We start from the raw sequence: 57,671 nt of genomic DNA, 5'->3' as shown, positions 1-57,671 counted from the left end.
GAGCGTGGTCAGCATGAATAACTGGGTTCGGCTTAATGAGAAGGATCAGGTCGTTATTGCGCTTACGCCGCTTTCCCAAGGGGATAAGCTGGCGCTTGAAAACGGCAGGGAGCTGGAGCTGCTCGAGGATGTGCCCAAAGGGCATAAAATTGCTTCGATGCCAATTCCACAGGACGCGCATGTGCTCAAGTTTGGCTATTCCATCGGCATCGCCAAGTTGGATATTCCGGCAGGCAGCTGGGTGCATACGCATAATATTGGAACCGGGCTGAAAGGCTTTCTGGAATATTCGTATGATCCGGCCAAGGGCCGCAAGGAATCGGCAGCGCCAGCTGCGAGCTCGGCGAATCGTGCCAACCAGACGTTTCAAGGGTATGTGCGGGATGGCGGCGAGGTCGGCATTCGCAATGAAATTTGGATTATTAATACGGTCGGCTGCATTAACAAAACCTGTGAAATCGTAGCGCGGCGGGCTGATGCGATGTATGCGGGACGCGTCGATGGCGTTTATCATTTCGCCCATCCGTTTGGCTGCTCGCAGCTTGGCGACGATCTTCAGCACACGCAGAAGCTGCTCGCTTCGCTTGTGAACCATCCGAATGCGGCAGGCGTGCTCGTAATGGGTCTCGGCTGTGAAAATAATCAGATCGACCTGTTTAAGCAGGCGATTGGCGACTACAATCCGGAGCGCGTCAAGTTTATTAAGTCGCAGGAGGTTGAAGACGAGCTGGAGGCTGCGCTTGAGGAAATCGACGCTCTCGTCGAATTCGCAGAGCGCTTCAAGCGGGAGCCGGTACCGGTTGCGAAGCTCAAGCTGGGGCTGAAATGCGGCGGCTCGGACGGCTTGTCCGGCATTACCGCCAATCCGCTTGTCGGAACGGTTTCGGATCGCCTAATTGAAGCGGGCGGCACAGCGATTCTGACCGAGGTGCCGGAAATGTTCGGCGCCGAAACGATATTGATGAATCGCGCAGACAATGAGCAGGTTTTTGGGAAAATCGTGCATTTGATTAATGATTTTAAGCAATATTTTATCCGTCATGATCAGGAAATTTATGAAAATCCTTCGCCAGGCAATAAGGCTGGCGGCATCAGTACTTTGGAGGAAAAGTCGCTCGGCTGCACGCAAAAGGGCGGTCACGCTTTGGTGAAGGACGTTGTTCCTTATGGCGAGCGGATTACGCATACTGGCCTGAACTTGCTGGAAGCGCCGGGTAATGATCTCGTATCGGTAACGGCATTGTCCGCTGGCGGCGCACATATCGTGCTGTTCACGACAGGTCGGGGAACGCCATTCGGCGGCCCGGTGCCAACGGTGAAGATCGCGACGAACAGCGAGCTGGCAGGTCGCAAAAAAAATTGGATCGATTTCAACGCGGGACAGCTGCTCGAAGGCAAGACGATGAACGAGCTGACCGATGAGCTGTGGGATCAATTGCTGGCGCTCGCTTCTGGCGAAGCGAAGACGAATAATGAACGCAATGGCTTTAAGGAAATTGCCATTTTCAAAGACGGCGTTATTTTGTAATCGGAGGGAAAAGGATGAAATATCGACAACTAGGAAAAACCGGACTGGATGTATCGGTGCTCAGCTTCGGCGCGTCTTCCCTCGGTTCTGTATTCAGGGAAACGAATGAGGAAGAAGCGATTCGCACCGTTCATAGCGCCTTGGATGCAGGAATCAACTATATCGACGTCTCGCCTTATTACGGAATGACGAAGGCGGAGACGGTGCTCGGCAAGGCGATTAAGGAGCTGCCGCGAGACCAGTTTCTGCTCTCTACTAAAGCGGGCCGATATGGCGTGGACAGCTTTGATTTTTCCGAGAGCCGAATTATGAGTTCCCTTGAAGAAAGCTTGCAGCGGCTTAACACGGATTACGTTGATTTTATGTTCCTTCACGATATTGAGTTTGTTTCGCCTGAGCATGCAGCACAGGGAATTCCAGCGCTGCAAAAGCTCAAGGAGCAGGGTAAAATCCGTCACTATGGCATTTCCGGCTTGCCTCTGCAGCTATTCGAAAAATGGCTGCCTCATACGGAAGTCGATGTTATTTTATCCTATTGCCATTATTCCTTAAATGATACGTCGCTGCTGGGCCTGCTGCCGCTTATTGAGCAGCACAATGTCGGTTTGGTGAGCGCATCACCATTGTCGATGGGCCTGCTTGGCACAAGAGGAACGCCGGACTGGCATCCTGCAAACGCTGAGCTGAAGGCCGCCTGTCTGCGTGCTGCCGAGCATTGTGCGGCGCAAGGGACAGATATTGCGAAGCTGGCGATGCAGTTTGCCGTAGCGAATGAGCAAATTCCGACGACGCTGGTTAGCACAGCGAATCCGGAAAATATCCGCCGCAATGCGGCATGGATAGAGGAGCCTATGGACGAGCGGCTGCTTAAGGAAGTGCTTCAATTGCTGGCACCCGTTGCAGATGTAAGCTGGATCAGCGGCTTGCCGGAATATAATGAGCACATCAGCGGCGGCGCTGGGCAAAGGAGCGCGACATGATGAAAGCCATTGTGTGCGAGCAGCCAGACAGTCTTAAGCTGACGGAGCAGGAGCAGCCTGCTTTTGGCGGCGGCGGTGAAGGGGCACTAGCGGCTGGCCCAGGGGATGCCATTATTCGCATCCGCCGCATCGGCATTTGCGGGACAGATATGCATGCGTATAAAGGAAACCAGCCTTTTTTCCAATATCCGCGCGTTCTCGGCCATGAGCTGGCGGCAATTGTAGAAGCAGTTGGCGAAAAGGTGACTGGGCTTGAGCCAGGCGATCAAGTTAGTGTCATTCCTTATATGCACTGTGGTACTTGCATCGCATGCAGGCGCGGCAAAACAAATTGCTGCACCGCCATGCAGGTGCTGGGCGTTCATAAGGATGGCGGCATGCGCGAGTTGATTGCGGTTCCTGCCACCCATCTAATCAAGACGGATGGCTTGACGCTGGATATGGCGGCCATGCTGGAGCCGCTTAGCATCGGCGCCCATGCCGTGCGCCGTGCGGAGCTTGAAGCGGGCGAGACCGTGCTCGTCATCGGAGCAGGGCCGATAGGGCTTGGCGTTATGGCGTTTGCCAAGCATCGGGGAGCAAGGGTCATTGCGATGGATATTAATGAGGAGCGGCTTGCTTTTTGCAAGGATTGGGCTGATGTTGATGAAACGGTTCATGCTTTGCAGCAGCCGAAAGAACGGATCGCCGAGCTGACAGAGGGAGACTTTCCAACCGTCGTTTTTGACGCAACGGGCAACGCCCGCTCTATGACGGATGCCTTCGGCTTGACAGCGCATGGCGGCAAGCTGGTCTATGTTGGACTCGTGAAAGCGGACATTGCCTTTCATGATCCAGAATTTCATAAACGTGAGCTGACGCTGATGGGCAGCCGTAATGCAACCCGTGAGGATTTTGACATCGTGATTGAAGCGGTAGCCAGCGGCAGTGTTAACGTAGATCGGTTAATTACGCATCGTTCGTCCTTTGAAGGTTTGATTGGCGTGTTTGATGAGTGGCTGAAGCCGGAATCGAAAGTCATTAAAGCGATAGTAGAGCTGTAACCTAATTCTTGCTATTGCCCAGACAATGCGACTTATGCTAAAGTAAGTTTAGCTTTTCTGATCCTGTGTGAGCTAAGCTTACGTAGATGGCATGAGCTGTACAGGAAGGATAATGAAGGGAGAGCTGCGGCTCTTCCTTTTTTATATGAATAGGCCTTATAAATAATATACGAGGTATATCTGGCAATAGCAGAGAGGGAGATGAAGAATGAGTATTGTAAATGATTTATTGTCATATAATGAAAAATTTGTTGAGGAAAAGCGTTATGAACAGTTTTTGACGGACAAGTTTCCGGCGAAAAAGGTAGCGATTTTGACGTGTATGGATACTCGTCTTGTTGAGCTGCTGCCGCAAGCGCTGAATTTGCGCAATGGCGATGCCAAAATCATTAAAAACGCAGGTGCGATTTTAACTCAGCCGTTCGGCAGTGCGATGCGAAGTATACTAGTCGCTGTCTATGAGCTGGGTGTAGAGGAAGTGCTCGTTATCGGGCATCACGGCTGTGGCATGAACAATTTGGATACGCAGGGCATGGTCAATAAATTCAAGGAAAACGGCATTTCAGAAGTCGTTATCGAGACGCTGGAGAGCTCTGGCATTAAGATGGACCGTTTCTTGAAGGGATTCGACAAGGTGGAGGAAGGCGTTATGGACAGCATCGGCATTATTCGCAACCACCCGCTGATGCCTGCCCATATTCCTGTGCATGGCTTCGTTATCGATCCAGAAACAGGACGTCTTGATTTGGTGGATGAAGGATATAAGAAGAAATAATTTATCCGAAAAAATAACATTAAAGCAAGCCCCTTTCTCATTAAGTGAGAGGGGCTTGCTTTTTTTATCATTAAATTTGTGCTTAAAGTAGAGCTAAGGAGCTAAACCGCGCTTGTCTTCGCAGCAGTCGTAATCATCCACTGGATGCCGAATTTATCTTCCAGCTGTCCGAACAGCGAGCCCCAAAATTCCGGACTCAGCTCTTTTTTCACCGTTCCGCCCTCTGACAGCTTATTGAATGCGTCATGTGCTTCCGCTTCGCCTTCGAATTCCAAGCTTAAATTAATGGCACTTCCATGGGTCAGCGTCTGGTTCACGGCATCGCATAGCATGAAGCTAACACCGGCGGCCTTCATCTCCAAATGAAGAATTCTGTCCCTTACATCCTCTTGCGTATCCGGTAAATCCCCGAATTTCATCATGGAGATTATTTCCCCTCCAAGCGCCTGAATATAAAAATCAGCCTGTGCTTTAGCATCCTCTGAGAAAAAATAAGTCGTGAGCTTCGCCATTGTGCAGCATCCTTCCCATTTATGAAATGTATAGGCTTGTACTCTGTTCAGTATAGCCTATTTTTCGAAAATATCTTTATATTTGTTTGTTTTGGGCGCGATAAATATGAAAATGAGGTAAATAACCAATAAAAACAAGTTAAAAAACAAGTAAAATTTTAAGTTGACTTTAAGTAAAAAACGTAATAATATTTTACTCAGGCAATGCAAGCGGTTTCAAAAAAAGAAAGCTTGCCTCAGAGTGGAAGGGTGCAAACCGCATCCATTTCGTTCATCTATTTGCACAAAAATACAGACACATTATTTATGAGGGGGAATTACACATGAAGAAATCTTTTAAATCAGTGATCACTTTGCTTCTGTTGACAGTTGTGCTTGCGGCATGCGGCGGCAACAACAGCGGTACAGGAAATGCAGGCACAGCAGGAAATGCAAGCCCTGAAAGCGCTAACAGCGGAGAGAAAGTGAAATTGACGGCTTGGGCTTGGAACGTAAATGTAGGCGCTTTAAATGAAGCGGTTGCAGCTTATCAGAAGGATCACCCGAATGTAGAGCTTGAGGTTCAAGATATTGGCCGCCTTGATGTATATGACAAATTGTCCACGGGCCTGGCAGCAGGCGGCGCTGGCCTTCCTGACATCGTGCTCGTGGAAGACGACAGGCTGCAAGGGTATCTGGATGCTTTCCCTAAAGGCTTCGTGAATCTTTCGGAAAAAGGCTTTGATGCCAAGCTTTCCGAGTTTCCGACGTTTAAACAAGAGCTGACGAAAAAAGACGGCGCAAGCTATGCCTTCCCTTTTGATGCGGGTCCAACGGGCGTCTTCTATCGTACGGATCTGTTTGAGCAAGCGGGCGTGGATGCTACCAAGATTGAAACTTGGGATGACTATCTCGCAGCAGGCAAGCTAATTAAAGAAAAAACAGGTGCACAGCTGTTCCCAGTAGATAAATTCAAAGATGATGCAACGCTTCGTATTATGCTCAATGAGCAAGGCGCCTTCTATTTTGATAAAGACGGCAATATTGACTTCAACAACCCGAAATATGTGAAAGCGTTGGAAACATTAAAGCAATTCGATGATGCTGGCCTGATCAAAGACGTTAACGGCTGGGATGGCACCGTTTCCGCAACGGTTGACGGTTCGATCGCTTCCATTGCTTTCGGCGCATGGTATACAGGTACAATATCTGATCAAGCGAAGGATTTGAGCGGCAAATGGGGCGTATTCCAAGTTCCGGCCTTTGAAAAAGGCGGCAACCGCGCAGCTAACCTTGGCGGCAGCAGCTGGGCTCTGACTTCCACAAGCAAAAATGTGGATGCAGCTTACAGCTTCATGGAATATTTTTCACTGACACCAGATGTTCAAAAGGTAGCTATGGAGAAATACGGCTTGTTCCCATCGCTGACTAGCGTATATAACGAAGATATTTTTACAACGGGCGTTGAGTTTTTCAGCAACCAAAACATCTGGATGCTGTTCGCGCAAGAAATGAATTCCGTACCAACACCTTACTACACGAAAGATTATTCCGTGGCCCTTGATGAATCGGTAAAAGCGCAATCCGACGTATTCAACGGCAAAGCTCCGGCTGATGCTTTGAAAGAAGCGGCGGCACGTCTGAAAGACCGCACAAGCCGCGAAGTGAACGGCGGTTAATTCAGCCTCGGCGCTTAGCCGGCTGCATGATCTGGTTTAAACGAAGCCTGCAAATGACGAACTAAATAAGCAGTAAATAGCAGTCCGATAAGAGATTCAGTGCTTACGCCTGGATCTCTTATTCTCTTATGCCCTTATTTTGAAAATTTAAAAAGCAGGAAGGTTATCCCCTGTTTTTCAACTGCTTACAAAACGAAACGATGGTGGAAAGTCGGAGCGGAGTGAAAAGCTTGTGCTGGAGAAGCGGCAGCGTTCGCTTTTACCCTTGAATTTCCCCTTGGGGGAAATGAATTCGGAGAAATTCAAGGGTAATGGCGATCGGAGGCCAAGCTTTTCACGCAGCGCAGACTCTTTTTCACCATCGGTTTAAAAACTACTCAGAAAGAAGGGTGAGTATGAGAACAAAAGCGTTTGTTCCGTATTTGTTTCTTACCCCAGCACTCGTGCTATTCGCGATATTTATGGGTTACCCAATTGTTTATTCGCTATTGCTGAGCTTCCAGACCAGCGTAAGCGGAGAACTCGTATTTACTGGTCTCGACAATTACGCTAAGCTGTTCAGCGATAAAATATTTGGCAAAGCGTTGTTAAACACGTTTATTATTTTGATCATTCAAGTGCCGCTCATGCTGTTCACGTCCTTGCTGCTCGCGACGCTGCTTAACTCCCTTAAGCGCTTCAAGGCGCTGTTCAGAGTGGCCTTTTTCATGCCGGCTGTAACGTCTCTCATTGCGGCATCGATTATTTTTTCGATTATTTTAATGAATGACGGAATCTTGAATCAACTGCTGGGAGCAGTAGGCATCGATCCAATTCCATGGCTGTCCCATCCAGTGTGGGCGAAGGTATCGCTTATTATCGCCATGACCTGGAGATGGACGGGCTACAATATGGTCATTTATTTGGCAGGCTTGCAAAACGTATCGGAATCCCTATATGAAGCAGCAAGCATCGACGGTGCAACCCGCGTGCGCCAATTTTTCAACATTACGGTTCCACAGCTGAAGCCGATCATTTTGTTCACGGCGATTTTGTCGACGATTGGTACGCTGCAATTGTTCGAGGAGCCTTATACATTGACCAAGGGCGGACCAAGTGATGCGACGATTACGATCGGCATGTATTTGTACCAAACGGGCTTCCGCTATTTCAACTTCGGTTATGCTTCAACGCTTGCTTATGTCATCGTTATTTTGATCGGCATTCTCAGCTACATTCAATTTAAAGTAACGGGGGATGAGTAAATGGTAGCCAAACGTGTACGCGTCTCGATAACAACTCTGATTTTGCTTATTGGCTCCTTTATCTCCTTATTCCCTTTCTATTGGGCGATTATTGGAGGAACGAACGAGAGCGGCAAAATTTTCGCCAAACCGCCGATTCTCCTGCCAGGAAACCACTTGTTCGAAAATATCCGGAATTTGAACGAATCCATCGGCATTGGCCGGGTGATGTTCAACTCCTTGTTTGTTACAGTCATTTATACGGTGCTGGCGCTTATCGTCTCAACGATGGCGGGGTACGTATTCGCAAAGTTCAATTTTAAAGGCAAGGCGGTTATTTTCGGCGTATTTCTGCTGTCAATGATGATTCCTTACCATGCGATTGTCATTCCGGTGTTCAAAATGATGGCGGCCTGGGGCTGGCTGGGCACCTACAAAGCATTGATTTTGCCGAACATTGCTTATCCATTTGCGATTTTTCTGATGCGTCAGAACATGATGGCTGTACCTAACGCCATGATGGAAGCAGGACGAATTGACGGCGTGAGCGAGTGGGGACTTTTCACTAAAATCATTTTGCCGTCTTCCAAGCCTGCGCTAGCGGCAACGGCGATTTATTTGTTCATGTACCAGTGGAACAACTTCCTCTGGCCGCTCATTTCTGCAACTTCTGAGGATATGTATACGATGCCTGTCGCGCTATCGAGCCTGTTCGGCTTGTCGCGTATTGATTATGGTCAAGTTATGGCAGGTGTGACGCTCGCGACCTTCCCGATCATTCTCTTTTTCTTAATGCTGCAAAAATACTTCATTCAAGGGATGCTCGGAAGCTCCGTCAAGGAATAGACAGCTAGAGCTTTACTTTCGTTAGTAGGATAGAGCAAATTTCCAAAGACATTGTAACTTTACAGGATATCTGGCATATTGAAAGTGACAGGGCGTGGAAGTTTATTCGCGGGAACATTGACTAAGCATTTTCGCGGACATGACCTGAGTCCATATGCTAGTATTGTAATAGATCCCTGTTAGTTAGGTGGCGGTAAAGCCTGATGATGCAGCGGATGTACATTCACTGGATCTTGAGGCAGGAAAGGGTATGATGAAGTGGCTACAATTAAAGATATTGCGCAGCTGGCGAACGTCTCCATTGCGACGGTATCAAGGGTATTGAATTATGACCCCTCGCTATCGGTTGGAGACGATACACGCAAGCGGGTATTCGAAATTGCACAGGAGCTGAATTATAAAACGCTGCGCGAGCGTAATGGCGCAGCAGCGAAAGAAATAACGCGGATCGGCATTGTGAACTGGTATTCCGATCAGGAAGAGATGCTTGATCCTTATTATATGGCAGTACGTCTTGGAGTAGAGCGGGAATGCTTTCAGCGTCAAATGAAGGTCGTCAAGCTGTTCCGTCAGGAGCGCTCGTATTATAGCGAATGGGTCGGCGAATTGGACGGCATGATTGCGATTGGACGTTTCGAGAAGGAAGATCTTGATATGTTCCCGGCTTCTATGGACAAAATCGTATTCGTCGATTCTTCGCCAGATGATCAGCGTTTTGATTCTGTCATTATTGATTTGCGCAAATCAGTTACGGAAGTGCTGGATTATCTTGTAGATTTGGGCCATCAGCGAATCGGATACATTGGCGGGCATAATATGGTCAATAATAAGCGGGTACGGGATGAACGTGAAATGACGCTGCGTGACTATTTGATAAGTAAAAATATATTTCATCCCCAATATATATTTACCGGTGAAAATTTGTTTTCGGAGGATGGCTATGTTCAGATGTCCCGTGCAATTGAGAGCGGGGAGCTGCCGTCAGCCTTTTTTATCGAAAATGATTCCATGGCCGTAGGCGCATTGCGGGCGCTGCATGAGGCGGGAATTGAGGTTCCAGGTACGGTGTCGCTCGTGGGTTTCAATGATATTCCGATTTCGGAATTTGTCCAGCCGCCGCTGACGACGGTCAAGGTGCATATGGAATATATGGGCGAGACGGCGGTGGAGCTGCTCGCGGAACGTCTGACCACGAAGCGATCCATTCCGAAAAAGGTCGTGATTCCGACGGCTTTGACGATTAGGAATAGCTGCTCGGAAGTATAATAACAGGATGAACAAGGCTCTTTGCTGCGTGAAAGGTTTGGCTTTCCATCGCGCTTCCCCTCTTCAGCCTGTTTACGAGCAGGCCCCGTTATGCTATAATGTGGGCACAAGTTAATATTCGGTCGGAGAAACGGAGACACCGCAGAAACCTTTTGCATCGCGCTAGATGTTGCGCAGCTTAAGGTGTTTGCGGTTTTTTCGTTTTCCTTTTTTAATTGGGATATTGGACAAGAACTAGCTGAAAAGGTGGAGAAGACGATGAGCAAACAGACAGGAACGGCAAAACAGGGTGCTTTTAGCGCATTAAATAGGGAACAGCTTTACCGCAGTTTAGGTGAGGAAACCTTTGATTTGCTCGTTATTGGCGGTGGCATTACAGGAGCAGGCATTGCGCTGGATGCCCAGACGCGCGGCCTCAAGACAGCGCTTGTGGATATGCAGGACTTTGCTGCAGGCACATCGAGCCGTTCGACGAAGCTCGTTCACGGCGGTCTGCGTTATTTGAAGCAGCTGGAAATCGGTGTCGTGGCGGAAGTTGGCAAAGAGCGCGCGATTGTATATGAGAACGGACCACATGTAACGACGCCAGAGTGGATGCTGCTGCCTTTTTATACAGGCGGAACTTTCGGCAAATTCTCGACCTCACTCGGCCTCCGCGTATATGATTTTCTGGCAGGCGTCAAACGCGGCGAGCGCCGGAAAATGTTCAGCGTAGACGAAACGATGAGCAGAGAGCCGCTGCTGAAGCGCCAAGGCATGAAGGGTGGCGGCTATTATGTGGAATACCGTACCGATGATGCGCGTCTGACGATTGAAGTGATGAAGAAGGCTGTGGACATGGGCGCTCTTTCGATCCCTTATGTAAAGGTTGAATCGTTCATTTATGAGGATGGCAGAGTTGTTGGCGCTAATGTGCGCGATCTGCTGTCTGGAGCCGAGAACAAGGTGCGTGCCGTTAAGGTTGTCAATGCGACAGGCCCATGGGTTGATACGCTGCGCGAACAGGATGGCTCGAAGCAAGGCAAAACGGTGCATTTGACTAAAGGCGTGCATTTGGTATTCGACCAATCGCGTTTCCCGCTGCATCAAGCGGTCTACTTTGATACGCAGGACGGACGCATGGTGTTCGCGATTCCGCGCGATGGCAAAACATATATTGGCACAACGGATACGAACTACAAGGCAGATAAGGCGCTTCCACGCATGACGAGGCAGGATCTGGACTATATTTTGCAGGCGGCCAATTTCATGTTCCCTTCGATCAAGCTGAAAGCCTCCGATGTGGAATCAAGCTGGGCTGGCCTCCGTCCGCTCATTCACCAAGAGGGCAAAGACCCATCGGAAATTTCCCGAAAGGATGAGGTGTTCGTCGCTGGGTCTGGGCTCATCTCGATTGCAGGCGGCAAGCTGACGGGCTACCGCAAAATGGCAGAAAGCGTCGTGAACACGGTGAGCACGCAGCTCACAGCGGAAGGCCGCAGCGGCATTCGCCCAAGCGGTACGAAAAACCTGCCCCTGTCGGGCGGCGACTTCGGCGGCTCCTCCCATTTCCCGGCCTTCGTTGCAAAGAAAACGGAGGAAGGCGTTCGTGCTGGGCTGTCTCGTGAAGAGGCTGAGCGGCTTGCCCGCCATTTTGGCACCAATGTGGATCAAGTATTTGGCCTTATCCCGCAATACAAAGACCAGCCAACGGCTAGCGGCCAAGAGCTTTCGCTCAGTCTGCGCATCGAGCTGATGTATGCTCTGGAATATGAGCTGACGACGAAGCCGGCGGATTTCTGGATTCGCCGTACAGGCAACCTGCTGTTTGATCGCGCTCGCGTCCTGCAGTGGAAGGAAGCGGTGCATGCCGAGATGGCAGCGCTGTTCGGCTGGACGGAAGAGGCGAGTGCAGCTTATGCTGCTGAGCTGGAGCAGGAGCTGCATTATGCAGTGACGCCTGTAGAGCAGGAATAGGAATAGGAACGGGAAATAGCGGTAATATAGCGGCAAAACGGACAACAGCTAGTGTAGGCACAAGCCGCTTCCGCCTACTAAACAAGCCTCCTTTATACACCATTCGTGTATAAAGGGGGCTTGTTTTTTGATTCCTTTTTATTGAAATTAGGGTTGTTCCACATAGCCATCAAGCTAAGAAATTAATACACCCCCAAAACGAAAAAAAGCTATTTTTCTTAAATAAAGGATAGCTTTTTTCGTTTTGGGGTAGTCGAAGATTTTAGCTTGATGGGCATGAGCGGTACTCCTATCTGAATGGATGGGGGGTAGTCCCCATCACATTAGAAGATTGGCTAACGTTCCTTTAGACTCCGACATGCAAAAAGGAATACCATTCTATTTGTATGAAGCCCGGTAAAGACGGCGAATCTTCGGTCCAGAAGCTGCGGAGGGGATTTACGGATTGTAACGGTGAAGAGGGGATGTCTTGGAAGTAGGTTCTTCTACTTTTAAGTCATCCCCTCTTTTTTTATTCCTGGTTTTTCTTGCGGTGGTAGTGCTGATTTACTTTGACGCGATTCCCGCACTTGTCCATGCTGCACCAGCGGCGCTGCTGATTGCGGCTGCTATCGTAGAAGAACAGGATGCAGGCATGATTCTCACACTTCTTGAGATTAGCCAGTTTGAATGTCGTGAAGAAGAGGCAAGCCTCTTCCAGGAACAAGGCGGGCAACTGCGTGATCTCGTAGTTTCTGACAGTGGTGAATGGACGTTCCTGATCGCCTGCCTCGATTTGATAATAACTGCGGTAACGCGCCAACTCTTGATTGAGAAAAGTGACGATCGAGGCCGGAATGGATTGTTCCTGAATGATTTGGGTAAATGCCTGTTCAATCCGGCTGCGAATGATCAGGATCTTTTGAATGATGGTGTCCTGCTCGTCAGGGGTAAGCTCCTCTCGATCACTTATCACCCATTTCCGTCTGTCGGCCTGCTCCAGCCAGCTCATCAGATGACCCCAAGACTCGATGAGCTCTGTCCGGATTCCTTTGACATTCTTGCGGGTGTTCACAAAATCAGTTGTAAAGTGATTGCCTACAAAAACAAATGCGGGCTTATCTATGGTTAATCCAACTCCTTCTCTGTGCTCCTGTTTTAATTCTAACCGCTAAATTAGCTATTTACAAGTTATATAATATTGTGTATTGTAATGCCTGTAAGATATTTTTGGTGGTTAGGGGATGTGGAAAATGAGATTGGGACACATTGGTTTGAATGTATCGGAAATAGAAAGATCGGTTCGATTCTATACGGAGGTATTGGGCTTTACACTGCGGAATCTATCGGAGGAACCCGGAAGAAAATTCGCACTGCTTGGCGATGATCAGAAGAATCTGGTCACCTTATGGCAGCAAAGTGAAGGAAGCTTCTCCCCACGGCTGCCGGGTCTGCATCATCTGGCCTTTGAAGTGGATTCGGTTGATACCATTAAAGGATATGAGGAAAAATTGAGAGCGAACGGAGTTCCCTTCATCTATGATGGGATGGTTGCTCATACGGAGGGCGGAGACTCCGGCGGGATCTTCTTCGAAGATCCGGACGGGATCCGGTTGGAGATTTATGCGCTGCTGGGTGTGGGCTGCCACGCGCACACGGCGACGGAAGGGAAAGCTTGTGGTTTCTTCTGATGCACTATCATCCGGGCGAAATTCAGGTTCAGGAACGGGCGGGTGTAAGGGACATCGCAGCACGCAAAAATAACATTTACAGTGAGATTCCGCTAGCGGCGAAGACGTTCCTCGAAAGCCAGCCTTTTCTGATACTTGGCGCAGCAGATGAAGATGGGGCAGTTTGGGCTTCCGTATGGTTCGGAACCCCCGGATTCATCAAGGTAGAAGACTCTCAGCATGCCATTATTAACGGTCTTCCTGATTCCCAGGACCCCATCTCACTCTGCCTGTACCCCTCCAATCCGATCGCAGCCATTGCAGTCGACTTCGCCACCCGGCGCCGCATGCGCTTGAATGGCCGAATTGGGGAGATCCAACCGAACGGGTTTCAAGTTAGGGCAGAGCAAGTCTACTCCAACTGTCCGAAGTACATCCAAGCGCGTGAATGGACCCTAAGAGAAGGACAGAGCGTTGAACCGGTAGCTCAGGCACTGGAGACGCTCTCTGAAGAAGTGGTGACCCTGGTGAATAGAGCGGATACCTTCTTCATTGCAACTCAACATCTTCAGTATGGTACGGATGTATCCCACCGAGGGGGTATGCCGGGATTCGTAAGAGCCGAGGATGACAGGACGTTGGTGTTTCCGGATTACAGCGGCAATGCGATGTTTAATACGCTTGGGAATGCAGTCTGTTACCCGCAGGCAGGGCTGTTATTCATGGATTTTGACTCGGGCAGCCTTATTCAATTGACGGGAACGGTCGAGATTCTATGGGATGTGACTCCATTCGCCCACTGGTTCCAGGATGCCCAGCGGATCATCCGATTTCATCTGGAACGGGGAATTATTACGAGTCATGCGATGTCTCTAAGCTGGAGAACCGTACAGTACTCCCCTGCTAATCCGAGCGTAGTTGTGGAGTCCTAGTTGATCGGCATGAACTTTCACACCCCAATTCTACAGCGTCGCCTTACCTTCCACGCTTAACACATAATCTTTTCCTTGTTCCTCTAAATAGTTCATATCAAGTAACCGATCCGTTAGGTCTACACCAATCCTACCAGCCAAGTGATCATAGCAAGTCCGAGCATGACGCAAAGTTTTAAGTTCATCGGATTCGCGGAGTGAACTTACGGATTTGGGTGGTGAAATAGCCAGAAGGGATTCGAGGGCATGTGCTACCTCAGGGCTGACAAGCCGAAAGTACTTATGCCGACCGTAAGAATCATGAATCAGCAGGCCTCCTTCTACCATCTTGGATAGATGTGAAGAGGCAGTCTGTGGAGAAATTCGGGCAGCATGCGCTAAATCAGAAGCGGGGATAGCTTTTCATCCAAACAAAGCAATTAGCATCGCAAGACGTGACGGATCACCAATTAGATTAGCTGCCTGTACGATATTCGGCCTCAATTTTGTACTTATGTCAGTCATCTCCTTACATGTATGGTTCGATGACCACCGAAGTATTCTCATGCTACCATAACCTTACAAAATGTAGAAAGAGGAGAATATCATGAACCGTTATGTATTTGGACTGCTAGTTGTGCTTGCCACCTCGCTCATGGGCACTTCATTTGCGGTTGGAAAGATCGGTTTATCCTATATCTCGCCCTTGCTGCTTGTGGGGATCCGATTTACGTTTGCGGGATTCATCATGGCCTTATTTGTCAGGATGAAACGGCTGCCTATATCCTATCAGGATGGATCTAAATTGTTCGTAATAGGACTATTTCAGACGACGGGAGTTATGGGATGTATCTTCCTGAGCATGCGTACCCTTCCGTCGGGGGAGACCTCTATACTGACCTTTGTTAATCCGCTCCTGGTCGTAATTTTGGGGACATGGTTCCTCGGCTTGAAATACCGAATATCCCAGTGGCTTGGGGTATGTATAGGATTTGCAGGGGTATTCTTATCCCTAGGATCCCATTTGCAATTAACAACGGGTACCTGGTTGGGGCTGGGAGCTGCGCTTTCGTGGGCTGTAGCCACTATTTTGGTGAAAAAATGGGGGACGCAATTCAATACATGGGTGATGTCGGCTTATCAAATGTTATTCGGCGGTCTCCTTCTGTTATTGCTGAGTGCCGTTATGGAAACGCCGCAGCTTACGATCAATGTAACTTCTGTGTCGGTTGTATTGTACTTGGCCATTATGGGTTCCATTGTGCAATTTGCAGCATGGTATTACTTGCTAAGTCATGGCGATCCTGGGAAAACAAGCGCCTATCTGTTCTTAGCCCCGTTCTTTGGTGTACTCTCGGGGTTCATCATCCATAACGAGACTATACATACGTATGTTTATTTAGGGGGATTTTGCATTGGCATCGGAATATTTCTTGTGAACTGGACTGCATTCGGCAAAAAGCATTCGCATGAATAGGAAGGATAAAGCGAGTTGAATAACCAGAGAGCAGACTTCGTGGCAGCTGCTCCTGTTCGAAGAAAATTAAGTTGTAGATTGAATATAAAGTGAGACAATCTTGGTTAAAACCGGCATGCAGCCTATTCTTAGTCCCGCCGCTCACGTTATAGTATAATTTTTTCATTCCGAAGAGGGGAGGTATTTGAATGACTGAACAAACAATAGCAAGCAGATTAGAAGTGTTAGGAATCGTTTTACCAAGTGCAAGCGAACCAGCGGCTAAGTATGCAAACTTCGTAAAAGTAAACGGGTTATTGTTCGTATCAGGTAAAGGGCCCACTGGAAACCCGAAAGGTAAGTTAGGTCAGGACTATACTACAGAAGAAGGTTATCAGTTTGCACGACAAACTGGGATTGAAATTTTAGCTGTACTGAAATCAGCTTTAAACTCGCTGGAGCATGTGAAAAGGGTGGTTAAAATTCAGGGTTTTGTTAATGCCGACGCTAAGTTTGAAGAACATCATAAAGTGTTAAATGGTTGTACTGATCTTATGCTGGACGTGTTCGGAGATAAGGGCATTCATGCACGTTCAGTGTTTGGAGCTGTTTCCGTTAGAGACAATCTTCCAATCATAATTGACTCAATATTTGAAGTTGATGAATAGAAAGGTGTTTTAAGACAGGAGTTCAATAAACCGCCTGTTCAGTTAAGGCGGTTTTCTTATGGTAAAATATCAATATTAGAATTTAACAAAGCCATGAAAATAGAAGAATTCCTCACTTGATTTCAACATGAAAATCCTCCACTTGATGGGCATGTGGCCGTGCCCCATGCCTATCAAGTGGAGGAAAATACTACCTCCCCGAAACAAAAAACGTTATTCTTTCAGTAGACCAACTAATGAAAGGATAGCATTTTATGATACATCTTGGTATTTCGGATGATCTTCATTTGTTTTCACAGGAACTGGAACGACATTTATCTCCTCTTGCACTCACCCAACTAGCCAAAGAAGCAGGATTCGTCACACGAACCAGTAAATATCGTGCACAAGATTTAGTCGCCTTGTGTGTATGGGTAAGTCAACGAATAGCTACGACTTCTCTCAATCAGCTTTGCAGTACGTTAGAAGCAACAACAGGGATTCTCATGAGTCCCGAAGGACTGAATCAGCGTTTTAACGCAGCTGCTGTGCGTTTACTGCAGCGGATCGTTTCGCTTTTACTCAAGCAAACACGCTATACGTTCGGAACGATACCAAGCGAGTATTCTGGCTATTTTTCCCGCATTCGAATTCTCGATTCTACGACCTTTCAGCTCCCGGACAGCTTCGTTGCGTCTTATAAGGGTACAGGCGGATGTAGTCATACCGCTGGTGTTAAAATCCAACTGGAATATGATCTGCAGAGTGGGCAGTTCATTCATCTGCATACGAGTCACGGAAAGGAAAATGACAAAACCTACGGTTCCGCATGTTTACAGGACATTCAACAGAAGGATGTATTCATTCGGGACTTAGGATATTTCTGCTTAGAAGATTTACATACCATCCATGAGAAAGAGGCCTATTACATATCACGCTTATAACTCAACACACGGGTATATCAAAAGAACGAGAATCCAGAGTATTTTCGGGACGGCACGCTCAAGAAGAAATCGGAATACCTCCCCTTGTCGATGGAAGACATCATGGAAGGTCTACAAGCAGGGGAAACGTTAGAAATTCCTGATGTCTACATCGGCATGTATGAAAAATTACCTGCGCGGCTTGTCGTCTATCGCTTAACGGAAACCCAGATCAAAAAAGAGACAAAGACCAGGAAATTCGGGAGAAAAAGAAAGGGATTACGTACTCCGAACGCAGCAAGAAACTCAGTGCGTTGAACTTTTATATAACAAATATTCCAATGGAATGGGTATCTGGGATACACCTGCATGACCTGTATTCCTTACGCTGGCAAATTGAGAATCTCTTTAAAACATGGAAATCATTCTTCCAGATCCACCACTGTAAAGAGATCAAACTTGAACGCTTGCAATGTCATCTTTATGGTCAGTTGATCGGTATCTTGCTTTGTTCCTCAACGATGTTTCAGATGCGGCAACTTCTATGGCAGAAGAAAAGAGAGCTCAGTGAATACAAAGCCTTTTATATGATCAAGGATTACATGCCCATCCTGCATCAAGCCATACAAAAGAATGCCCAAGCCATATCGAAAATCCTGTCTCGTCTGTTTCTTTTGTTAGAAAAAAACGGGCGAAAGTCCCACCGCAATGAGAAAAAAACAGTCTTTGATATCTTAGGTGTTGTTTACGAGTATGCCACGTCTACCAAGAAGGTTGCATAGTTAACGTTTTAAAAACAGCCTCGACGTTTAGGCTTAATTTGGCATGTTTATTTTTAAGGAAACAATACGCCTACTTATAAAAATAGGAGAATGCCTCACTTGAATCCAAACTGAAGGTTCTTAGCTTGATGGGCATGGGGTTGTTCCATTACTAAAAGAAAACTTATGAGAGGAGATTTCACCATGTGCTGCTCATCAATGGTAGACGGATGCTTTTTACAAGAATACATGCTTATTTATTCAAAACACTTTCCTCTAACATCGAATATTTGTCACCATAAATTCGGATAATATGCTCTTCGCCCCAGTTGCAGAGGGCACTAAGAATGCTATCAAGGCTGAGTCCGTAATCGGTCAGCTCATATTCGACTTTAGGCGGGACCTGATTATACGTAATCCGGTTCACGATCCCATCGTCCTCCAGCTCGCGGAGCTGCTGAGTGAGCATTTTTTGCGTAATGCCTGGCATGAGCCGTTTTAGCTCGCTAGTCCGCTTCTTGCCGTGGGTGAGATGGCAGAGGATGACGCATTTCCATTTCCCTCCGATGACCTCAAGCGTTGCTTCTACGGAAATATTGTATTTCTTCTTCGTCATGGGTATTCCTCCTTGCTGATCGGTATATATAGGTACTTTTCAGTACCTACAGTACTGAAAAGTACGTACTATTCTTTTGGATAGATATAACCTATCATAGCACTTATCGATCCACTGCGGCTACTCGCGAAGTGAACCGTACCCATTAGATACACGATAGGATAGGAGGCAATACAGCATGACTATTAATCAAAAAAGAAGCACATTGGCACTGTTGGCTCTCGCCGTTAGCGCATTTGCCATTGGTACGACAGAATTTATAAGCGTCGGGCTGCTGCCTCTGATTTCAGAGGACTTGCATGTATCGCTGCCGACAGCGGGGCTGACCGTTTCCCTATATGCACTAGGCGTAACGGTCGGTGCGCCGATTCTTACATCCCTAACATCCAGCTTGTCGCGCAAAACGCTGCTCATGTGGATTATGCTTATTTTCATTATCGGCAATAGCTTAGCAGCCGCATCTACTAGCATTGAGGTGCTGTTGATCGCGCGCGTCATATCCGCTTTTTCGCATGGCCTATTTATGTCGATTGGCTCGACGATTGCGGCTGACCTTGTTTCGGCGAACCGCCGCGCCAGTGCGATTTCGATTATGTTCAGCGGATTGACCGTTGCGACGGTGACTGGGGTGCCGCTCGGTACATTTATCGGGCAGCTATGGGGCTGGCGAACGGCTTTTGTCGCTATTGTCATTGTCGGCGTTCTTGCGTTTATCGCGAACATGCTGCTCATTCCGGGCGATTTGCGCAAAGGAGCTCGTTCTTCCTTTAAAGATCAATTGCAATTGGTCAAAAATGGCCGGCTGCTGCTGCTATTCGCCATCACCGCCTTGGGCTACGGTGGCACATTTGTCGTATTCACTTATTTATCCCCGCTCTTGCAACAAATAACCGGATTTAAATCGGGAACGGTCACGGTCATTTTGCTCGTATACGGCATTGCGATTGCGCTCGGTAATATGATTGGCGGAAAGCTGGCCAACCGTAACCCGATTGTTGCTTTGTTCTATATGTTTATGGTACAGGCTGTTGTGCTCGTTATCCTGACCTTTACAGCGCCTTTCAAAATCATCGGCTTAATAACGATAATTGCGATGGGGCTGCTGCATTTTATGAACGTGCCGGGACTGCAGGTGTACGTGGTGATGCTGGCAGAACGATTCGTTCCGCGTGCAGTTGATGTGGCATCGGCGATCAATATTGCTGCCTTTAATGCAGGCATTGCCATTGGAGCTTATCTCGGCGGCATTATCGCTGCTACTATTGGGCTTATTCATACGACCTGGATTGGCGCGTTGATGGTGGTGGGAGCGGTACTGCTGACAGGCTGGAGCATGGCGCTCGAGCGCAAGGATCAGAAGGCAGGTCAGAAAGCGGCGTAATTTTAGAGGAAGCCATCAATTAATCTGCAATAATAACAGGGCTGTCCATCCGTCAGTGAAATGGCGGAGGCGGCTTTTTTCTTTTTCAAATAAATTATTATTCGCTTGTACAATTATTCCGTTTTAAATTGAACGATATGGTAAGATTTATGGGGTAGTAAAAACTAATATAATTAACTAGATCGGCAATATTAAGGAGGATTTTTTTGAAAAAGCTTATTTTTATGTCATCACTAGGACTTGCCATTTCATTATTGATTAGCCTATCTTTGACGGCTGTAGCTGCGACGAAAATGAAAATCTTTGTAAATGGAGAACAAATTGAAGGTGAAGCCAAGTTGATAGATGGAGTCACTTATATACCTATGAAATCCGTATTGAAGAAGCTCGGCGTAACCATTAATTATATGCCTGACCTAAATAAAATTCATATTGCGAGTAGTAATTTAAACATTTATAACGGAGTTACACTCAAGAATCCATTGAAGATGGGGAAAGAGGGTACCTTTTCCATTAACGATCAATTTATTGGCTCCATTGTAGTCAAGGAGATTAATTATGATGAATCTGTGCGAACAAAATTCAAGGTGGAGTTACCGAAATCAGATAAATTCGAATACATCTTCGTGAAAATCAAGCTCAGTATTCTTGCGACAAAAGCATTAAATGATCAGGTTGAAATATCGGCGGATCATTTTAAATATTTTGATTTTGACTCAAACACCTTTAAGGAGCCGATATATTTTCCAAGCAATTTAAAGTTGGAAGCGGGAGAATCAGCAGAGGAATGGATCGTTTTTCCCGTTAATAAGAATGCTCAATCCAAGTACATTTCCTTTAGCAAAAACAGTTCCTCATTAAATGGTTTATGGATGGAATTAGAAGAGGGATAAAATTGATAAGCTAACGCTCATTTGCTATCATAAATAGGAAGAAAGTGACCAAAAGAACAAATCAGTCATTTCGTTAGTTCTCACTATTTTAACGTTTAATAATGGGCAATGAGGGAGAGTGAAGCATGACTACGATCGAGGTAAATACGAAGGATGGCGCGATTAGAGGTCAACAGTTTAACGGAATTTCCGTTTGGAAGGGGATTCCCTATGCCAAGCCGCCAGTAGATGAGCTGCGGTTTGCAGCGCCAGCTCCGCCAGAGCGGTGGGAGGGTGTCAAAGAAGCTTTCCATTTTGGCCCTGAAAATATACAGCCTCGGCAAAATGGGGCAGCAGCGGAGCTTGCCGCAGGTACGCGCCTCGAATCCGAAGACTGCCTCTATTTGAATGTATGGGCTCCGGAATCAGTCGTTGCTGGAGACGCCGCAGACGCGCCGCTTCCGGTTATGGTATGGATTCATGGCGGCTCTTTTTTGACAGGAGCGGGAAGCTGGCCTCTCTATGATGGATCGGAGCTGGCCAAGCGGGGAAATATGATCGTCGTGACGATCAACTATCGGCTGGGGCCGTTTGGGTTTCTGCATCTCGCGCCGCTTGGCGGCTCCTTCGTGTCCAATGCAGGGCTTCTCGATCAAATAGCTGCACTGGAATGGGTGAAAAATAATATTGCGGCGTTCGGCGGAGATCCCGCTGCTGTCACTATTTTTGGAGAATCGGCAGGCAGCATGAGTATTGCAGCGCTGCTGGGTATGACGAAGGCAAAGGGCTTGTACAGCCGTGCCATTATGCAAAGCGGAGCCTCGCAAATCATTCCTCAGCAGCAAGCAGATGGTATCCGGGCGGGCCTGCTTCAGCTGCTCGGCATCAGTCCGTCCGAGCTGGACAAGCTTAGAACTGTGCCAGCGGAGCAGATTTTTGCAGCGGGGGAAAAGCTGAAGGAGCAGGCGGGGAACCGGCTGGCGCTGCTGTTTCAACCGGTGCTCGACGAGGCAACGCTCCCGCAGTCGCCGCTTGAGGCGATTCATAAAGGGGCTGCAGCAGACATCCCTCTGCTAATCGGGACGAATTTAGATGAAGGGCATTTGTTCATCAGGCCCGATATGCCTTTTGATGATAACATCGATATGTCTGAAGCGTTAACCTTTATGGCGCCGGATATCAAAAACGTCGCCGCCGCCGCTGCAGCTTATCCGCCAACGACCGACGGGCAGGCCCAAATGATGACCGAAGCCTTCTTCTGGCGTTCATCTGTGCAATTCGCTACCGCTCAAAGCGAGCATGCGCCGGTATGGATGTATCGCTTTGACTGGGTGCTGCCGGAGCATCCGCTGCTCCATAAATCAATTCATGGCATTGAAATTTTCTTTGTATTCAACACGCTGGAGCATATGCAGAGCATGGGCGTGACGCCTGATGAATCCATGAGGAAGCTCGCTTGGCGCATGCAGGATGCGTGGATTGCTTTTGCCAAACAGGGCACGCCTGAGGCTGAAAATGTTGCGTGGCCTGCATATAGCAAGCAGGAGCGTTCGACGTTCATTTTCAACCATGCTACTCAGGTTATTGCTGATCCTGATGCTCAAAAACGTGAGCTGCTTGAGCTGTAAAGCAACTGCTTCTTTAGAGCAATCCAGCACAATAGCATCTTTAATGGAATGAAATACTCCATAAAATAAGCTTTGAATCGAAAAACACCAATGAAGAAGGCATAATCGCCTATTTCATTGGTGTTTTGTTGTAGGGGTGCAATACACTCTCATTATCCGCTTGTCTGCAAAACCGCTGCCCGACCCTTCCGCTGTTTAAGCAGCAGCAGAAGAGGGAAGCCAATCAGCACCGTAATAGCTCCAACCACAAACACATCATTAATGCTCATTGTAAACGACATTAGGCGGATCGCATTTGTGTCGGTAGCTCCAGACTGAATAAGCTCGCTGCTGTGAACGGCGGAACGGCTGGAGATGAGCCCTGTAAACACAGCAATAGCGAACGAGCTGAGCACATTGCGAAGCCAGTTGCTAATGGAAGCGGCATGACCGGACCACTCGGGCGGAATTTCTTCCATGGAGGCGGTGCTGCTTGGAACGGAAGCAAAGCCAAGACCGATATTGCGAATGATCATTCCCCATAGCACGAAGCTGTATGCCGTATTCACATGCAGCCAGCTCAGCATAAACAGCCCTGCGAAAATAAAAACGATGCCGATGCTGATCATTTTCACCGCTCCAAGCTTTGGATAGAGCTTTCCGGCTAGCGGACTTAGAAGTGCCAATATGACGGAGGAGGGCAGCAAAATCAGCCCTGTTGCCAGCGGACTTTGGAGCTGCACCTGCTGCAAAAACAGCGGCGTCAAATACGTCCCTGTATACAGCGCGACCGTCACCATGCCATAGATACACAGCATGACCGTAAAGCGGCGGATGCGAAATACGCGTAAATTCAGAAGCGGCTCCTTAGCTGTCAGCTCCCGCCAAACAAATAGCACCAGCAAGGCGACGCCTACAGCCATAAGCAGCAGCGTTTTCCATGAGCTCCAGCCCCAGCTGTTGCCTTCACTGAAGGCGACGAGCAGCGCCAGACTGCCGAGAATAACGGTCATGACGCCTGGAATATCGAGCGACTTCGGGATGTTCATCCGATAATAAGGAATCAGCTTTTGGGTCAAAATAATCGCAATCAGCCCGATCGGCACATTGAACAAAAACAGCCAATGCCAGCTTGCCTGCTGCAGCAGCCAGCCGCTGAAAGTCGGCCCAATCGCAGGCGCGACCATCGCCGACAGCGACCATAGGCTCACTGCAAACGCTCGGCGTTCCTTCGGCACGACCTGAAAAATAATCGTCATCGTACAGGACATGATCAGTCCGCTGCATGCCCCTTGCAGCATTCGAAATACGATCAGCGACGTCGTATCCCATGCGGCCGCGCACAAAAACGAAAACAGCGTAAAGCCGACCAGCGCGTATAAATATAATCGTTTATAGCTGAATCGTCCTCCTAAATACCCGACGAGTGGTGAAATAACGCCGGTTGCCAGCATAAAGCCCGTCACCATCCACTGCATGGTGGAAAGCTCCGAATGAAAATGCTCCATCAGCAGCGGAAGCGCAATATTAATCGTCGTTGTGCTTAGCACGGAAAGGAACGTTCCGAAGAAAATCGCAATCATAATCGGCCAAAATCGTATCGTACTCGTCGGCTCCTCCAAAACAAATGTCCTCCTGTCATTGCTTATATGTCTACTTTTACATATAATAATCTGTGTTATTCATGTTACACCTATGCATTTTATATGTCAATAATGACATATTGGGAGGCCGTTATACGATGCGATTAAATACTTTATCCTACGGATTGCTTGCTTTGCTAAGTGCAAGTCCGCTGACAGGCTATGATTTGGCACAAAAAATAAAGCCGCTGTGGCAGGCGGGCCACAGCCAAATTTACCCGCTGCTGGCTGCGCTGGAGCAGAACGGTTATATCGCTTTTGAGCGAATCGAGCAGCAGGATAAGCCGGACAAAAAGGAATATTCCATTACCGATAAAGGGCTGGTTGAGCTGGGAAGATGGGTAGAGCTGCCTGCGGAAAATCCCGTGCTGCGGGATGAGCTGCATTTTAAGCTGTATGGCATATGGTTGTCAGAGCCGGAAAAGGCGAAGGCGCTCCTGGTTACGCGCGAAGCGTTTTGCAGGAGCGAGCTGGTACGTTACGACGGGCTTATGCGTGCTCTGGAGGAGAAGCGGGTAAGCGGAGAGAATGCGCGCAAGAAAAACGCGCGGCTGCTTGGGCGATATTTGCTTCTTAGCAAACGAAAGATGGATACGCGGACGTCCTTAGCTTTTTGCGAATGGGCGATGAAGGAGCTGGAGGCGAGCGAGTGGCTGGAAGGCTGACGAGCATAATCATACGCAAAGTGCACGCTTAGCCCGTTTCATGAACGGGTTAAGCGTCCTTTGAAAAAGATAAGCGCGACCCTACGCTGTAAGGGGGAATGAGCTAGGCCGCTTCCTTCTGCAAACCGACCTTCAGTGACGGAGCGATTGAAATAAAGCAAAGGACAGCAGACAGCGCATAAACGACAAACAAGCCGAGGGATGAAGCCAGCAGTCCAGAGGCCGCCGTTCCTAGCAAAATGGATCCTGTAAATAGCGGTGTCATTAGTCCATTCACTTTGCCGATCATTGTATCTGGAATTCGGGTAATGACGAAGCTGGCCACTGCCGTATTCAAGATTGCCAGCAATAGGCCGTTGCCAAAACGAAATGCCCCGGTCACAAGCGGCCAAATGGAGGAGCCTTCTACTAAAAAGGTAATGCCGAGGAAGGCTAGGGCAAGCGGCAGCAAGTATTTGGCCTTAAGCAGCTTGGGGAACAGACCGGCTATTAGAGAGCCCAGCAGCAAACCAATTCCGTCAGCAGCTGCGAACCATTGCACATTCTCTTTATTAAGGCCAAGCCGCTCCGTGACGATGAAAATTTCAAGGGGCTGAACGAGCCCAGCCGCCAGGCCGATGAAGGCGAAGGTTAGAAATAACCGCAGCAGTCCTTTTTCTGCGACGATAAAACGATAGCCGGAGGACAAATCATTTTTTAATGTTGACTTCTCCTGCTCCTCGGTACGAGTTTCTTTAGGCAGCATAGCCAGCGCGGCTGCAGAAGCGAGAAACAAGACAGGCAGTGCCAGAAGAGACATTGTGAGTCCAGCCCACTGATAAATCGCCGTTCCAATAATAGGACCGAGTATGAGGAACAGTGACGACATGCTTTGCGAAAGACCAATAGCCGCAGGAATCTGATCTTCCGAAATATGCCGCTTGAACACCTTTGCCGACGAAGGCTGCGAAAATTGGCTGAGTATGGCCGACACGAATACCGACGCATAAAGCGCGCCCCACCAGCCACCAGCGAGCATGAGCAAAATGACGCCGATCGACACAGCACTGAGAAGATCGCTGGCAATCATTGTGCGCTTCGGATTCCAGCGATCGGCAAGCACGCCTCCAATAATCGAGAAGATTAGAATTGGGGCATATTCCAAAATAGACAGCAAGGATACGGCTACCTTATCTCCGTTCGTCTTTTCCATGACAAAAAAGAGAAGGGCCATATTACGGATCCAAATCGCGAGCTGCTGAATAACATCCGAAAAAAGAATAATGCGAAAAGTTCGGTTTTGATAGAGCAACATGTTCATCTCCCTTTGCAGACCGACCAACCGGTCTAATTAAAATCCAAAAAAATGCGCCAGTATTTCCTTACTTAGCGCGTATTCCGTTTAATAGCAGACTAGCTGCTTGACGGAATAATTTCGATATCCGTTCGGGCTGCTGCTCAGAGTCTATCGTAAAGTAGACTTTTCCGAGGCCTTCCATCATGCTGCTGACGATAAGCACAAGCTCCTCTTCATCACCGGAGACAAATATCCCGCTCGCCTGTCCTTCACGAATAAGGTCGCGGCATGCCTGCGAAGCATTGTTCATAATAAGCAGCAGACGATCTAATACATCCTGAGTGATCACCTGGCTGCGCGAAAATTCTTCCATGGCTTTCATGAGCGGGTTTTGAAAGTCATGGGCGTAATGCTCTGCAAGTGCATAAAGCTGTTCCTCAACAGTAGCCAGCTTCTCTCGTTTACGATCCCATGCCAAACGCCACTGCTCACTATCCTCCTCAACCACCTCAAGGAAAAGCTGCTCCTTGCTCGGAAAATGGTGATAGAGACTTCCTTTGCTGACTTTAGCGGTGTCGCATACTTCATTCATGGATACGGCTCCATAGCCCTTATGCAGAAACAATTGCTTGGCTGCACGGGCGATGCGGCGTTTGGTTTCTTCACCATCTGATCGTCCTTTGACCATTTGCTTTACCTCCTGCTAGACCGACTGATCGGTCTAATTATAGCGAATAAAAATTTTACTTGCAAGATTTCCAGCCGTTGTTTTGAAAAATATCCATTTCTATGCTAGTCTTAAAAGAAAATAGTCGGAGGCAAAGCATGGCAAAAGCACACAAGAAACTCTCGAAGCTTGAAATTTTGAAAAGAGCGATGTTTATTACAATCGGAGCCGTCCTCATGGGCGTCGCGCTGGAGCTGTTCCTCGTCCCCAATAGCGTCATCGACGGAGGAATTACCGGTATTTCGATTATGGTCTCTCACCTGACAGATAAGCCTCTGGGTATTTTTATTTTCCTCTTAAACCTGCCGTTCCTGTTCATCGGTTTCAAGCAAATTGGCAAGACGTTTGCAATATCTACCTTATACGGTATCGTGGTCATGTCCGTAACGACGCAGCTGCTGCATCACGTGGACGCTTTTACAGAGGATAAGCTGCTTGCTGTATTGTTCGGCGGTATTATTCTAGGTGGCGGTATCGGTCTCGTTATCCGTTTTGGCGGATCGCTGGATGGCACGGAAATTTTGGCGATTTTAGCCTCGAAGAAATTTTCCATGCCGGTAGGACAGTTTATTATGATCGTCAACGTGTTCATTTTTATTTTGGCGGGCTTCGTCTTCCAATGGGATTCCGCAATGTATTCGATGTTCACGTATTATATAGCGACGAAAGTAATGGATATTGTAGTAGAGGGTCTCGACGAGTCCAAATCCGTCACCATTATTTCCGCCGAATACGAGGAAATATCTGAAGCGGTTATGAGCCGCTTGGGCAGAAGCACTACGTATATTCAAGCACGAGGCGGCTATTCTAGAGAAGAAACACAAATGATCTACTGCGTAGTCAACCGTCTGGAAGTGGCGAAGCTTAAATCGATCGTCCATGACATCGATCCCCGCGCTTTCGTTGCCATTGAGCATGTATCTGATGTTAGCGGTGGCAACTTTAGCAAGAAAGAAATTCACTAACTCACTAACACATAAATGTACAATCTTATATGATCTTATTTCTCCCAAAGTCAGCAGTTCTGGACGCGTATTTCTCGTCTGGAACTGCTGCTTTTTTTGATCCTTTATATACGGCTTTACATACCCTATGGGGGTATGTTAATATAAAAATAAGCTTATGATATACCCCCTGGAGGTATTTGAATGGACAAAGAAACGAAATCGGCTTGTTTGCATCAGCATATGGACTCAGGCGGTGCAGGCGATGGCCAGTCCATGGAGCGCTTGAGCCATCATTCCGATGAAATGAAAGCGAATTTGATCAGGCGTCTGAACAAGGTGGAAGGCCAGATCCGCGGCGTGAAGGCGATGATTGAGAAGGATACGTATTGCGATGATGTGCTTACTCAGATAGCGGCTGCGCAATCGGCATTAAACGGGGTAGGCAAGCTGCTGCTGGAAGGCCATATGAAGAGCTGCATTGTGGATCGTATTCAGGCAGGTGAGCATGAAGTTATCGATGAGCTGTTGATTACCGTTAAGAAATTATTGAAATAATAAAACATCACTCAAGGAGGCAATAAAGATGGAAAACGTAACACTTAAAGTAGAAGGCATGTCCTGCGGGCACTGCGTGAGCACGGTAGAGAAGGCTGTAAATGAAGCGGGAGCAAGCGGCAAAGTCGATTTAGCAGCTGGACAAGTTGCTGTGGAGTTTGATACAGCGAAAGTATCGCTGGCTTCCATTAAAGAAGCGATTGAAAATACCGGATTTGACGTCGTATAACAAGGGCATAAGCTAAGCTTGCACAGCCCTCTTTTTCCGAAGCGAACATAGCAAGATGGTTTGGGCTTTGGAGAAGGAGCGGCTTTTTGTGTTTTTAAAAATAGGGGCAGGGAGCTGGGAAAAGGAAGATGGCGAAAAGAAAAGCAGCGCTCTATATGACGATGATCGCTCTTGCGGGCATGCTGGCAGGATGCGTAGAAAAATCTGCTAACACAAGCGATGCAAGCGCAAGCGAACATGAGGGGCATCAGCAGACGAGCCCGGCAGCTGCGCCGGAGGCTTCGAATTCAGGTGACACGCATAGTGGGCATACAGCAGGGGACGAGAAGGCAGAGAGCGATAACGGTCATGGCGGGCATGGCGACATGGACGGTATGGAGCATGAGCAGGCAAACGCCCAGGTAAAGTGGAGCTTCCAAAGTGGGCAGCCGGCAGCCGGATCTGAAACCGTTATTGAGCTTAAGGTCACCGATGCTGCGGATGCGCCCATCGAGAAGTTTGACCTGAATCATGAAAAGCTCATGCATTTGATTGCGGTAAGCAGCGACCTCAGCTATTTTTCGCATATACACCCGAGTTATGAAGGCGGCGGCAAGTTTACAGTAAAGGAAACGTTCCCGGCGGCAGGTTCCTACAAGCTGTTTGCTGATTTCATACCAACAGGCGCGTCGCAGCAGACGATAAGTACAGAGGTTCAAGCGTCGGGAAAAGCTGCTGCTAAAGTCGAGCTGAAGGCAGACGATGAGCTTGTGCAGACGATTGACGGCCAGAAGGTGAGGCTTGCGCTGTCGATGACGAAAGCGGGCGAGGAAGCTAAGCTCACGTACACCTTTGAGGATGCAGCGTCAGGTATGCCTGTTAAAGATTTAGAGCCTTATCTGGGCGCTGTTGGCCATGTCGTCATTATTAGCAGCGATTTGGAAAAATATTTGCATGTGCATCCACTGGATGAGGCATCAGCTGGTCCGGAAGCTGTTTTTGCCACCGAGTTCCCAGAGCCGGGCTTATATAAAATATGGGGGCAATTTCAGCGCGGCGGGAAGACGTTTATCGTCCCCTTCGTCGTGAACATTCAAGCTTAGACCAAACTTAGAAGCAAGAGGAGGAGAGGCGGTTGCTTCCTTTCATAGAGCTGCTGCAGCACCGAACGGCTAGACCGTTGCTCCGCTTCGCCCACCTGTGCGTCAGCGCGATGGCGGCAGCGCCAACAACGATTTACGAGCATGCGTTTATTTTTGTGCTGAAGGGGAGCGGTATCGTTTCTTCTGAAGGCAAGCAAGCGGCATATAAGGAAGGCTCGGTCATTATGATTCCACCGGGCGTTGCCTACAGCTTAACGCAGGGGCACGAGGAGAAAGAACATGAGGATGAGCTGCATATCGCGATTCATTTCGATTGGGAGACTCAGGCACAGGCGCATGGGGAGCTATTAAACTTAACGGATAATAACGAGGCGTTCGGTGCGGAGATGGAAGAACCACATCCAGCGCCGAATTCCATTTGGCTGCCGCATGTGGCGGTCCTTGAATCGGCATCAGACGAGCTGTTTGCTTGTGCAGGCTGGACGCTGCGCGCCTATGAGCAGGGCGGTGTCTATCAACGGCTGCGTACCGACGCGGAAATGCTGAACTTAATTGTGCAGCTGGTTGAAAATATAACGGATGGCACGCAGGGGATTCAAACGCTGTAGTGCTGCTAAAATCAGCAAGATGCTGGATACCGAGCAACCCTTACAAGGAATCAGCTCTTTGTTCAGCTACGAGTTCCTGAATATTTCAGCCGCCTTGTCCGTTAGTATGAAGGCATGACGCCTCAGGAATTAGACAATCGTTGAGTATTACGGGGCAGAAATAATGGAGTAGAAATTATTCACTGAGTGAGTAATTTGTTCATAGACATGACTTTATATAAAAGTAACATAAAGAGCGGACTTCGATAGGAGTCCGCTTTTTGTTGTCTCAATTTCAGGCTAAAAAAATAGCATGAATTATGCTAAAATTGAAATTGTTGATATTTTTACATATTCTGAAAGGAAGCATGCAGATGAGTTTTCTTGCTGGAATGAAGGAGAAAATATTTTTAATGAAATCAATAATATTATTAGAGAAAGATGAGAATTCCGCTACCGCTTTCATTCATTATGTAGCACTTTCCTTTTTTGTGCTGGTTCCATTTGCTTTTGCTGGTGCTTTCAATAATGTATCGTTTTTAGTGTCATTTGCTTTCTCTGGATTGTTTTTTACTTTATATGATATGACGACTGGAAAAAGTGGGTTCATGCTGTTTCTAGGAATCCTTTTTACAATTACAATTCCGCAAGTATTACAGTTTAAAGTTGTAAAGCAAGTATTGAACTATATTTTAGACAATTTAAATCGCATTCCTATCCTTGATATAAGTTCTGCATCAATAAGTAACGCTTTAACAATCGCCAGCTTAGCACTTGTTTTATTTAGTTTATCTAGGAAAAATCAGAAAATCAAAGAAATGGAAGGCGAGAATGAAAGTCTTAACAAGAAGGTAGAACAGCAGAAGGAATGGGACATTAGGTTTGAACAAATCAGTCAATTCAATTCAATAGAAGATCAAATTCAAGAACTCTCATCTATTATTAAGGTGGAAAAAGACCCTGTAGTTTTATCTAGATCATTTACTCAGCGTGGTAATGCATCTAGAAAACTTGGTAGATTAGACGAAGCATTAAAAGATTATTCAAAGGCTATAGAGATAAAACCAGATTATGCTAAGGCTTATAATCACCGTGGGACTGTATATAATAATTTAGGAATGTATGAAGAGGCCTTGAGAGGTTATACGAAAGCCATAGAGTTGAACTCAGAATATGCTTCTGCTTATTATAACCGTGGGGATGTATATGATAATTTAGGGAAGCATGAGGAGTCCTTGAGGGATTATACGAAAGCCATAGAACTAGACCCAGTAGATGCTTATGCATATTATAACCGTGGGTATGTGTATAATAATTTAGGGAAACATGAGGAGTCCTTGAGGGATTATACGAAAGCCATAGAGTTAGACCCAGCAGATGCTTCTGCATATAATAATCGTGGGACTGTATATAATATTTTAGGAAAGCATGAAGAGGCCTTGAGAGATTATTCAAAGGCTATAGAGATAAAAGCAGATTATGCTATGGCTTATAATAACCGTGGGACTGCATATAATAATTTAGGAAAGCATGAAGAGGCCTTGAGAGATTATTCAAAGGCTATAGAGATAAAAGCAGATTATGCTATGGCTTATAATAACCGTGGGACTGTACATAATAATTTAGGAAAGCATGAAGAGGCCCTGAGAGATTATACGAAAGCCATAGAGTTAGACCCAGCAGATGCTTCTGCTTATTATAACCGTGGGGTTATATATGAAAATTTAGGACAGCATGAGGAGTCCTTGAGGGATTATACGAAAGCCATAGAGTTAGATCCAGCAGATGCATCTGCTTATAATAACCGTGGGGATGTATATGAAAATTTAGGACAGCATGAGGAGGCCTTGAGGGATTTTACGAAAGCAATAGAGTTAGACCCAGCAGATGCATCTGCTTATAATAACCGTGGGGTTGTGTATGAAAATTTAGAAAAGCATGAGGAGGCCTTGAGGGATTATACGAAAGCAATAGAGATAAACCCAGAACATGCTAAGGCTTATAGTAACCGTGGGAATGTATATGATAATTTAGGAAAGCATGAGGAGTCCTTGAGGGATTATACGAAAGCCATAGAGTTGAGCTCAGAAGATGCTACTGCTTATAATAACCGAGGGAATGTATATGGTGATTTAGGAAAGCATGAAGATGCCTTGAGGGATTATACGAAAGCCATAGAGTTAAACCCCAAAAATGCTACTGCTTATAATAACCGTGGGACTGTATATAATAATTTAGGAAAGCATGAAGATGCCTTGAGAGATTATGTGAAAGCCATAGAGTTGAACCCAGAATATGCTACTGCTTATTATAACCGAGGGAATGTAAATAATAATTTAGGAAAGCATGAGGAGGCCTTAAGGGATTATACAAAAGCCATAGAGATAAACCCAGAGTATGCTAAGGCTTTTTATAACCGTGGGGATGTAAATGATAATTTAGGAAAGCATGAGGAGGCCTTAAGAGATTATACAAAAGCCATAGAGATAGACCCGAAGTATGTTAAGGCTTATTTTAACCGCGGGTATGTGTTTAATAATTTAGGAAAACACGAAGAGGCCTTGAGGGATTATACGAAAGTCATAGAGTTAGATCCAGCAGATGCTTCTACTTATTATAACCGAGGGAACGTGTGTAATAATTTAGGAAAACATGAAGAGGCCTTAAAGGACTATACAAAAGCCATAGAGTTAGATAGCAGCTACAGCAGCAGGCTTGAAGCAATTATTAAGGATATAAAACTAAGTATAAATGAGGCTGCCGCTGGTAAAGGACATGAGGAAGATGACGAGAAGTGAAAAATGGCAATACAACAAGATTAGTTGTTAAAACTAATTTTTTGTAAGCGAACAGATTGCTAAGTTTACAGCATATAACAGAAAATAGCCCATCAGTGATTTTGCGGGATAACTGATGGGCTGTTTCATTTTTTAATGACCAAGAACATCTGAAAATCACACCTGTTGCTTCGCACGAGCAGGAGCGCTGCTGAGCCATTGCCCTGCAACCGGCTCGGCTATGCCGCTTTTAGCCTCATACACCATGCTCCCTCTGCTCCAGGTAGCCAAAACACGGCAGCCAATTTTCCTTCCGATATAAGGACTATGTTTATGACGGTGATAAAGATGCTGCTCTTCAAGGGTATACGGAGCATCAAGCTGAACCATAACCAGGTCCGCATCCGCTCCGAGCCGTATTTCTCCCTTCGTGTCGCTGAGACCGAATCTCTTAGCTGGCGCGAACGAAAGCATGCGACTTAGCACGGGTAGTGGAATACCCCTCTTGGTATAGCCTTCGTCAATCATCAGCTCCAGTGAATTTTGCGCTCCTGCTATGCCTCCCCATGCCGTAAAATAATTGTCCGATTGCTTCAATTCTCTCGGGCAGGGAGAGTGGTCGGAAGCGATCATATCGATGTGTCCAGCAGCAAGCATGGCCCATAGCTTTTCCTGCTCAGCGGGGCTCCGTAGTGGAGGGGCGCATTTGGCCGCCGGACCAATTAGCTCCAAATCACGGTCCGTAAGCACCAAATAATGCGGACAAGTTTCCAAGGTCACATTGACCCCGCGCTGCTTGGCATCAGCTATCGTCTGGACGGCAGCCGCACTGCTTATATGGACAAAATGCAGAGCGCATCCCGTCTGCTCCGCGAACAGCAGAGCCCGATTAACCGCCTCAAGCTCAGCGCGCACCGGACGCGAAGCCGTATAATCTGCCGCAGATAAGGCGCCCTTGGCCAGCTTTTCTTTCGTCAAGGTAGCTACGATAGGCTCGCTCTCTGCATGAAGCGCTAGTACATGTCCAAGCTCTGCGATAATCTTCATCCCTGCCAGCAGCGTCGCATCATCTACCTCGCGGAAGGCGTCCTCTGACGGATCGCCGGGAGAAGACATAAAGGCCTTGAAGCCGATAACTCCGGCTTCGTCCAACGCTCGCAAGTCATCGAGATGCCCCGGCACAAGCCCACCCCATAACGCATAATCCACAACAGATTTTCCCTGCGCAGCAGCCAGCTTTTGCTCCAATGCGTGAGCGGTAACGGTCGGAGGAATGCCATTTAGCGGCATATCTATATAAGTGGTGCAGCCGCCTGCCGCAAGAGCTGCGGAGCCGCTGGCGAAGCCTTCCCAAGCCCCGAGCCCCGGCTCGTTCAAATGCACATGGGCGTCTATCATTCCGGGCATTACAATCATGCCGGCTGCTGAAATCGTTTTTTTAGCGGGAGTCGTCAGTCGCTCGGCAAGCTGTACAATTTGCCCATTGCTGATCCCAATATCCATTTGGCGTACGTCATTGCTCAGGACAACTGAGCCATCCCGGATGATTAAATCCAATGGTTCCTTCATAAGCTCACCTCTGTCCTATTATGAGAATATAAACATAGAAGGCAGAACCACAAGGGCTCAGCCTTCCTGTTGTACGCATCTTATTTTTATTACTACTTTCTTACTCTGTAACTAGCGCAGGATCAAGCGCTTTGAGCAAGCTTAGATCATGGTAAGAGGCGAATTCAGGTATGCTCTTAATGTTTCCTACACTTTTCAAATATTCGCCTACAGCCTGGCCGTTGCTTCCGTTAATGTAAGTATCATTAACTTCCATGGCATACACATTGCGGTTCATAATTTCTCTGAGCTCGTCCTCGGTTAAGTGCAGCTCTGGCGCCAATATTTTAATCGCTTCTTCCCGGTTATCATTAATGTAAGCCGTTGCTTTCTCTAGAGCGCCAAGCATCGCTTTGATCGTGTTTGGATTTTCCTTCAAATACTCGTCAGTGACTTGCACCGTTGTGTGTACACTCATCCAGTTCACATCGCCAGTTTTATCGGGGAGCTCGCTTTTCGTACCGCTGAACAGAAACTTGCCGCCGCCTTGAATCGCCTTCGTTATGAATGGCTCCCAAGCTGCCATGGCATCGATAGACCCGTTCTGCAGCGCAACAACGGCGTCACTTGGCGCGAGGTTAACATAATTAATCTTGCTTACGTCGACGCCGAGCTCCTTACCCATATTATCAATGGCGAACTTGACATCTGCTCCGCTTGGAATGCCGATCGTCTTACCTTCCAGATCCTTTGCACTTTTCAATTCGAGCTTGCTGGAGCCAACGACTGCCTGTGTTCCGGCAATTTGAGCTAGCGGGGCTACTATTTTCACGGGAATATTGGAGGATTTCAAAATAATATCCATAAAGTTCGTCTGAATGCTGACGGGAGCGCTGCCCCCTGCAACCAATGGAGCAATATCCGGGCCGCTTTCAATGAGCTGGCTTGTTACATCGAGGCCTGCTTCCTTGAAGTAGCCAAGCTTATCGGCAATGATTTGCTGGGAGGAAATTTGGGCGTCGCGCACGCCGACGAGTGTAACGGTTGTCGTCTCGGGAGTGTCATCGGCAGCAGCCTCAGGCGAGCTCGTTTCTGCTGCTGCGGCAGTTGGAGCAGAGCTTGCGTTCCCGCTGCTTGCGCTCGTAGCTTCTTCCTTCGCACCGCATGCCGTTAAAACGAATGCCAAAGCGGAAACGACCATTAATTGTTGAACCCATTTTTTTTGATTAGCCATCGTAATCTCTCCCTATACCCAATGTTTTTTGTCTCTACTTTCTAAATACACGGGGCTTCCAGCTGCCTTAAGCGGATCAAGCTCCCCTATTTGCACACGCTATTTCTCAACCGCCTCGTTCATCCCTCCTTTACGCCAGCTAAGAACTTTGTTCTCCATCAGCTTAAGCAGCGCTGAGAAAATGCTATAAATCAAGCCAATACAAATAATGGCGACGAACATATTGGAAATTTTAAAATAATTCCGTGCGTCTACGATAATATAGCCGAGTCCGGATTTGGCTCCCATCATCTCGGAGACGATTAGCGCGGAGAAGGATAAGCCAAGGCTGACTCTGGCTCCCACAATGAAACTCGGAATGGCAGAGGGAAGCAGTACTCTTCTGAAAATTTGCCGCTCCGAAGCGCCGAGGCTCATTGCCGAGCGAATAAGGGTAGAAGGAACGGTCTTGAATCCGTCTACCGTATACACCAATACTGGAAGGAATGTTGTCCAAGCAATGAGCAGTACCTTCGGAAATTCACCGATGCCGAACCAGATAATAATAAGAGGGAGCAGGGCGAGCGCTGGGATTGGGCCTACTAGATTAAGTAGGGGAGACATCCAGCGCTCCACCTGGCGAAATTTACTCATTAATACACCCATGAAAACCGCCAGCACACATCCGATTACAAAACCGGCTGCAATACGCAAGGTGCTGGATAGCAAGCTGTCAAAGAGAAGCCCGGTTTGCGCAAGTGCCCAAGCATCAACAATAACGAGTGAAGGAGGTGGAAGAAAAAGCGGATTGAACAAGGCCAGCTTCATATTCATTTGAGAAAAAACTTCCCATAGGATGAAAAAGGTCAGGTATGGAATGAAATTCGATGTTTTCATAAAGCTGGAGCCTGCTTTGGACTTCGCCTTGCGTGCGATTTTATGCGCTCCAAGCTTGCCCACTTGCGCCCCCTCGGCTGTGAAAGAACCCGATGTTTCGCTCATTGTATGGCCTCCTCCAATTCATTCTCCATCAATACGTGCTCGATTCGCTGCATAGCCTCGCCGAAGCCGGGCATATCGAAGGTGCGGGGATGCGGAATATCGACCTTGAATTCATCAGCAATGACACCGTTCTTCATGACTACGACACGGTCAGCTAGATAGATCGCTTCGCTTATGCTATGAGTCACGAACAAAGTCGTCGGCTTTAGCTTCTCACATATGCGGCGAAGCTCTCTGCGCATCATATCGCGGGTTAAAATATCCAAAGCGCCGAAAGGCTCATCCATTAGCAAAATATCCGGTGAGCTTGCGAGCGCCCGGGCAATGCCCACCCGCTGCTTCATGCCGCCTGACAATTCGGCAGGGTATTGGTCTGCATATTTTTCCAAGCCTACTAGGCTTAAAAACTGTCTGCCGATTTCCTTCGCTTCTGTTTTTCCTGCTCCTTGGACCTCTGGTCCGAAGCTGATATTTTCAAGTACCGTATACCAAGGGAACAGGGCATGATCTTGAAACACCATCCCGCGGGCTTTGGAAGGTCCACGAATGAGCTCGCCATCTACAAGCAGCTCCCCTTCATCAGGCAGCAAATAGCCAGCGATCATGTTAAGCAGCGTAGATTTGCCGCAGCCGCTATGTCCGAGTATGCATACAAACTCATGAGCATCCACCGTCAAATCGACATTTTTCAAAATCGTCCGGTCCCCAAAGCGCTTTCCCGCATTACGCACCATCAACTTCATAGCTATCCCTCGCTTTCTCCCATTCATGTCCTGCGTTGTACACGATTTATGAGCCTATCCCACACAACATCTAATCCAAGATTGGATACAATCCTAATCAAAAAAATGACGGGCTTCTGATTCAGCCTTTCACGCTGGCGTAATGACCGTTTGCCACGCGGAAAACCTCGCTTAAGGATTGAGGAGCCGTTCCTTTTTCTTCAAACTGAAGCGTATCCTCGATTTCCTTTAAATGCTCGATCATCAACCGTTCCGCCTGCTCCGCCTCGCCTTGCTCAATCAAGAGCACTAATCGTCGATGATCGCTGCAGTGCATGTGCTTACTCATGCCATATAGAGCGATGATGACGTAAGTGAGTGATATAAGCTCCTCTAAATAGCGGAAATAATAATTGTTGCCCGTGAACTCGGCGATTTTTAGATGAAAGTTGCCCGAGAGCCGAACGGCGAGCAAAGGGTCTCCGTTGTGGTGAGCCGCGTGCTCCTCATCCAGCAGCTCGCTCAGCTGTCTGAGCTGTTCTTTAGTCAGCGTTCCACTTACCTTTTTCACCCCGGAAGCTTCAATGACTCTGCGCATTTCGAAAACTTCCTTGGCTTCTTCGACGGTAGGGCATGCAACGAATGTTCCCTTGTATGGAATAACCGTCACCAGCTTCTCTCCGGCCAGCTTACGCAGTACATTGCGTACGGGCGTGCGGCTGACGCCAAACGATTCGGCAATAACCTCCTCGACGAGCTGCATGCTGGGGCGGAGCTTTTGCTGAATAATGGCATCTTTGATTGCTATATAAATATCAAGTTCATTTGCTACCCCCACTGGGAACATCTCCTTTCTAAGGTGGATCAGTCAACGAAAGTTATTGTTATGTTTTATAACATGAATAGTAAATTAAAAGCACTTTATAAGTCAATAGTTATTTTTGAGTGGAGTGAAATGACGATTTTTTAAAGGTTTTTCAGAATTTCAACTGAATTTAGCGCTTTTGCGTATAAATGCTAGTCTTTTTCGCTAGCTCACTTTTAGTTTGCGGCATATTTATGTTATATAACTTAACATAAATAAAAGGCTGATAGCTGATTTTTAAGTTGCATGTCGTCCTACTTTTAAACTATAAAAAACACCTATATAGTGGTAGAATTGGGTGAGTGAAATGAATGTGAAGGGTATAAAGAACTAAAGTTGAGAGGGTTGAATCATCATTTTTAAATTTTATTATCGTATCGGTATAACAGGCTTGATTATTGTCCTTATGTCATTGGTTTATTTGCCTAGGGAGCAAGTGGTGTCGGCGAGAGCGGTTATTCAAGAGTTTGCCGCAAGCTCAGCCGTTAAGACGGATAACGCCCTTACACGAGCTGAGGCGGCCAGCATGCTGAGCCGGGTGACCCAATTGCCAAAGCCCGACATGGCGGATGTCGCTTCGGTATTTCCTGATCTGGACAAGCATAGCAGCCGCAGTGATGTGCGCAAGCTCGTTGCACTTGGAATGATTGCGAAAAATGACTACCCCAAAGGCTTCCAGCCTGACAAGGCAGTGACCCGCTTTGAAATGATGAAGTGGATGGCCAGCGGACTTGCGGCGTCCGATGAAAGCTTCAAGCAATCGCTGGCGGATACTGCGAGCACGCTGCTGCCTACTCCTGAGACTTATAAAGGCGGCATTGCGGACAAGCAAATTTCGTACATTGCCGTTATTCGAGGTACCGGCATTATTACAGGGATGCAGGACGGCACGTTTCGGCCAGCAGATCCCATTTCGAAAGCTGAACTGGCGGCCGTTCTGCTCCGCTATAAGCGAGTGGAGGGCACCAAAGCTGACAGCTATCAGGCTTTGAATGAGCTGCGCGAAGTGGGATTAACCGGCACTAATCTGACCAGCATTACGAAATATAAATATTCGCGGGAATCTCCTTACAACGATGACGGAAGCTATAGGCTAGAAGCTGTTGCCAAGGTTGGAATTAACTTGGATCAGCATATCGATGCCCGTACATTAGAGCCTTATCTCAGCATTCCTGGCATCGGACTGGATTACCATGTTTATGTAAATGGCTATAGCCAACGTTATAAATTCGTCAAGTTGGAGGAGCTTGAGATGAGCCTCGAGGAAGCTGTCGCCGATGCCTATGCAAGCGGATATTCTCCTAGACTTGGAGTGGAGGAGCCTGGCCAGCTTAGCCCTAAAGATTTGAAATTGCTGCTGTCCCACGAGGATGCCTATATTAATGTAGAGCAGAGCCGGATGCCGTTTACCTCTTTCGCTGACGTGGTCGACAGCCCGATTAAGGCCAAGAAGGTCGCTACGGTCAAGCTGCACCGGATGATTTTCGTCGATGTTCCCGTCACGGGCAAGGGGGAGGCGAAGGGTGTTTATGCAAACTATTTTGCTGATTCCATAGCATCTTGGCGCAAGCTTGATAATAGTGTTTATATGGCCTTCACTGAAATGACGATCCAGACGCATGCGGAAAAAATGGATCTCATGGGCTTCTACAGCGCCATCGGCAATGGGAATGGGAACGGATTTTTCAAGTTCAGCCGTCTTGCTCCGGAAACGATGGATAAAAACGGGCTGACTACCGTCCCGATGGCTACGTCCACCTATTTTACCAAGGATAGCGTCAGACGTTTTTGGACCTTCGGCACCTATCTTAAAAGCAACTATTATCCGCCTCACCTTAAAACCGACTCAGGCGCTTACTTCAGAACGTATTATCAATCCTAATCGAAGCATCCCTTGTCCGCTCTCTATGAGAGCGAAGGGGTGCTTTTTCTCTTGCTGCTCAAAGGATGAGCGGGTTGTATGTTCTTGATAAAAAGATGTCCAAAAAAGGACTTCCTGTTCTATTTTTGGATACCTTCATCATAGGCTGGGCATATATACCATTCAGTATCAATATGGTATTTGTGGTATTAATTCCATTTAATAGTTTGAAGCTTATTACCAGGAGGGATCGTCTATGGAAAGGCCTATTGGGATTATTGTATCAGAGCCGCATGCTTTAGCAGGGCAAGGTAGTCGTTCAAGTGGAAACTTCTCTACGGATTGGTTTGGAGGAGCCCATGTTATGTTGGTTGAAGTAACGGTTGATGGTCAAATTGATAATACGATAACTTTCAGTATTGCTGAAGATAAAAGTGGCAGTGATCCCGTTAGAGCTAAAAATGTGAAGAATAACGATCAAGTGGGATATATAGGAAGCAACTCGTTATACATTTGTGAGGTTAGATGTCCAGTGAATAAGAATTTTATGATTACATTTAAACCTTATGTCTAGTAAATCATTCAAAATGAATTTTTATGAGGATAGTCCATTAAATTTAGGAGTGTGAATCATGAGCAGACCAATCGCTGTTGTTGTATCCAGTAATACCGTTTTAAACGATGAAAGAAGTCGCACAAGTGGTAATTTTTCGACGAAATGGTTTGGCTCATGTAAATATATGGAGGTTGAAGTGAGCGTAAATGGTAAAATTAATAATGATATTAAATTCAGCATGGCTATTGATATTAATAATGGAAACGATGTTACGAAATATAATGACGTCAAAAATGGTTCGAGAATAGATTATTATGATTCAAATACATTTTATATTTGTGAGGTAACTTCAAGTCAACGTGAAAATTTTATGGTTAAGTTTTTTCCCGTATAGGAGCAGGGTGCAGCTTGTTCAATTAACGTAATTAATGTAATGGTGAAGGTGAAAAGGGATGTCCCCGACCGTTAGGCTCGGGGACATCCCTTGCTGCATCATGCAGGTAAATGGAAGGTTGAGCGGGAGATATCGGTACGAATTGTTATTTCACCGGGCTGACGGGTGCCGTCGGTGTTCCCGCAGCGGCTGGGTCAGCCTTACGTGCTGGCTGAGCTTGCGTCTCGACCTGCTCACCAGGGGCGAGCATCGCTTGAAGCGCGGCCTGGTTAAGCAAGCTCCACGGCTTATTGTAATGCGGCTGGAAGAAGAAGTCGACGAAGCCGAGCTCATCAATCGTCATGCGGTTTTGGATACATACCGACATCGTATTCATCATTTGCGTCAGATCGGCTTTCGATAAAATTTGTGCACCGACGACACGCTCGCTGTCCGCTTCATAAACGAATTTCAGCGTGACCTCCTCAAACGTTGGCATAAATTCCGGACGGTAGTTTTCAACGATTGTGACAGTTTTCACATTCATTTCAGCAGCAAGCGCAGCCGTTTCAGTCAAACCCGTCGATGCAATGTTGTAGTCAAATAGCTTAATCGCCGACGTTCCTTGCGTGCCTAAATATTTCACGCGCGGCTGCAGCAGGTTTTTGCCGATGAGCGTTCCCATCCGAACCGCATTCGTTGCGAGTGGAATGTAGGCGTGCTGGCCAGTTGGGTTGTACATAACGGCGCAGCTGTCTCCGGCAGCGAACACATCCGGCTGGCTGGTGCGCATATATTCGTCGACGATAATTGCGCCATTGGGCAGCATATCGACTTGGCCTTTCAGCAGCTCCGTATTAGGACGGAAGCCGATGCACATAATGACAAGATCAGCCTCGTATTCGCCTTTGGTCGTCAAAATCTGCTTCACTTCTCCATTTGTGCCCTTAAAGCCGGTAACGGTCTGGTCAAGCGCAAGCTCAATGCCATGTGCGGCGAGATCGGCTTCAATGACATCGGTGTATTCCTGATCCAAATATTTGTACAAAATGCGATCCATATTATCGATTAGCGTCACCTGCTTGCCGAGCTGCTCGAACGCTTCCACCAGCTCGATGCCGATGTAGCCAGCGCCGATGACGGCAATACGGTTTGCGTATTTTGCTTTTTCGATAATCGTTTGGGCGTGATTGTAGTTTTTGCATAAAAGAATATTTTCAAGCTCCATGCCCTCAAGCTTCGGAATAATCGGCCACGAGCCAGTAGTCACCACAAGCTTGTCATAGCTGTTTTCAAACGTTTCATTCGTCAGCAGATTGCGGACGGTTACGGTTTTTGCATTGGTATCGACATTCAGCACCTCATGCTGCATATGCGTTTGAACGCCCATGACGGCAAGCTGCTCAGGCGAAGCGTAGAAAAGCTTGGTTGGATCTTTGACGACGCCTCCGACATGAAGGGCGATGCCGCACGACAGGAAGGAAATGTTGTCATTTTTCTCGAAAACGGTAATTTCCGCCTCAGGGTGAAGCTTGATCATTTGATTAATAGCGGCAGTTCCTGCATGTGTACATCCAATAACGGTAACCTTCATAGTAGGGGCCTCCTCGAGTATATGTGAATGTTTTCACAACCATAATGTTTAATGTGAAATGATTCACAATGTGTTGTTGGTATTATCATAAAACATTCGATGCCTGAAAACAAGGTCGGAATTGTGAACTTTTTCACAAGGTATGGCATAGCCCCTTCGAGCCATATTCAAGCGGGTTGTTTTCAGCCACAATAAAAGGTGTACAATATACAGGAGTAGGATAGAGTGACAGTGGCGCGAGGGCCAGACGTCAATGAGAAAAGAGGGATGCGGCGTGACTCAGCCGGTTCGAATATTAATTGTGGACGACCATCATCATGCGCGCGAGGGCATTCGGGCGATTTTGCAGGCGGAGCCTTTGTTTGAGGTTGTCGGCGAGGGCTGCAATGGGCTTGAAGCGCTTGCTCTTACGGAGCAGCTGATGCCGGATTTGATTTTGATGGATATTAATATGAAAGAGATGGACGGGCTCGAAGCGACGAAGGAAATCAAAGCCCGTTACCCCTATGTGAAAATAGTGATTATAACCGTATCGGATGATATAACGCATCTGTTTGAGGCGCTAAAGAAAGGTGCGCAGGGCTATTTGCTCAAAAATTTAAATCCCGGCGCCTGGCGCGAATATTTGAAGGCGATTGCGCTTGATGAAGCGCCTTTGTCGCGGGAGCTGGCGCAGCGCATTTTGCAGGAGTTTGCCCTTGCTGGAGCGGGCAGGCAGCAGGCTGAGGAAAGTCCGCTCACGGCGCGGGAGCAGGAGATTTTGCGCTGTGTGGCACAGGGAGCGGCCAATCGGGACATTGCCGGCATGCTGATGATTTCCGAGCATACCGTGAAAAATCATCTCAAAAACATTTTGCAGAAGCTCCATCTGGACAATCGCGTACAGCTGGCGAAATATGCGTTCGAGCAAGGGTATTTGCGGGACTAAAGCTTGGAAGGGTGCTTGTGCCATGCTGGCGAAGCGTCATCAAAGGTTCACAGCTTGGCGACAATGCGGGTGCGGAAATAGCCCTTTGTAGTCATTCTTTCCCTGAGGGTAGGTCGATATAATAGGATTTAGTTATCCAATATCGATGCTCAGGGGGCTATTTTAATGATCGTTTGGAAAAAGAAACTGGCAGCCGCAGCGCTTGCCGCAGTATTAACATTCAGCGTTTCGGCGACGGCTTTCGCCCATGACGGCTGGACACAGACGAATGCGCCGATTATCGCGCAGGGCGAGGTTGCGTATGTGGATATGCTTTTCGGCAACCATTCCAATGATCACAAAAGCTATCGCATTACCGGCCAATGGGGTGTAGACAGCTCGAAGGTATATGTGACTTCTCCGGCAGGAGTGAAGACGGACATTACGTCAACGCGGTTTTACACAGGTGAAGCAGCTACAGAGACGGAGCCAGCCGTAAACAATGGTTTTGTCGCTTCCTTCTCGGCGGCATCGCCAGGCGCTTACATCGTAACGGGTGAATCGGACAGCGTGAGTACGACCTCGCTCAGCCGCTCGTTGCGCAGCGCGAAATCGTTCGTAGCGATCAGCGATCTTCCGCTTATTGCCCGGGTCAGCGCGCTGAAAGGCTTTGCGAATCCAGTGAGCCTTGACCGTGCGGAGTTCGTCCCGCAGTTCAACCCGGCAGCTGCCGTGCCAGGTCAGGATGTAAAGGTGCAATTGCTGCTCAAAGGTGAGCCGGTAGCGGATGCTGAAGTATCGCTCATTCGCCGCAGCAACTCCGAAGGGCAGACGCTGACAACGGATGACAATGGATTTGTGACTTATAAGACGGGAGCAGCCGACTATTATTTGCTGCGTGCTTCGACGTCTACGGATGAGAGCAAAGAGGGCGAATATACGAAGGTCAATTATACAGCAACGATGACCTACACGGTGCAAAATGCAGGCGTCAAGCTGCCAGGGGGCAAAGCTAGCCCTATTCCTTATGTATATGTCGATGGGAAACTCGTATCCAGCGACAGCCTAACCATTGTGAAAGGCTCAACGAACGCGAGCGCCGATTTTCTGAAGCAATATATTGACCCGAGCTACAGCAGCAAAAATGCCGCTTCCTTGCGTCAAACAGCTGAAAAAGCAGGAGCGGTTGTCGAGTTTTTGCCGGCAGTTGGCGATACACGTGCAGCCGTGCTGATTTATACGAAAAAATAGAAGGTCATAACCGGCAGCGAGCAACAGTGCTTTGTCTGCCAGTGAACAACAATTGAAAGCAGCTGCCCTAAACGCGCAGCACTGCTTACGCATAGCGGGGTCGCCATCATTAGGCGGCTCTGTTTGCATGAGAAGGAAGGAGAGGCGAATGATTCCTCATAAGTTGAAAATAAACCTGCTTGCACTGGCGGCGCTGCTGCTGTTCATGCTTTGCAGCCCGGCCCTTGCGGACGCGCATGCGAATATGGAGCGCTCGACTCCGCTCCAGGATGCCGAGCTCAGCGAATCGCCTTCATCCATTCGCATTCAGTATACAGAAGAGTTCGATCCGGATTTAAGCCGGATTGTGCTGGAGGATGAGGCTGGCAATACGATAAAAGGCAAGCTGTCTGCGGAGAAGGACAGATGGCTTGTTTATACGATTCCTAAGCTGTCGCCAGGTATCTATAAGGTGAAATGGCAGGTGCTATCCGTGGATACACATGTCACGGACGGTTCCTTTCGCTTTGCAATCGGCATGCCGCTCGCGACGTCGAAGCCAAGCGATACGATCTCGCTTGATGGCGGTGCCAGCAATGCCTCGCCGTCACCGACAGCGACGGCGAAGCCTAGTGCATCAGCCTCGCCGAGTGCCGGAGGCGGGAGCGCCGGCCAGGGCAAGGACGCTTCATCGGGAGCGGCTAGCCAGCCGGGCAGCGGAAGCACCAGCACCTCTGGAGGTAAAGGCGGCGGCTCGCAGGGTGGTGTTGACGCTAACGGCAGCGGCTCTGGAGGCAAAGCTTCTGGAGGCGCGGTGGGAGGTGGCACTTCCTCAGAAGGCAAGACGAATGGCGGTGGAAGCGGCTCGGCGAGTCCTGCATCAAATGCTGGTTCAGGAAGCGGTGGAGCAGTAGGAGGCGACACTGGATCGGGCGCTGGGGAAGCGGAAGGCTCCAGCAGCTCCGGTCAAGGCGGAACGGTCAGCGCAGCAGGCGGTACTAGCTCGGTAGCGGAGCCGGATCGATCGGCTGGAGCTGGGAGCAGCGAAGTATCCGTGGGAAGTGAAGAGGCTGCAGGCTCTCTTAAAGAGAGCGACGGGAAAGCGGCAAGCGGCGATTCTGCTGCATTGGCTAACGGTGAGCAGCAAGCTGCAATCGGTCTTGACCCATCAAACACCGCATTCGAATCGCCTACTGCAGTGGAAGGAGATGGAGCAGCGGGCGAGGCGGCGCAAGCAGCGGATGAATCGCATGGGCATTCCATGTCTGGCGATCATGGAGCCAATCACGATATGGACATGGACATGGATGCGAACGGCAATATGATCGGCCATTCGGATGACCATGATGCTGGACATCAGAGCGATTGGCGTACAGTTATTTACACGCTGCTGCGAATTATTGAGGTCATTGCTGCGGCGTGCATAGTTGCTTTTTTATATGCCAGGTATGTGCTTTGGTCGCGTGCGGATAGCTCAGCGATACCGCGGCTGCTTAGCAAGCGCAGCGAGCGCCTCTTGTTTATAGGTGCGGCGATAGCGCTTGGCGCCACAGGATTTTTCCACGTATGGCTGTTAGCAGAGCAGCTTAGCGCATTTGAAATGGGAAGCGGCGGAGCGCTGTACCAAAAGATTTTATCCATGACGATGGTGGGACGCGCAGCATGGCTGCGGCCTGCATTGGCGGCGCTTATGCTGCTGCTGGCCTATGCGCCGCAGCGTGATGAACGCTGGGTTGCGCCGTTGAAGTGGTTGATGGCTTTGCTGTTAACGGTGCTTTACCCATTAACGGGTCATGCTAATGCTTCTAGTTTCCTATCAGTGGCGGTACTGTCGCATATTGTGCATATATGGACCGCAGCCATATGGTTCGGCGGCATCCTCGCCATTATTGGGGCCACTTGGAAGACTAGTTTTTCTAGCGCCGAAGAGCAGCGAGACGCGTTAATGCTCATGATCAAGCGATTTTCACAGGCCGCGCTGCCTATTATTATTTTGCTGGCCGCAACGGGTTTCATCTTGTCGTTGCAGCGGCTTAACGCATGGACGGAGCTCGCAGGCAGCAGCTATGGACGTTTGGTTGTGCTAAAAACGCTGCTGCTGGTTGCCGTTATCGGCATTGGCGCTTATCATCGTTTTTCCCTAATGCCGCGTTTGGCGGCAGGGATGAAAAAGGGGGCAGCAGACAACAGCTCTGCTCCTAAATTTGTGCAAGCGGTGCGTGTAGAGGCGCTGCTGGCGCTGGCTGCTTTTATCGTAGCTGGCATGCTGTCTTCCACTGCGCCACCAGAGCAGCCTGCTTTTGCTGAACCTGTGTACTGGCATGTGATGGGCGATAAAGCCCATATGTCTATGCGAATTAAGCCAGAAGAGCAGATCTATCAGCTGGATGTGTGGCTGCCGACTGGTATGGGCGCTCCAACGCTTATCGCGGTACAAGCGAAGGATGATAGCGAGCAGGGGGATATGCGGGACATTCCCTTCGAGTTTAATAAGGGCGGGCCAGATCCTTATGGCTTTGAAGGCTTTGACAAATATACGTATTTGTCGAAGGCTCCCGTGCCTGCGGTCGGCGATATATGGGATATGACGATTGTCATTACCGATTCAACGGGCGAGGAGCATCGCTACGAGAAGCGCATACCTTAATGCGTGAAATAAGCGATAACCGCTAGCCCGCGAAACGACTATTTTGGCATATAATCCGAGCATAAACGATTGAGTATACAACGGAAAGAGGAGCAAATCTTGCTCCTCTTTCTTTATTTTAAATATGTGAAAAGGAATAGAAAGGAAATAATGCCTTTAGTATGGAATGATTTAGCAACCATTTCAATCGTGAATTGGAGATGAGACGGATACAATAATCTCTTTGTTGAAAATTTGTTACAAATACAATGAAAAATCTATCAATTTTCAAATGAGGTCTGTCGACTATAATTACATATACAATAAATGCAAGCTGGGGAGATTACATCATGAAGGAGAAGAGAGAGATGAAGAAAAAACCGCAATGGCAGCAAAAGTTTTATATGAGGAGGCTTAGAAGCAGGCTTCTTCTCTATATTTCATTGATGCTCATTCTTTCACTGGCCGTTTCTACATTCTTTTCTTACAGCAACGCTAAAATTCAGCTTCAGGATAAAATGGGACAAACAGCAGCCTCTACGGTATCCTCGCTTGATATGTCGATCGATCAGATCGTTGGGCTTGAGAAAGCCAATGTGAAGCAACTAGCCTACTTGCTCTCATCGGCAGCAGTAGATGAAAAGGCTGAGACTACTCAGGCGCTTATAGACAATTTTACAGCAAACCATCCCGAGGTGGAAATTGTAACGATTGGCAACGCGAACGGCAGCTGGATGAAATCGCCGAATCCGGGTCAGGAGGATTACGACCCGCGGGAGCGCTCTTGGTACAAGGCGATTATGGCGGCTTCAGGAGAAGTTGTAGTATCCCAGCCGGGCTTATCGGCAACGACGAATAAGTATACGATTACTGTGTCTCAAGCGTTTGCAGATGGTCAGGGCGGGGTTACCGTTGCTTTGAGCGTAGAGGCAATCGGGCAATTAATTCAAAATGTTAAAATCGGCTCGGAGGGCTTTGTTTATTTGATGGATCAGCAGGGCGTTATTTTGGCGCATCCTACGATTGAAGTAGGAACTCCTATTAATAATGAAGGTATTCAGTCCATTCTGGGGCAGGATAGCGGGGAGCTCTTCTACAATGATCCGATTAACAATGTGGAACGCAAAGCCTTTTACGTGACGAACAAGGATACCGGACTGAAATTGGTCGGGGCTCTGCCAACCGAGGAGTTTACGGAGGCCGCGCTGCCTATATTGCTTAACTCGCTGCTCGTCATGGTCATTTCGCTCGTTGCGGCATTCGTCATTTTATTCTTTATTATCCGGGCCATTACAAGGCCTATCGAGCAATTGAACCGTGCGGCCAGACGGGTAAGCGAAGGTTATTTGCAGGAAAAAGTCGAGACGAAGCGCCGGGACGAAATCGGGGAGCTTGCGGGTAACTTCAACGCGATGGTCGATTCTCTCCGCGGTATTGTTATGGAAGTGGCGGATTCGTCGAATCAGCTGGCGGCTGCCAGCCAGCAGCTTAGTGCAAGCACAACGGAAAATACGAAGACGGTGGAGCTTGTATCGGAGCTGATCGGCGGAGCGGCACAAGGGGCGGACAATCAAGCGCGCATGACGGACGAGACGCGCAGAACGATGGAGGAAATGGCGATCGGCATTACGAGAATTGCTGAAGCATCGTCTGAAATTGTGCAATCGTCGAAGGAGACGGAGCAGAATGTTGCGGAAGGCAGCGACAAAGTACAGGAAGTAACGGTTCAAATGAGAAAAATCGGCGAATCCATCGACCAGTCCTCCGAGCAGATCGAGCAGCTGCATGATCTTAGCGCACAGGTGACGCAGATGAGTACAGCGATTGCAGGCATTGCCAAGCAGACGAATCTTCTGTCGCTTAATGCGGCCATTGAAGCATCGCGGGCAGGCGATCACGGCAAAGGCTTTGCCGTCGTTGCACAGGAAGTGCAGAAGCTGGCAGACCAGACGAAGACGACAGCTGATGAAATATTGGATACGATTGGCCAGATGACGAAGCTGGTTGCAGCTACTTACGATATGATGAAATACAAAGTTTCCGAGGATATGCGGGGAGGACTGCGCATAACGGAGGAAGCAGGACAGGCGCTGGCAAGCATTGAACATTCCACGAGGCTGATTGTCCAGCAAATTCATGATGTCTCGGCGGTGACGGAGGAGATGTCGGCAAGTGCCGAGGAAGTGGCGGCGTCCATTCACGAGGTTTCGGGCATTGCGAACGAATCATCACAATCGTTTCGCCAAGTGACACAGGCTGGCAACCAGCAGCTTGATGCGATGGAGGGCATTTCCTCATCTGCAGTCGGCCTGTCGGAAATTGCTTCCGAGCTGCAAAACAAAGTAGGCAGCTTTAAACTGTAAGCTGCGATAACGCGATGCACGCCTGATTAGCGTAGACAAAGAAATAAACAATAAACACGGAAATCAATAGAGGATTAAATACAAAAACAGCCGTCCTGCGCAGCCTATTGGCTGCCATGCAGGATGGCTATTTTTATTGCTGCTCGGTGGCTGAACGCTATAGCGAAAGTTAAATGACGCAGCTTCGCGCGCAGCCAATGCCTAATTAGTCAGTAGTTCACCCCAGCTTGGAAACGGCTTGCTTCATTTGGTGAAGAGCTCGTTCCAGCACAGCTGTGGGAAAGCCGACACTCATGCGAAGGAAGCCTTCTCCGTTGCCGCAGGAGGAGCCATCCCTGAACGCAATTTTTGCCTCCCGCATAAAATAAGGGGCAAGCTGCTCCGGAGGCAAGCCCAGCTCACGGGCATCAAGCCATAATAAATAGGTGGCTTCCGGCTGAATGAGCTTGATTTGAGGAATATGTTCTCGCAAATATTCCCCTACAAACCGTACATTTTCCTCCAGATACGCAACGAGCTGATCAACATAGTAGCCGCCATGCCAGTAGGCGGCCTCCAGCGCCACCACGCCGAACACGGGACGGTCAATCGCTTTGTTGTTGATAAGGGCAATGCGGAAAGCTTCACGCCAGCGCTCATTAGGAATGATAGCAGCAGAGGCGCGCATGCCGGCGAGATTAAACGTTTTACTCGGATTGACGGTGACCATGCATTGCTGAGCGATTTCATCCGAAATAGCTGGCAGCGGAATGTGGGTAAACGCCTCGTAAGCCAGATCAGCATGTACCTCGTCTGCGATAACGAATACATTGTAGCGCAGGCAAAGCTCGGCGATTCTTGTCAGCTCTAGCTTTGTCCAGCAGCGTCCGACCGGATTATGCGGATTGCAAAGCAGCATCAGCTTCGTACGCGGGTTGCTAAGCTGGCGCTCCAAATCTTCAAAATCGATCTCGTAGCGTCCATTGTGCAGCTTGAGCTTATTTTCCGCTTTAATGCGTCCACTATTATCAATCAAGCTGTGGAAAGCATGATAGACAGGTGTCTGAATCAATACCCGGTCACCGGGCTGTGTGAAAGCTTGCACGGCAAATACGAGTGAAGAGCCAACAGAGGGAGAATACTCGACCCATTTCGGCTCTATAGGAAATTGAAAGCGGCTTGCCATCCAATGTTGGACAGCAAGCGCCAGTCCCTCGCTTTCGGCGACATAGCCAAACATGCCATGCTCTACCCGTGCAGCGAGGGCATCAATTATGGGCTGTGCCGTTGTAAAATCTGTTTCTGCCAAATGCATGGGCAGCACATCTTCCGGAAATAGGGTGTGCATTTGTGAATCGGTATGACGTCGATCGAGCTGTACGCTAAAATTATGTGTGCGAGTCATCATTTGCCTCTTCCCCTGTCGTCAGTTTTTGGAAAAGACCGTTCCTAAAAATTTCTTCGTCCGCTCCTGCTGCGGTTGTCCGAACAGGCTTTGCGGATCGCCTTCCTCGATAATCGAGCCGTCCGCCATAAAGATGACGCGGTCAGCAATTTCCCGGGCGAAGGACATTTCATGGGTCACAATCAGCATCGTTGTGTCCGTAGCAACGATAGAGCGGATGACCTGCAGAACTTCCCCAACAAGCTCGGGGTCAAGCGCCGAGGTTGGCTCATCGAGTAAAATCACCGCAGGATTGACGGCCAGTGCACGAGCAATGGCCACGCGCTGCTGCTGTCCGCCGGACAACATGGCAGGATAGCTGCTTGCTTTGCTTGCTAGCCCAACCTGATCCAGCAGCTTGTGGCCCAGTGCTTCGGCATCAGGCTTATTCATCTTTTTGGTGACAATAAGCGCTTCAATGACGTTTTGCAGCGCCGTCTTATTTTTGAATAAATTGTAATGCTGGAAAACCATCGCCGATTTCTGTCTCAGGGCGTAGGCATCTGATTTCTTCAGCCTTCTTGCATCGACCTCGAAACCATCAATTTCAATGTGGCCGGCATCCGGCGTTTCCAGCAGATTGAGGCAGCGAAGCAGCGTGGATTTGCCCGAACCGGACGGTCCAATAATCGCAACGACCTCGCGGCGCTTCACTTCCAGATTGATTTGCTTCAGCACCTCGTTATCGCCGAAATGCTTGCTTAACCCGCTCACTTTTAGCATAACAGAACTCCTATCGATAAGGCTTGCTCATTGCCTTTTCCAATTTTCCCTGCAGCATGGTCAGCACGATCGTTACGGCCCAATAAATGAGGGCAACGGCAATATAGCTCTCCAAAAAACGGAAGGAGTTGCTGGCCAAAATTTTCGTTTGCGCGAAAATGTCGGTCACACCAACTGTAAAGGCGAGCGAGGACTCCTTGACCAGCATAATCAAATAGTTGCCTAGACTTGGAACGGCAATCCGCATCGCTTGCGGCAAAATAACTCGGCGGAAGCCCTGCCATTTGGTCATGCCGACTGAAAGGCAGGCTTCCATTTGCCCGCTATCGACCGCATTCAGCGCCCCACGGAATTCTTCCGCCAAATAGGCGGCATTTTTAAAGCTGAGAGCAACGATTGTTGCGGTAATTGCATCAATAAAGGTGAATTCCGGAAAAATTTGCGGGATTCCCACATAAAAGATAAACAGCGTAACAAGAGTAGGCACCGAGCGAAAGAAGGAAATATATACTTTTGCCACTGGTGACAAAATAAAAATTTTATTGTTAATAATGAGCGCCAGCACAATACCCATAAGACAAGCCAGAAGCATGGAGCCGACCGCCAGCATCAGCGTCATCGGCAAATACTTCAGCAGCTTGGGTATCGCTTCGAATATAAACGCTGTATCGAAATTCATCGTTTAGTTAGCCTTGCTGATGTCTTGTTTCAAATGTTCATTCGACAGCTTCGTCAGCGTGCCGTCTTTTGCAAGGGCCTCAAGTGCTTCGTTGAAGGAATCACGCAGCTTCTTGCCGTCTTCGGTGTTCGGGAACGGGAATGCTTCCTCGTAAGTGTAAACCGGGTCTCCCGCTTTCTTCAAAGCAAGGCCCGAGTTGTCGATCAGCAGCTGTGCACCGGCGCGGTCCATAATATAAGCATCAAGGCGTTTCAGAGCAACATCATTCAAGATTACGCTAGGATCTTCATAAGTTGTAATGTTCAGCTCGTTGTTAGGATCATTGGCGCGCAAGTAAGCTTCCTTACTTGTACCAACGTCAACACCGATTTTCTTGCCCTTCAAATCAGCCAGCGATTGGATGGAATCATCATCAGCGCGGACGATCAGCTGTGCTCCGGAATAAATATAAGTATTGGAGAAGATGTATTTCTCTTTACGTTTTTCGTTAGCTTCCACTTGGTTGGCGATCGTGTCGATCTTGCCAGCGTCCAGCATGCCGAACATGCCCGCCATATCAGCAGTCGTCCAGTTTACTTTCGTGTAGCCCAAATATTTGGCAACAGCTTCTGCTACAGCAATATCATAACCTTCCAGCTTGTCCCCATCTTTCTTGGAGAAACCGATGCTGACGCCAAACGTTGCCAGATTTAATTCTTTGCTTTCTGTTTTGTTGCCAGAGCTAGCGCTTTCAGAATCATTAGTCGTTTTCGACCCGCATGCTCCCAGTACTAACGTCATGGCAAGCATTAATAAGACCACACTTTTTTTTCCAAACATGTTGACAAAAGCCTCCTCTTAGTAGATCGATCTAATTACAAGCCAAACGTGTCCGGGTGCTGCTGTAGCCAGCGAAACCGTTCGCGCTTGATTCTATTAGTAAATAAACGCGTAACGTCTATTTCCTATTAGTTTTGTTGGAATTATAGCAAGTTAAAAATTGAATGTCAATGACCATTTCGCCAGCTAAATGACAGGGGTGCATCGATTAATGCACGCCCATAAAATGTGTTGAGGATTCGCGGATTACAAGCTTTGGCGGCAAAATAATTCTAGCCGTCTCCTGAGCAGCCGCTGTAGGTGTCTCGGCGCTGATGCGCTGGTGGAGCAGGTTTGCCGCCTCGATTCCCCACTGGCCAGACCCAACGGCAACCGTCGTCAAGCCAGGATTTGCCGTAGCTGCTTCTTTAATATCGTCAAAACCAACGAGAGCCATATCCTTGCCGGCGACAAGCCGATTTTCCCTAAGTCCGACGATGACGCCAAGCGCGACAATATCGTTATGGCACAGCGCCGCTGTAGGCAGCTTGTCCTGACGGATGAGCTGATTAATAATGACAGCGCCGCTTTCGCGTGTAGGCGGGCCAGGAATAATGTGGTGCTGATCGGTCGGGATGCGGGATTCCTCAAGTCCTTCCAAATAGCCAGCGAGCCGTTCGTTATAAGCGGATGTATGAGGCGTGCCGCCAAGCAGAGCAATATGCTTATGCCCTTGGTCGGCCAAATGCCGGACAGCCATCTTCGTGCCCCACTGGAAATCGGTGCCGATATAATCAACGCGTGCTCCGGAAATTTCACGGCCGATAAGGACGCAAGGGACGTTTAAATGCTTTAGCCGGGCAAATACGGCAGGGTTTGTCCCCGCAACGGGAGCCATAATAATGCCGCAAACATGATGCTCCAGCATCGTCTCGAGTATGCGCTCCTGCTTGCTTTCCGATTCAAAAGTCATGCCAAGCAGCGTCGTATAGCCGAGTTCATCGAGTCGATCCTGCAAATTGGTGAGCAGCTCAGAGAAGAAGGGATTGCCGATATCCGTTATAATAATGCCCACAGTAGAAGAGCGTCTGGAGCGAAAGCTTGCTGCGACGCGATCATAGACATAACCGAGCTTATTCATCGATGCAAGAACCTTCTGTTTCGTCTGCTCAGTAATGGACGTACTGCCTCTGACAACGAGCGATGCCGTGGCGCGTGACACGCCTGCATCCTTCGCGACATCCTGAAGCGTTACGCGTTTTTCTTTTTTATCGCCCACAATCAGTCACACCTCTTTCATTAGTGAAAATTATAGTACATAATCGCAGCATATGGAATGACTATAGATTCCCCGGCTTGCTGTTGACAGGGGGGATGCCGTTTTTTATAATCAATGGAAAGATTAGATCGATCTAATAGCGAACGGCAGCTGTTCAAATGGACAGCAAAATATAATTAATAATCTCATAATAAGGTGGTTATTGTCATGTCAGCAAATCCGGGAATTGAATTTCACAAGGAAGGCCGTATCGGAATTATCCGCTTCAACAATCCTCCGCTGAACTTGGGAACGAATAACGGGCTTGCGCTGCTTGAGAAGATTTTAGCCGATATTGAGTCGGATGGCGAGCTTCGAGTTGTTGTCCTTACTCATAATGGCAAAGTATTCTCGGCGGGCTCAGACATGAATGAAATACAGCAGCATTTGGAAAAAGATACGTATGTCAGCGACAAAATGGAAAGCGAGATTCGGCTGCGCACCCGCCTGTCCGTACTGCCGATTCCGACGATTGCCGCTTTGGACGGCTCCGCTTATGGCGGTGGTTTTGACTGGGCGCTTAGCTGCGATATGCGGGTAGCTGCACCTCATGTTGTGCTGTCATTGCCAGAGGTAAACATTGGGTCATTCCCGGGAAGCGGCAGCGCCTACCGCATCACCCGCCTCATCGGAGCAGGAAGAGCGATGCAGTTTATGCTGCTTGCCAAGCCGATGAGTGCGAATGAAGCGCTTAGCTTGGGCGTAGTAAACGAGATTGCACACGAAGGAACCGCTTATGAGCTAGCCTATCGCTGGGCAGAGGAAATTGCCGCAAAATCCGGCTCCGCCGTACGCGCTGTAAAGGAGGCGCTTACCCGCATTTTTATGCCGGAGCAGTCCTGGCTTGATTTGACGCAGCTCGATATTTCGCAAAAGGTTGCGGAAAGCGAAGATTTTAAGGAAGGCATGCAGGCCTTCTTCGAGAAGCGTCCTCCTGTTTTCGCAGGTGATACCGTCCAAAAAGTGTAACATTCTAACCGCTGATTTGCTCAACTTATATAGAAGCACAGACGAAAGCAGCCGAAGAAGGAGAATTATCCATCATGTCTAATGCAACTTTGAAAAAAAGAACCGGTCCGGTTCCCATTTTGACCGCTGATGAGGCCGTGCGCCTCATTCCTGACGGAGCCACGGTAGCCTTTAGCGGCGCCGGCGGCGGAATTGTCGAGGCGACTGCTGTCATTGAAGCACTCGCTGATCGCTATCACAAAGAGCAGCAGCCAAGCGGGCTGACTTATCTTCACACAACCGGTCTCGGTGACCGGGCAGATAGAGGGATGAGCCCGATCGCGATTGCCGGCCTTTGCACCAAAGCGATTGGCGGGCATTGGGGGCAATCGCCGCGGATGTCGGAGCTGGCTGAGACGAACCAAATCGAAGCGTATTGCTTCCCGCAAGGTGTCATTACACAGCTGTTCCGTTCCACGGCAGCAGGGCATCCCGGTATTTTGAGCCATGTTGGGCTTGGCTCATTCGTTGATCCTCGCCAGCAAGGCGGCAAACTTAATGAGCGCACGACGAAGGAGCTTGTCCGCCTGATGGAAATCGACGGCAAGGAATGGCTGTTCTATCCGTCGATTAAGCCGGATGTGGCGATTATTCGCGGTACGACTGCCGATACAGACGGTTATATTACGATGGAGGATGAGCCGACTTTTCTGGATGTGCTCAGCATTGCACAGGCTACGAAAAATAGCGGCGGCATTGTCATTGTACAAGTGCAGCGAATGGTTCAAGCTCGTTCGCAGCATCCGAAGACGATCAAAATTCCCGGCTTCCTGGTCGATGCCGTCGTCGTCGTTCCAGAGCAAATGCAGACGTACCAGACGGAAAGCAACCGCTATATGAGCGGTGATTTGCTAGCCGTACAGGGCGGTATCGAGCCTTTGCAGCTAACTGAACGCAAAATTATCGCAAGGCGGGCGCTCATGGAGGCATTCCCTGGAGCCGTAGCCAATCTTGGAGTTGGCATATCTGATGGTGTTGGTTATGTGGCGGCCGAGGAGGGCGTTGGCGAAGCGCTGACGTTTACGGTGGAGCTGGGTCCGATAGGCGGCACACCAGCGAAAGGCATTATTTTTGGAGCGACGATCAGCCCTAGGGCGGTGCTTGACCAGCCGTACCAGTTCGATTTTTATGATGGCGGCGGGCTGGATGTCAGCTTCTTGAGCTTTGCTGAAATGGACCAAGCGGGAAATGTGAACGTTCATAAGTTCAATGGGAAAATTATGGGTGTGGGCGGTTTTATCGACATTGCCCAAAATTCCAAAAAAGTCGTATTCAGCGGCACCTTTACCGCCGGAGGCCTCGACGTCCAGGTAAAGGATGGCCAGGTCGACATTGCAAAGGAAGGACGCTTCCGCAAAATCGTGCCCGCGCTCGCAGACATTTCCTTCAACGGAGTCGAGGCGGCGCAAAACGGCAAGGAAGTTATTTTTATTACGGAGCGAGCGGTGTTCCAGCTTACAGCTCGCGGTCTGATGCTTTGCGAGATTGCCCCAGGAATCGATTTGCAGCGGGATGTTCTTGATCTGCTAGCGTTTGAGCCGCTTATTTCACCAGAGCTCAAGCTGATGGATGCAAGACTCTTCCAAGCGGAGCCAATGGGCCTCAAGCAAGAGTGGGATGCTGCTACAGTATGATTTGGTTGCTTGGCCGTTGTCCGTTCTACGAATGTAAGCCAGCCATAGGCTGAGTCACATTCGTCTGAACTACCAAAAGTCCAATCAACTCAAACATACTTCCGCCTACAATTAAAGAAAAGAGAACAGA

General features: G+C 48.4%; 50 protein-coding genes and 1 pseudogene (1 of these 51 running past the window's edge). 34 read left to right on the top strand and 17 right to left on the bottom strand.

The window, feature by feature from the left end:
• The 5 genes from ACSR9A_RS19950 to ACSR9A_RS19930 form a co-directional block, all read left to right on the top strand.
• Positions 1-21, top strand: the 3' portion of a protein-coding gene (locus ACSR9A_RS19950) for a tagaturonate reductase (protein ID WP_473759104.1). The gene continues 1,491 nt to the left of window position 1, outside the view; only the last 21 of its 1,512 coding nucleotides appear in the window; the start codon falls outside the window, past its left edge; the stop codon is at positions 19-21.
• Entirely contained in the window at positions 14-1,528 is a 1,515-nt protein-coding gene (locus ACSR9A_RS19945) for a UxaA family hydrolase (protein WP_473759103.1), read from the top strand. The genes ACSR9A_RS19950 and ACSR9A_RS19945 overlap by 8 nt, the downstream gene beginning before the upstream one ends.
• A gap of 14 nt (positions 1,529-1,542) precedes the next feature.
• Entirely contained in the window at positions 1,543-2,508 is a 966-nt protein-coding gene (locus tag ACSR9A_RS19940; protein ID WP_473759101.1) for an aldo/keto reductase, read from the top strand.
• Positions 2,508-3,551, top strand: coding sequence for a zinc-binding alcohol dehydrogenase family protein (locus tag ACSR9A_RS19935; protein WP_473759190.1), 1,044 nt, complete (start codon positions 2,508-2,510; stop codon positions 3,549-3,551). The genes ACSR9A_RS19940 and ACSR9A_RS19935 overlap by 1 nt, the downstream gene beginning before the upstream one ends.
• A gap of 208 nt (positions 3,552-3,759) precedes the next feature.
• Positions 3,760-4,326 (top strand): beta-class carbonic anhydrase, encoded by a 567-nt coding sequence (locus ACSR9A_RS19930; RefSeq protein WP_473759100.1) that lies wholly within the window; start codon positions 3,760-3,762, stop codon positions 4,324-4,326.
• A 101-nt stretch (positions 4,327-4,427) separates the two neighbouring features.
• Here ACSR9A_RS19930 and ACSR9A_RS19925 read toward each other — a convergent pair whose 3' ends face one another.
• Positions 4,428-4,838 carry a VOC family protein gene (locus ACSR9A_RS19925; RefSeq protein ID WP_473759099.1) on the bottom strand — a complete coding sequence of 137 codons (411 nt, stop codon included), beginning with the start codon at positions 4,836-4,838 and terminating at the stop codon, positions 4,428-4,430.
• A 323-nt stretch (positions 4,839-5,161) separates the two neighbouring features.
• Here ACSR9A_RS19925 and ACSR9A_RS19920 point away from each other — a divergent pair, with 323 nt between their 5' ends.
• The 5 genes from ACSR9A_RS19920 to ACSR9A_RS19900 all read left to right on the top strand — a co-directional run bounded on the left by ACSR9A_RS19920 (position 5,162) and on the right by ACSR9A_RS19900 (position 11,787).
• Positions 5,162-6,496, top strand: coding sequence for an ABC transporter substrate-binding protein (locus ACSR9A_RS19920; RefSeq protein WP_473759097.1), 1,335 nt, complete (start codon positions 5,162-5,164; stop codon positions 6,494-6,496).
• A 395-nt stretch (positions 6,497-6,891) separates the two neighbouring features.
• Positions 6,892-7,740: a carbohydrate ABC transporter permease gene (locus tag ACSR9A_RS19915; protein WP_473759095.1), complete on the top strand. Its 849-nt coding sequence runs from the start codon at positions 6,892-6,894 to the stop codon at positions 7,738-7,740.
• Complete coding sequence (locus ACSR9A_RS19910; protein ID WP_473759092.1) at positions 7,741-8,565, top strand: carbohydrate ABC transporter permease; 825 nt, start codon at positions 7,741-7,743, stop codon at positions 8,563-8,565.
• Between the two features lie 258 nt (positions 8,566-8,823).
• The gene (locus ACSR9A_RS19905) at positions 8,824-9,831 is read left to right on the top strand and encodes a LacI family DNA-binding transcriptional regulator (protein WP_341279510.1); all 1,008 of its coding nucleotides are present in this window, start codon (positions 8,824-8,826) and stop codon (positions 9,829-9,831) included.
• A gap of 258 nt (positions 9,832-10,089) precedes the next feature.
• Complete coding sequence (locus ACSR9A_RS19900; protein WP_473759090.1) at positions 10,090-11,787, top strand: glycerol-3-phosphate dehydrogenase/oxidase; 1,698 nt, start codon at positions 10,090-10,092, stop codon at positions 11,785-11,787.
• 511 nt (positions 11,788-12,298) lie between these two features.
• On the opposite strand, the gene ACSR9A_RS19895 is transcribed toward ACSR9A_RS19900, so the two are convergent.
• Positions 12,299-12,841, bottom strand: coding sequence for a CGNR zinc finger domain-containing protein (locus ACSR9A_RS19895; RefSeq protein ID WP_162241915.1), 543 nt, complete (start codon positions 12,839-12,841; stop codon positions 12,299-12,301).
• 178 nt (positions 12,842-13,019) lie between these two features.
• Between ACSR9A_RS19895 and ACSR9A_RS19890 the strand changes: the two genes are divergently transcribed.
• The 5 genes and pseudogenes from ACSR9A_RS19890 to ACSR9A_RS19870 all read left to right on the top strand — a co-directional run bounded on the left by ACSR9A_RS19890 (position 13,020) and on the right by ACSR9A_RS19870 (position 18,155).
• Positions 13,020-13,457: a VOC family protein gene (locus ACSR9A_RS19890; RefSeq protein ID WP_341278696.1), complete on the top strand. Its 438-nt coding sequence runs from the start codon at positions 13,020-13,022 to the stop codon at positions 13,455-13,457.
• On the top strand, positions 13,442-14,368 hold the full coding sequence (locus tag ACSR9A_RS19885; protein ID WP_473759088.1) for a pyridoxamine 5'-phosphate oxidase family protein: 927 nt from the start codon (positions 13,442-13,444) through the stop codon (positions 14,366-14,368). Before ACSR9A_RS19890 ends, ACSR9A_RS19885 begins: the two co-directional genes overlap by 16 nt.
• 586 nt (positions 14,369-14,954) lie before the next feature.
• Positions 14,955-15,824, top strand: coding sequence for a DMT family transporter (locus tag ACSR9A_RS19880; RefSeq protein ID WP_473759086.1), 870 nt, complete (start codon positions 14,955-14,957; stop codon positions 15,822-15,824).
• A 188-nt stretch (positions 15,825-16,012) separates the two neighbouring features.
• Complete coding sequence (locus tag ACSR9A_RS19875; RefSeq protein ID WP_056038557.1) at positions 16,013-16,471, top strand: RidA family protein; 459 nt, start codon at positions 16,013-16,015, stop codon at positions 16,469-16,471.
• Positions 16,472-16,728: 257 nt separating this feature from the next.
• A pseudogene (locus ACSR9A_RS19870) lies at positions 16,729-18,155 on the top strand (IS4 family transposase).
• A 232-nt stretch (positions 18,156-18,387) separates the two neighbouring features.
• Here ACSR9A_RS19870 and ACSR9A_RS19865 read toward each other — a convergent pair.
• Complete coding sequence (locus ACSR9A_RS19865) at positions 18,388-18,750, bottom strand: winged helix-turn-helix transcriptional regulator (RefSeq protein ID WP_341279508.1); 363 nt, start codon at positions 18,748-18,750, stop codon at positions 18,388-18,390.
• Positions 18,751-18,928: 178 nt separating this feature from the next.
• On the opposite strand from ACSR9A_RS19865, the gene ACSR9A_RS19860 reads away from it, so the two are divergent.
• The 3 genes from ACSR9A_RS19860 to ACSR9A_RS19850 all read left to right on the top strand — a co-directional run bounded on the left by ACSR9A_RS19860 (position 18,929) and on the right by ACSR9A_RS19850 (position 22,631).
• Entirely contained in the window at positions 18,929-20,131 is a 1,203-nt protein-coding gene (locus tag ACSR9A_RS19860; protein WP_473759084.1) for an MFS transporter, read from the top strand.
• Between the two features lie 206 nt (positions 20,132-20,337).
• Positions 20,338-21,024, top strand: a complete 687-nt coding sequence (locus ACSR9A_RS19855; RefSeq protein WP_473759082.1) for a hypothetical protein — start codon at positions 20,338-20,340, stop codon at positions 21,022-21,024.
• Between the two features lie 125 nt (positions 21,025-21,149).
• Positions 21,150-22,631, top strand: a complete 1,482-nt coding sequence (locus tag ACSR9A_RS19850) for a carboxylesterase/lipase family protein (protein ID WP_473759080.1) — start codon at positions 21,150-21,152, stop codon at positions 22,629-22,631.
• A gap of 152 nt (positions 22,632-22,783) precedes the next feature.
• Here ACSR9A_RS19850 and ACSR9A_RS19845 read toward each other — a convergent pair whose 3' ends face one another.
• Positions 22,784-24,232, bottom strand: a complete 1,449-nt coding sequence (locus ACSR9A_RS19845; RefSeq protein ID WP_473759079.1) for a DHA2 family efflux MFS transporter permease subunit — start codon at positions 24,230-24,232, stop codon at positions 22,784-22,786.
• A gap of 119 nt (positions 24,233-24,351) precedes the next feature.
• Here ACSR9A_RS19845 and ACSR9A_RS19840 point away from each other — a divergent pair, with 119 nt between their 5' ends.
• On the top strand, positions 24,352-24,918 hold the full coding sequence (locus ACSR9A_RS19840) for a PadR family transcriptional regulator (protein ID WP_473759077.1): 567 nt from the start codon (positions 24,352-24,354) through the stop codon (positions 24,916-24,918).
• Positions 24,919-25,021: 103 nt separating this feature from the next.
• Here the strand turns inward: ACSR9A_RS19840 and ACSR9A_RS19835 are convergent, their stop codons facing one another.
• Positions 25,022-26,212 (bottom strand): MFS transporter, encoded by a 1,191-nt coding sequence (locus tag ACSR9A_RS19835; RefSeq protein WP_473759075.1) that lies wholly within the window; start codon positions 26,210-26,212, stop codon positions 25,022-25,024.
• A gap of 67 nt (positions 26,213-26,279) precedes the next feature.
• Complete coding sequence (locus ACSR9A_RS19830) at positions 26,280-26,882, bottom strand: TetR/AcrR family transcriptional regulator (protein WP_473759073.1); 603 nt, start codon at positions 26,880-26,882, stop codon at positions 26,280-26,282.
• A gap of 137 nt (positions 26,883-27,019) precedes the next feature.
• On the opposite strand from ACSR9A_RS19830, the gene ACSR9A_RS19825 reads away from it, so the two are divergent.
• From ACSR9A_RS19825 to ACSR9A_RS19800, 6 genes are all read left to right on the top strand, one after another.
• The gene (locus ACSR9A_RS19825) at positions 27,020-27,886 is read left to right on the top strand and encodes a YitT family protein (protein ID WP_473759072.1); all 867 of its coding nucleotides are present in this window, start codon (positions 27,020-27,022) and stop codon (positions 27,884-27,886) included.
• A 222-nt stretch (positions 27,887-28,108) separates the two neighbouring features.
• Complete coding sequence (locus ACSR9A_RS19820) at positions 28,109-28,423, top strand: metal-sensitive transcriptional regulator (RefSeq protein WP_338556994.1); 315 nt, start codon at positions 28,109-28,111, stop codon at positions 28,421-28,423.
• 28 nt (positions 28,424-28,451) lie between these two features.
• Positions 28,452-28,652, top strand: a complete 201-nt coding sequence (locus ACSR9A_RS19815; RefSeq protein ID WP_341279501.1) for a copper ion binding protein — start codon at positions 28,452-28,454, stop codon at positions 28,650-28,652.
• A 128-nt stretch (positions 28,653-28,780) separates the two neighbouring features.
• Positions 28,781-29,734: a hypothetical protein gene (locus ACSR9A_RS19810; RefSeq protein ID WP_473759070.1), complete on the top strand. Its 954-nt coding sequence runs from the start codon at positions 28,781-28,783 to the stop codon at positions 29,732-29,734.
• A gap of 32 nt (positions 29,735-29,766) precedes the next feature.
• Entirely contained in the window at positions 29,767-30,342 is a 576-nt protein-coding gene (locus tag ACSR9A_RS19805; RefSeq protein WP_473759069.1) for a cupin domain-containing protein, read from the top strand.
• Between the two features lie 353 nt (positions 30,343-30,695).
• Positions 30,696-33,119 carry a tetratricopeptide repeat protein gene (locus tag ACSR9A_RS19800; protein WP_473759068.1) on the top strand — a complete coding sequence of 808 codons (2,424 nt, stop codon included), beginning with the start codon at positions 30,696-30,698 and terminating at the stop codon, positions 33,117-33,119.
• A gap of 156 nt (positions 33,120-33,275) precedes the next feature.
• On the opposite strand, the gene ACSR9A_RS19795 is transcribed toward ACSR9A_RS19800, so the two are convergent.
• The 5 genes from ACSR9A_RS19795 to ACSR9A_RS19775 form a co-directional block, all read right to left on the bottom strand.
• Positions 33,276-34,667 (bottom strand): allantoinase, encoded by a 1,392-nt coding sequence (locus tag ACSR9A_RS19795; RefSeq protein ID WP_473759067.1) that lies wholly within the window; start codon positions 34,665-34,667, stop codon positions 33,276-33,278.
• A 100-nt stretch (positions 34,668-34,767) separates the two neighbouring features.
• Positions 34,768-35,880: an ABC transporter substrate-binding protein gene (locus ACSR9A_RS19790; protein ID WP_473759066.1), complete on the bottom strand. Its 1,113-nt coding sequence runs from the start codon at positions 35,878-35,880 to the stop codon at positions 34,768-34,770.
• A 99-nt stretch (positions 35,881-35,979) separates the two neighbouring features.
• Positions 35,980-36,861 carry an ABC transporter permease gene (locus ACSR9A_RS19785; RefSeq protein ID WP_473759064.1) on the bottom strand — a complete coding sequence of 294 codons (882 nt, stop codon included), beginning with the start codon at positions 36,859-36,861 and terminating at the stop codon, positions 35,980-35,982.
• Positions 36,858-37,604: an ABC transporter ATP-binding protein gene (locus ACSR9A_RS19780; protein WP_473759063.1), complete on the bottom strand. Its 747-nt coding sequence runs from the start codon at positions 37,602-37,604 to the stop codon at positions 36,858-36,860. Before ACSR9A_RS19780 ends, ACSR9A_RS19785 begins: the two co-directional genes overlap by 4 nt.
• 121 nt (positions 37,605-37,725) lie before the next feature.
• Positions 37,726-38,421 carry a GntR family transcriptional regulator gene (locus ACSR9A_RS19775; protein ID WP_473759062.1) on the bottom strand — a complete coding sequence of 232 codons (696 nt, stop codon included), beginning with the start codon at positions 38,419-38,421 and terminating at the stop codon, positions 37,726-37,728.
• A 466-nt stretch (positions 38,422-38,887) separates the two neighbouring features.
• On the opposite strand from ACSR9A_RS19775, the gene ACSR9A_RS19770 reads away from it, so the two are divergent.
• From ACSR9A_RS19770 to ACSR9A_RS19760, 3 genes are all read left to right on the top strand, one after another.
• On the top strand, positions 38,888-40,330 hold the full coding sequence (locus ACSR9A_RS19770) for an S-layer homology domain-containing protein (protein ID WP_473759061.1): 1,443 nt from the start codon (positions 38,888-38,890) through the stop codon (positions 40,328-40,330).
• Between the two features lie 235 nt (positions 40,331-40,565).
• The gene (locus ACSR9A_RS19765; RefSeq protein ID WP_341279492.1) at positions 40,566-40,883 is read left to right on the top strand and encodes a hypothetical protein; all 318 of its coding nucleotides are present in this window, start codon (positions 40,566-40,568) and stop codon (positions 40,881-40,883) included.
• A gap of 58 nt (positions 40,884-40,941) precedes the next feature.
• Positions 40,942-41,259, top strand: a complete 318-nt coding sequence (locus ACSR9A_RS19760; RefSeq protein WP_473759060.1) for a hypothetical protein — start codon at positions 40,942-40,944, stop codon at positions 41,257-41,259.
• Positions 41,260-41,404: 145 nt separating this feature from the next.
• Here the strand turns inward: ACSR9A_RS19760 and ACSR9A_RS19755 are convergent, their stop codons facing one another.
• Positions 41,405-42,832 carry an FAD-dependent oxidoreductase gene (locus ACSR9A_RS19755; RefSeq protein WP_473759058.1) on the bottom strand — a complete coding sequence of 476 codons (1,428 nt, stop codon included), beginning with the start codon at positions 42,830-42,832 and terminating at the stop codon, positions 41,405-41,407.
• A 253-nt stretch (positions 42,833-43,085) separates the two neighbouring features.
• On the opposite strand from ACSR9A_RS19755, the gene ACSR9A_RS19750 reads away from it, so the two are divergent.
• The 4 genes from ACSR9A_RS19750 to ACSR9A_RS19735 all read left to right on the top strand — a co-directional run bounded on the left by ACSR9A_RS19750 (position 43,086) and on the right by ACSR9A_RS19735 (position 49,958).
• Entirely contained in the window at positions 43,086-43,760 is a 675-nt protein-coding gene (locus tag ACSR9A_RS19750; RefSeq protein WP_473759057.1) for a response regulator, read from the top strand.
• Positions 43,761-43,925: 165 nt separating this feature from the next.
• Complete coding sequence (locus tag ACSR9A_RS19745) at positions 43,926-44,990, top strand: DUF4198 domain-containing protein (protein ID WP_473759056.1); 1,065 nt, start codon at positions 43,926-43,928, stop codon at positions 44,988-44,990.
• 148 nt (positions 44,991-45,138) lie between these two features.
• Entirely contained in the window at positions 45,139-47,616 is a 2,478-nt protein-coding gene (locus ACSR9A_RS19740; RefSeq protein WP_473759055.1) for a copper resistance CopC/CopD family protein, read from the top strand.
• Between the two features lie 329 nt (positions 47,617-47,945).
• Positions 47,946-49,958 (top strand): methyl-accepting chemotaxis protein, encoded by a 2,013-nt coding sequence (locus tag ACSR9A_RS19735; RefSeq protein WP_473759054.1) that lies wholly within the window; start codon positions 47,946-47,948, stop codon positions 49,956-49,958.
• A 217-nt stretch (positions 49,959-50,175) separates the two neighbouring features.
• On the opposite strand, the gene ACSR9A_RS19730 is transcribed toward ACSR9A_RS19735, so the two are convergent.
• The 5 genes from ACSR9A_RS19730 to ACSR9A_RS19710 all read right to left on the bottom strand — a co-directional run bounded on the left by ACSR9A_RS19730 (position 50,176) and on the right by ACSR9A_RS19710 (position 54,860).
• The gene (locus ACSR9A_RS19730) at positions 50,176-51,345 is read right to left on the bottom strand and encodes a MalY/PatB family protein (protein ID WP_473759053.1); all 1,170 of its coding nucleotides are present in this window, start codon (positions 51,343-51,345) and stop codon (positions 50,176-50,178) included.
• A gap of 18 nt (positions 51,346-51,363) precedes the next feature.
• Complete coding sequence (locus ACSR9A_RS19725; protein ID WP_341279485.1) at positions 51,364-52,104, bottom strand: amino acid ABC transporter ATP-binding protein; 741 nt, start codon at positions 52,102-52,104, stop codon at positions 51,364-51,366.
• 10 nt (positions 52,105-52,114) lie between these two features.
• The gene (locus tag ACSR9A_RS19720) at positions 52,115-52,783 is read right to left on the bottom strand and encodes an amino acid ABC transporter permease (RefSeq protein WP_341279484.1); all 669 of its coding nucleotides are present in this window, start codon (positions 52,781-52,783) and stop codon (positions 52,115-52,117) included.
• Positions 52,784-52,786: 3 nt separating this feature from the next.
• Complete coding sequence (locus ACSR9A_RS19715) at positions 52,787-53,602, bottom strand: transporter substrate-binding domain-containing protein (protein WP_473759052.1); 816 nt, start codon at positions 53,600-53,602, stop codon at positions 52,787-52,789.
• A 208-nt stretch (positions 53,603-53,810) separates the two neighbouring features.
• Complete coding sequence (locus ACSR9A_RS19710; protein WP_473759051.1) at positions 53,811-54,860, bottom strand: LacI family DNA-binding transcriptional regulator; 1,050 nt, start codon at positions 54,858-54,860, stop codon at positions 53,811-53,813.
• A gap of 207 nt (positions 54,861-55,067) precedes the next feature.
• Between ACSR9A_RS19710 and ACSR9A_RS19705 the strand changes: the two genes are divergently transcribed.
• Positions 55,068-55,868 carry an enoyl-CoA hydratase/isomerase family protein gene (locus ACSR9A_RS19705; protein ID WP_473759050.1) on the top strand — a complete coding sequence of 267 codons (801 nt, stop codon included), beginning with the start codon at positions 55,068-55,070 and terminating at the stop codon, positions 55,866-55,868.
• A gap of 74 nt (positions 55,869-55,942) precedes the next feature.
• On the top strand, positions 55,943-57,541 hold the full coding sequence (locus ACSR9A_RS19700) for an acyl CoA:acetate/3-ketoacid CoA transferase (protein WP_473759049.1): 1,599 nt from the start codon (positions 55,943-55,945) through the stop codon (positions 57,539-57,541).
• Positions 57,542-57,671 lie beyond the last annotated feature (130 nt).

The sequence above is a fragment of the Paenibacillus sp. R-74696 genome (assembly GCF_055814915.1).
Note: the sequence above shows the minus strand (reverse complement) of the source record. Positions and strands in the feature narration are given on the sequence as shown.

Excerpts from the sequence above, each read along its gene's own strand:
- ACSR9A_RS19715 (WP_473759052.1), bottom strand. The coding sequence starts at position 53,602 with ATGTTTGGAAAAAAAAGTGTGGTCTTATTAATGCTTGCCATGACGTTA.
- ACSR9A_RS19760 (WP_473759060.1), top strand. The coding sequence starts at position 40,942 with ATGAGCAGACCAATCGCTGTTGTTGTATCCAGTAATACCGTTTTAAAC.
- ACSR9A_RS19755 (WP_473759058.1), bottom strand. The coding sequence starts at position 42,832 with ATGAAGGTTACCGTTATTGGATGTACACATGCAGGAACTGCCGCTATT.
- ACSR9A_RS19920 (WP_473759097.1), top strand. The coding sequence starts at position 5,162 with ATGAAGAAATCTTTTAAATCAGTGATCACTTTGCTTCTGTTGACAGTT.
- ACSR9A_RS19750 (WP_473759057.1), top strand. The coding sequence starts at position 43,086 with ATGAGAAAAGAGGGATGCGGCGTGACTCAGCCGGTTCGAATATTAATT.
- ACSR9A_RS19745 (WP_473759056.1), top strand. The coding sequence starts at position 43,926 with ATGATCGTTTGGAAAAAGAAACTGGCAGCCGCAGCGCTTGCCGCAGTA.
- ACSR9A_RS19940 (WP_473759101.1), top strand. The coding sequence starts at position 1,543 with ATGAAATATCGACAACTAGGAAAAACCGGACTGGATGTATCGGTGCTC.
- ACSR9A_RS19725 (WP_341279485.1), bottom strand. The coding sequence starts at position 52,104 with ATGCTAAAAGTGAGCGGGTTAAGCAAGCATTTCGGCGATAACGAGGTG.
- ACSR9A_RS19720 (WP_341279484.1), bottom strand. The coding sequence starts at position 52,783 with ATGAATTTCGATACAGCGTTTATATTCGAAGCGATACCCAAGCTGCTG.
- ACSR9A_RS19790 (WP_473759066.1), bottom strand. The coding sequence starts at position 35,880 with ATGGCTAATCAAAAAAAATGGGTTCAACAATTAATGGTCGTTTCCGCT.
- ACSR9A_RS19700 (WP_473759049.1), top strand. The coding sequence starts at position 55,943 with ATGTCTAATGCAACTTTGAAAAAAAGAACCGGTCCGGTTCCCATTTTG.
- ACSR9A_RS19780 (WP_473759063.1), bottom strand. The coding sequence starts at position 37,604 with ATGAAGTTGATGGTGCGTAATGCGGGAAAGCGCTTTGGGGACCGGACG.
- ACSR9A_RS19880 (WP_473759086.1), top strand. The coding sequence starts at position 14,955 with ATGAACCGTTATGTATTTGGACTGCTAGTTGTGCTTGCCACCTCGCTC.
- ACSR9A_RS19925 (WP_473759099.1), bottom strand. The coding sequence starts at position 4,838 with ATGGCGAAGCTCACGACTTATTTTTTCTCAGAGGATGCTAAAGCACAG.
- ACSR9A_RS19865 (WP_341279508.1), bottom strand. The coding sequence starts at position 18,750 with ATGACGAAGAAGAAATACAATATTTCCGTAGAAGCAACGCTTGAGGTC.
- ACSR9A_RS19935 (WP_473759190.1), top strand. The coding sequence starts at position 2,508 with ATGAAAGCCATTGTGTGCGAGCAGCCAGACAGTCTTAAGCTGACGGAG.
- ACSR9A_RS19810 (WP_473759070.1), top strand. The coding sequence starts at position 28,781 with ATGGCGAAAAGAAAAGCAGCGCTCTATATGACGATGATCGCTCTTGCG.
- ACSR9A_RS19840 (WP_473759077.1), top strand. The coding sequence starts at position 24,352 with ATGCGATTAAATACTTTATCCTACGGATTGCTTGCTTTGCTAAGTGCA.
- ACSR9A_RS19830 (WP_473759073.1), bottom strand. The coding sequence starts at position 26,882 with ATGGTCAAAGGACGATCAGATGGTGAAGAAACCAAACGCCGCATCGCC.
- ACSR9A_RS19875 (WP_056038557.1), top strand. The coding sequence starts at position 16,013 with ATGACTGAACAAACAATAGCAAGCAGATTAGAAGTGTTAGGAATCGTT.
- ACSR9A_RS19860 (WP_473759084.1), top strand. The coding sequence starts at position 18,929 with ATGACTATTAATCAAAAAAGAAGCACATTGGCACTGTTGGCTCTCGCC.
- ACSR9A_RS19900 (WP_473759090.1), top strand. The coding sequence starts at position 10,090 with ATGAGCAAACAGACAGGAACGGCAAAACAGGGTGCTTTTAGCGCATTA.
- ACSR9A_RS19945 (WP_473759103.1), top strand. The coding sequence starts at position 14 with ATGAATAACTGGGTTCGGCTTAATGAGAAGGATCAGGTCGTTATTGCG.
- ACSR9A_RS19850 (WP_473759080.1), top strand. The coding sequence starts at position 21,150 with ATGACTACGATCGAGGTAAATACGAAGGATGGCGCGATTAGAGGTCAA.
- ACSR9A_RS19890 (WP_341278696.1), top strand. The coding sequence starts at position 13,020 with ATGAGATTGGGACACATTGGTTTGAATGTATCGGAAATAGAAAGATCG.
- ACSR9A_RS19910 (WP_473759092.1), top strand. The coding sequence starts at position 7,741 with ATGGTAGCCAAACGTGTACGCGTCTCGATAACAACTCTGATTTTGCTT.
- ACSR9A_RS19795 (WP_473759067.1), bottom strand. The coding sequence starts at position 34,667 with ATGAAGGAACCATTGGATTTAATCATCCGGGATGGCTCAGTTGTCCTG.
- ACSR9A_RS19765 (WP_341279492.1), top strand. The coding sequence starts at position 40,566 with ATGGAAAGGCCTATTGGGATTATTGTATCAGAGCCGCATGCTTTAGCA.
- ACSR9A_RS19820 (WP_338556994.1), top strand. The coding sequence starts at position 28,109 with ATGGACTCAGGCGGTGCAGGCGATGGCCAGTCCATGGAGCGCTTGAGC.
- ACSR9A_RS19730 (WP_473759053.1), bottom strand. The coding sequence starts at position 51,345 with ATGATGACTCGCACACATAATTTTAGCGTACAGCTCGATCGACGTCAT.
- ACSR9A_RS19785 (WP_473759064.1), bottom strand. The coding sequence starts at position 36,861 with ATGAGCGAAACATCGGGTTCTTTCACAGCCGAGGGGGCGCAAGTGGGC.
- ACSR9A_RS19930 (WP_473759100.1), top strand. The coding sequence starts at position 3,760 with ATGAGTATTGTAAATGATTTATTGTCATATAATGAAAAATTTGTTGAG.
- ACSR9A_RS19735 (WP_473759054.1), top strand. The coding sequence starts at position 47,946 with ATGAAGGAGAAGAGAGAGATGAAGAAAAAACCGCAATGGCAGCAAAAG.
- ACSR9A_RS19740 (WP_473759055.1), top strand. The coding sequence starts at position 45,139 with ATGATTCCTCATAAGTTGAAAATAAACCTGCTTGCACTGGCGGCGCTG.
- ACSR9A_RS19815 (WP_341279501.1), top strand. The coding sequence starts at position 28,452 with ATGGAAAACGTAACACTTAAAGTAGAAGGCATGTCCTGCGGGCACTGC.
- ACSR9A_RS19915 (WP_473759095.1), top strand. The coding sequence starts at position 6,892 with ATGAGAACAAAAGCGTTTGTTCCGTATTTGTTTCTTACCCCAGCACTC.
- ACSR9A_RS19800 (WP_473759068.1), top strand. The coding sequence starts at position 30,696 with ATGAGTTTTCTTGCTGGAATGAAGGAGAAAATATTTTTAATGAAATCA.
- ACSR9A_RS19835 (WP_473759075.1), bottom strand. The coding sequence starts at position 26,212 with ATGTTGCTCTATCAAAACCGAACTTTTCGCATTATTCTTTTTTCGGAT.
- ACSR9A_RS19705 (WP_473759050.1), top strand. The coding sequence starts at position 55,068 with ATGTCAGCAAATCCGGGAATTGAATTTCACAAGGAAGGCCGTATCGGA.
- ACSR9A_RS19825 (WP_473759072.1), top strand. The coding sequence starts at position 27,020 with ATGGCAAAAGCACACAAGAAACTCTCGAAGCTTGAAATTTTGAAAAGA.